This window comes from Rufibacter aurantiacus (assembly GCF_017916345.1).
Lineage (GTDB): Bacteria > Bacteroidota > Bacteroidia > Cytophagales > Hymenobacteraceae > Nibribacter > Nibribacter roseolus.
In genome coordinates this window covers 115,344-173,014 of record NZ_JAFMSV010000002.1, presented here as the reverse complement: position 1 = coordinate 173,014, position 57,671 = coordinate 115,344, and the positions used below count along the sequence as shown (strand labels likewise).

42 protein-coding genes (2 of these 42 cut by a window edge) are annotated in these 57,671 nt (G+C 52.6%); 26 read left to right on the top strand and 16 right to left on the bottom strand.

The window, feature by feature from the left end:
* The 6 genes from J3P34_RS06190 to J3P34_RS06165 all read right to left on the bottom strand — a co-directional run.
* Nucleotides 1-227 carry the start of a hypothetical protein gene (locus tag J3P34_RS06190; RefSeq protein WP_210487138.1) on the bottom strand. Its footprint begins 289 nt before the window's first position, so 227 of the gene's 516 nt are visible here — the first part of the coding sequence; the start codon lies at nt 225-227; the stop codon falls past the left edge of the window.
* Between the two features lie 74 nt (nt 228-301).
* On the bottom strand, nt 302-1,693 hold the full coding sequence (locus J3P34_RS06185) for a serine hydrolase domain-containing protein (RefSeq protein WP_210487136.1): 1,392 nt from the start codon (nt 1,691-1,693) through the stop codon (nt 302-304).
* Nucleotides 1,694-1,813: 120 nt separating this feature from the next.
* The gene (locus J3P34_RS06180; RefSeq protein ID WP_210487134.1) at nt 1,814-2,254 is read right to left on the bottom strand and encodes a hypothetical protein; all 441 of its coding nucleotides are present in this window, start codon (nt 2,252-2,254) and stop codon (nt 1,814-1,816) included.
* A gap of 87 nt (nt 2,255-2,341) precedes the next feature.
* Nucleotides 2,342-2,905, bottom strand: coding sequence for a tetratricopeptide repeat protein (locus tag J3P34_RS06175; RefSeq protein ID WP_210487132.1), 564 nt, complete (start codon nt 2,903-2,905; stop codon nt 2,342-2,344).
* A 378-nt stretch (nt 2,906-3,283) separates the two neighbouring features.
* Nucleotides 3,284-3,706 (bottom strand): hypothetical protein, encoded by a 423-nt coding sequence (locus tag J3P34_RS06170; RefSeq protein ID WP_210487130.1) that lies wholly within the window; start codon nt 3,704-3,706, stop codon nt 3,284-3,286.
* A gap of 174 nt (nt 3,707-3,880) precedes the next feature.
* Entirely contained in the window at nt 3,881-5,203 is a 1,323-nt protein-coding gene (locus J3P34_RS06165) for a hemolysin family protein (RefSeq protein WP_210487128.1), read from the bottom strand.
* A 334-nt stretch (nt 5,204-5,537) separates the two neighbouring features.
* On the opposite strand from J3P34_RS06165, the gene J3P34_RS06160 reads away from it, so the two are divergent.
* Entirely contained in the window at nt 5,538-6,764 is a 1,227-nt protein-coding gene (locus J3P34_RS06160) for an MFS transporter (protein WP_210487125.1), read from the top strand.
* Between the two features lie 269 nt (nt 6,765-7,033).
* Here the strand turns inward: J3P34_RS06160 and J3P34_RS06155 are convergent, their stop codons facing one another.
* A complete protein-coding gene (locus tag J3P34_RS06155; protein ID WP_210487123.1) occupies nt 7,034-7,402 on the bottom strand; it encodes a hypothetical protein in 369 nt (122 codons plus the stop codon).
* A 308-nt stretch (nt 7,403-7,710) separates the two neighbouring features.
* On the opposite strand from J3P34_RS06155, the gene J3P34_RS22420 reads away from it, so the two are divergent.
* The gene (locus J3P34_RS22420) at nt 7,711-7,878 is read left to right on the top strand and encodes a maltose acetyltransferase domain-containing protein (protein WP_210487121.1); all 168 of its coding nucleotides are present in this window, start codon (nt 7,711-7,713) and stop codon (nt 7,876-7,878) included.
* Between the two features lie 24 nt (nt 7,879-7,902).
* Here the strand turns inward: J3P34_RS22420 and J3P34_RS06145 are convergent, their stop codons facing one another.
* The gene (locus tag J3P34_RS06145) at nt 7,903-9,846 is read right to left on the bottom strand and encodes a PAS domain-containing sensor histidine kinase (RefSeq protein ID WP_210487119.1); all 1,944 of its coding nucleotides are present in this window, start codon (nt 9,844-9,846) and stop codon (nt 7,903-7,905) included.
* Between the two features lie 387 nt (nt 9,847-10,233).
* Nucleotides 10,234-10,623, bottom strand: a complete 390-nt coding sequence (locus J3P34_RS06140; RefSeq protein ID WP_210487117.1) for a hypothetical protein — start codon at nt 10,621-10,623, stop codon at nt 10,234-10,236.
* An 8-nt stretch (nt 10,624-10,631) separates the two neighbouring features.
* Between J3P34_RS06140 and J3P34_RS06135 the strand changes: the two genes are divergently transcribed.
* On the top strand, nt 10,632-10,910 hold the full coding sequence (locus J3P34_RS06135; protein WP_210487115.1) for a hypothetical protein: 279 nt from the start codon (nt 10,632-10,634) through the stop codon (nt 10,908-10,910).
* Between the two features lie 99 nt (nt 10,911-11,009).
* Here the strand turns inward: J3P34_RS06135 and J3P34_RS06130 are convergent, their stop codons facing one another.
* A complete protein-coding gene (locus J3P34_RS06130; protein WP_210463894.1) occupies nt 11,010-11,222 on the bottom strand; it encodes a hypothetical protein in 213 nt (70 codons plus the stop codon).
* A 388-nt stretch (nt 11,223-11,610) separates the two neighbouring features.
* Nucleotides 11,611-14,025 (bottom strand): TonB-dependent receptor, encoded by a 2,415-nt coding sequence (locus J3P34_RS06125; RefSeq protein WP_210487113.1) that lies wholly within the window; start codon nt 14,023-14,025, stop codon nt 11,611-11,613.
* A 484-nt stretch (nt 14,026-14,509) separates the two neighbouring features.
* Here J3P34_RS06125 and J3P34_RS06120 point away from each other — a divergent pair, with 484 nt between their 5' ends.
* The 3 genes from J3P34_RS06120 (at nt 14,510) to J3P34_RS06110 (ending at nt 19,820) form a co-directional block, all read left to right on the top strand.
* Nucleotides 14,510-15,448: a DUF808 domain-containing protein gene (locus J3P34_RS06120; RefSeq protein ID WP_210487111.1), complete on the top strand. Its 939-nt coding sequence runs from the start codon at nt 14,510-14,512 to the stop codon at nt 15,446-15,448.
* Nucleotides 15,449-15,975: 527 nt separating this feature from the next.
* The gene (gene galA / locus J3P34_RS06115; RefSeq protein ID WP_210487109.1) at nt 15,976-18,810 is read left to right on the top strand and encodes a beta-galactosidase GalA; all 2,835 of its coding nucleotides are present in this window, start codon (nt 15,976-15,978) and stop codon (nt 18,808-18,810) included.
* Between the two features lie 11 nt (nt 18,811-18,821).
* The gene (locus J3P34_RS06110) at nt 18,822-19,820 is read left to right on the top strand and encodes a family 43 glycosylhydrolase (RefSeq protein ID WP_210487107.1); all 999 of its coding nucleotides are present in this window, start codon (nt 18,822-18,824) and stop codon (nt 19,818-19,820) included.
* Nucleotides 19,821-19,912: 92 nt separating this feature from the next.
* Here the strand turns inward: J3P34_RS06110 and J3P34_RS06105 are convergent, their stop codons facing one another.
* A complete protein-coding gene (locus J3P34_RS06105) occupies nt 19,913-20,761 on the bottom strand; it encodes an EamA family transporter (protein ID WP_210487105.1) in 849 nt (282 codons plus the stop codon).
* 509 nt (nt 20,762-21,270) lie between these two features.
* Here J3P34_RS06105 and J3P34_RS06100 point away from each other — a divergent pair.
* The 18 genes from J3P34_RS06100 to J3P34_RS06015 all read left to right on the top strand — a co-directional run bounded on the left by J3P34_RS06100 (nt 21,271) and on the right by J3P34_RS06015 (nt 49,291).
* Nucleotides 21,271-23,115 carry a 3-keto-alpha-glucoside-1,2-lyase-like domain-containing protein gene (locus tag J3P34_RS06100; RefSeq protein WP_210487103.1) on the top strand — a complete coding sequence of 615 codons (1,845 nt, stop codon included), beginning with the start codon at nt 21,271-21,273 and terminating at the stop codon, nt 23,113-23,115.
* A gap of 17 nt (nt 23,116-23,132) precedes the next feature.
* On the top strand, nt 23,133-25,160 hold the full coding sequence (locus J3P34_RS06095) for a c-type cytochrome (protein WP_210487101.1): 2,028 nt from the start codon (nt 23,133-23,135) through the stop codon (nt 25,158-25,160).
* A gap of 74 nt (nt 25,161-25,234) precedes the next feature.
* Nucleotides 25,235-26,002: a 3-keto-disaccharide hydrolase gene (locus J3P34_RS06090; protein ID WP_210487100.1), complete on the top strand. Its 768-nt coding sequence runs from the start codon at nt 25,235-25,237 to the stop codon at nt 26,000-26,002.
* A gap of 37 nt (nt 26,003-26,039) precedes the next feature.
* Nucleotides 26,040-26,249, top strand: a complete 210-nt coding sequence (locus J3P34_RS06085) for a hypothetical protein (protein WP_210487098.1) — start codon at nt 26,040-26,042, stop codon at nt 26,247-26,249.
* Nucleotides 26,250-26,271: 22 nt separating this feature from the next.
* Nucleotides 26,272-29,823, top strand: a complete 3,552-nt coding sequence (locus J3P34_RS06080; RefSeq protein ID WP_246853577.1) for a ThuA domain-containing protein — start codon at nt 26,272-26,274, stop codon at nt 29,821-29,823.
* A gap of 233 nt (nt 29,824-30,056) precedes the next feature.
* The gene (locus tag J3P34_RS06075) at nt 30,057-31,226 is read left to right on the top strand and encodes a Gfo/Idh/MocA family protein (protein WP_210487096.1); all 1,170 of its coding nucleotides are present in this window, start codon (nt 30,057-30,059) and stop codon (nt 31,224-31,226) included.
* Nucleotides 31,227-31,233: 7 nt separating this feature from the next.
* Entirely contained in the window at nt 31,234-32,289 is a 1,056-nt protein-coding gene (locus tag J3P34_RS06070; protein ID WP_210487093.1) for a sugar phosphate isomerase/epimerase family protein, read from the top strand.
* Between the two features lie 121 nt (nt 32,290-32,410).
* Nucleotides 32,411-33,697 (top strand): MFS transporter, encoded by a 1,287-nt coding sequence (locus tag J3P34_RS06065; protein WP_210487092.1) that lies wholly within the window; start codon nt 32,411-32,413, stop codon nt 33,695-33,697.
* Between the two features lie 235 nt (nt 33,698-33,932).
* Nucleotides 33,933-36,302: a TonB-dependent receptor gene (locus J3P34_RS06060; protein ID WP_210487091.1), complete on the top strand. Its 2,370-nt coding sequence runs from the start codon at nt 33,933-33,935 to the stop codon at nt 36,300-36,302.
* 531 nt (nt 36,303-36,833) lie between these two features.
* Nucleotides 36,834-37,613: an L-fucose dehydrogenase gene (locus J3P34_RS06055; RefSeq protein WP_210487090.1), complete on the top strand. Its 780-nt coding sequence runs from the start codon at nt 36,834-36,836 to the stop codon at nt 37,611-37,613.
* 228 nt (nt 37,614-37,841) lie between these two features.
* Nucleotides 37,842-38,534 carry a metal-dependent hydrolase gene (locus J3P34_RS06050; RefSeq protein ID WP_210487089.1) on the top strand — a complete coding sequence of 231 codons (693 nt, stop codon included), beginning with the start codon at nt 37,842-37,844 and terminating at the stop codon, nt 38,532-38,534.
* A gap of 97 nt (nt 38,535-38,631) precedes the next feature.
* A complete protein-coding gene (locus tag J3P34_RS06045; RefSeq protein WP_210487088.1) occupies nt 38,632-39,720 on the top strand; it encodes a Gfo/Idh/MocA family protein in 1,089 nt (362 codons plus the stop codon).
* A 266-nt stretch (nt 39,721-39,986) separates the two neighbouring features.
* Nucleotides 39,987-41,129 carry a class I SAM-dependent methyltransferase gene (locus tag J3P34_RS06040; RefSeq protein ID WP_210487087.1) on the top strand — a complete coding sequence of 381 codons (1,143 nt, stop codon included), beginning with the start codon at nt 39,987-39,989 and terminating at the stop codon, nt 41,127-41,129.
* Nucleotides 41,130-41,461: 332 nt separating this feature from the next.
* A complete protein-coding gene (locus tag J3P34_RS06035) occupies nt 41,462-44,431 on the top strand; it encodes an FAD-binding and (Fe-S)-binding domain-containing protein (protein ID WP_210487085.1) in 2,970 nt (989 codons plus the stop codon).
* A 232-nt stretch (nt 44,432-44,663) separates the two neighbouring features.
* On the top strand, nt 44,664-45,059 hold the full coding sequence (locus J3P34_RS06030) for a hypothetical protein (RefSeq protein WP_210487082.1): 396 nt from the start codon (nt 44,664-44,666) through the stop codon (nt 45,057-45,059).
* 3 nt (nt 45,060-45,062) lie between these two features.
* Nucleotides 45,063-47,648: a DUF4132 domain-containing protein gene (locus J3P34_RS06025; RefSeq protein WP_210487080.1), complete on the top strand. Its 2,586-nt coding sequence runs from the start codon at nt 45,063-45,065 to the stop codon at nt 47,646-47,648.
* Nucleotides 47,649-48,120: 472 nt separating this feature from the next.
* Nucleotides 48,121-48,732, top strand: a complete 612-nt coding sequence (locus J3P34_RS06020) for a TetR/AcrR family transcriptional regulator (RefSeq protein ID WP_210487078.1) — start codon at nt 48,121-48,123, stop codon at nt 48,730-48,732.
* A 40-nt stretch (nt 48,733-48,772) separates the two neighbouring features.
* Nucleotides 48,773-49,291: an acyl-CoA thioesterase gene (locus J3P34_RS06015; protein ID WP_210487076.1), complete on the top strand. Its 519-nt coding sequence runs from the start codon at nt 48,773-48,775 to the stop codon at nt 49,289-49,291.
* A gap of 293 nt (nt 49,292-49,584) precedes the next feature.
* Here the strand turns inward: J3P34_RS06015 and nudC are convergent, their stop codons facing one another.
* The 4 genes from nudC to J3P34_RS05995 all read right to left on the bottom strand — a co-directional run bounded on the left by nudC (nt 49,585) and on the right by J3P34_RS05995 (nt 56,158).
* Complete coding sequence (nudC, locus tag J3P34_RS06010; protein WP_210487074.1) at nt 49,585-50,502, bottom strand: NAD(+) diphosphatase; 918 nt, start codon at nt 50,500-50,502, stop codon at nt 49,585-49,587.
* Nucleotides 50,503-50,592: 90 nt separating this feature from the next.
* On the bottom strand, nt 50,593-51,912 hold the full coding sequence (locus tag J3P34_RS06005; RefSeq protein WP_210487072.1) for a TolC family protein: 1,320 nt from the start codon (nt 51,910-51,912) through the stop codon (nt 50,593-50,595).
* A gap of 24 nt (nt 51,913-51,936) precedes the next feature.
* Nucleotides 51,937-55,038, bottom strand: a complete 3,102-nt coding sequence (locus J3P34_RS06000) for an efflux RND transporter permease subunit (RefSeq protein WP_210487070.1) — start codon at nt 55,036-55,038, stop codon at nt 51,937-51,939.
* A gap of 13 nt (nt 55,039-55,051) precedes the next feature.
* The gene (locus J3P34_RS05995; RefSeq protein WP_210487068.1) at nt 55,052-56,158 is read right to left on the bottom strand and encodes an efflux RND transporter periplasmic adaptor subunit; all 1,107 of its coding nucleotides are present in this window, start codon (nt 56,156-56,158) and stop codon (nt 55,052-55,054) included.
* 529 nt (nt 56,159-56,687) lie between these two features.
* Here J3P34_RS05995 and J3P34_RS05990 point away from each other — a divergent pair.
* Both J3P34_RS05990 and J3P34_RS05985 read left to right on the top strand, forming a co-directional pair.
* On the top strand, nt 56,688-57,038 hold the full coding sequence (locus tag J3P34_RS05990; protein ID WP_210487066.1) for an MGMT family protein: 351 nt from the start codon (nt 56,688-56,690) through the stop codon (nt 57,036-57,038).
* A 4-nt stretch (nt 57,039-57,042) separates the two neighbouring features.
* A protein-coding gene (locus J3P34_RS05985; protein ID WP_210487064.1) for a hypothetical protein crosses the window boundary here: on the top strand, nt 57,043-57,671 show its 5' portion. The gene runs 415 nt beyond the window's last position; only the first 629 of its 1,044 coding nucleotides appear in the window; the start codon lies at nt 57,043-57,045; its stop codon lies beyond the right edge, outside the window.

The window sequence follows — 57,671 nt, the reverse complement described above, 5'->3', positions numbered from 1 at the left end:
TATTTGAAGTAATCTTCCTTTCTGTTGCCAACACCGTAAAATCCGCTTTCGATAACTATTTGTTTTGTAGGTTTTTGTTGCTCGTCAACTGTCAGAGCGGCAAAAGTATAATTTTGAGTACTTTTATCTTTATAGGTGCTTGTACATAGGAGTACTTTATACCGCCCGTCAGCAGCTTTAAATGTTAAAAGGTCACCTTGATTTATATCCTTGATTTTCACTTTCATTTTTAGCATGTATGCTAACGATTTGGCTAAAAAGCGTTTAAATGCTTTTTAGCCAATGTTATGCTATGTGTTCCTTACTTTGCTTTTTTTAGCTCAAAGTCTTTTCCATGCTCATGGATTATCAACTTTTCCACTTTTCCATCACTTCCTTTAACAAATCGGAATTGGGTATTGAAATCATCAAGGAGAAAGATGTCCTCACTTTCTGCCAGCAACCTTAAACTCCCTATTCCCCCAATCGTGGTGTGCAGTTGACCATTTTGAACCGTAAAGTTAAAACGAAACTTATTGGTACCGTAGGATCCTTCATTTCTGCGCAGGACCTCTTCCGATAGTTTTAAATCTTTCCGGGGAAGCCATAAGTCGTAAGGCGATTGGAACACGATGTTGGACAATCCCATGGTGATGGGCCATAGGCTTTGACCATAGTTCCCTACATTCTTCAACAGAATGATGGTTACCTTTTCTTCTGGGTAGTAGACTATTTCTGAAACATAGCCTGGGTAACCGCCAGCACTCTTAATGAAGTTTCTATTCCCAAAATTTGCCATCTGAAAGCCATGGCCATATCCATTGTTTTTGGCTGTGAAGGCTTCGTTCCAAGTATCGGTTGAGAGTAGTTTACCTTGTGCAATAGCCTCAGTCCATTTAAACAGATCTCCCGTGGTACTATAGATAGAAGCGGCCGAAAAACTCACTGTATTGTGTAAGAATGCATATGGTTTCTGTTCTTTTTCACTAAGGAACTGGTAGCCGGTCGCTTTGACACCTGCCGGCAAAGCTTGAAAGTCAAATCCAGAATTGCTCATGTCTAAAGGTTCTAAAATCAGCTCCCTAACATTCTGCTCAAAGCTTTTGCCTGTTGCTTTCTCTATTACCAACCCGGCTAAATAGTAGCCAGAATTATTGTAGCTAAAGCCCTTGCCCGGTTTGAATTCCAATGGCTTGCTGTAGAAGATATCTAAAACCTTTTGCCTGCTTACCGGATGGTTCACTACCGCGGAATCTGCTTCATCAATATCGTTGGTGTAGTTGTATATCCCAGAGGAGTGGGTAAGCAAGTGCTCCACCTTGATTTTGCCCCCTTGGGGATAATCCGGCAGGAATTTGGTTAAGTTATCTTGTAAGGAAAGCTTACCCTGTTCCACCAGTTTCAGAAGCACAACAGCCGTGAAGGATTTAGTGATAGAAAGAATAGGGAAATGAGTAGCGGTGTCATTGGTGGATTTAGAGACTGCATCCTTCCAGCCATACGCCTTATGAAAGATTATTTCCCCGTTCTTAGCCACTAGTGCAGAGCCATTAAACTTGTATGCATCTGTTGCAGAAACCAAGTAAGCATCTAATTTATAGGCTAGACCTAATGCATTATTATTTCCCTCAATTTTGCTTTGGGCAAAAGCGCTGAAAGATAAAAACATCAAGACTGCAAAAGCTCGAAGGTTAAGCTTGATTAATCTTCCCATCTTGGTTTATTTAATTAGCAACAAGCGTTTTAACATAAAGCATAACGGCCTCGTGCATAAGGTGTGTAAGACCGTCGGCCAAAGCATGATGTTTATACCTTGTTAGCCAATGCTGTTTTTTTATACTTCTATTAATACTAATTCTTTAATTGCCTCTAAAGTTAATATGACTTTTTTATTCAATACTTTGGCTACAGACTTCATATATCCGACTATTGCTTGATGGTCTTCCAGTGATTGGACTTCTCTCGGGTCAATGTCGCTTTCCATTTCAGGTTCCCAGAACAAGATACAGTTGATATATATGTTGCCAAATATTATTGAGGCCTTATTTACTTCTGTGAAATCGGCAGGATTAGTAAAATACAGTAGCAAATCATCAATATTTATTCTGTCTTCCATTTTCAGGGTCCGTCCGTTGAAGAATTGAACTGTAAAGTTTTCATTAACATAGATAGCCCAGCGTTTCCAATCTTCCTTGTCTGTATCAAAGACGTAGATGTCACGTAAGGAGCCATCTACAAAATAAATTTCCTCCTTTAACGTCTCCCAATTTTCCATTTTTCAGTCTTGGCTAACGGCCTCGTGCATGAGGCGTGCAAGGCCGTCGGCCGTAGCATGCCTTATGCACAATGTTGGCAGTAGTTGTTATTGGAACCGTTTTGAATAATCTTCATAGTCTCTCCATTCATTTCCTGTCAGGCGAGTGAGTGCATTGAAGTCCTTTGCCGCATTTGCTGTGTCGCCAAGTAAATACCACGCAGCGCCTCTGCCATATAGAGCGTGATTAATGTACTCACTATGTGAGCCTAATTTAACTACTTTATCATAGTCCTCAAGGGTAGGTTTGTACTTGTGCTGCTCCATTCTGCTTTCTGCTCTCCTGAAAAGGAACTCAAAATCGTCTGGATATTCTTTCAAAGCCCTTGAGTACATCTCCTCTTGAGTAGCATTATCGGCTGTATGTGCATACGCACGTCCTAGCTTGTCGAAGACCGTTCTTTCCTTAAATCCTTTTGATATTGCCCTTTCAAAGAATTCGGCAGCAACTTCCAGTTCTTCTGTATTTATGACGTCGGTGCCTTCGTCTGATTTCTCTACCCCAATTGCATACAGGGTTTCTGCTGAGGTGAATAGATAAGGGTCAGACAGGAAATAAATGGTCAAGCCAATCAATGCCAAAACACCAATGAACAAAGAGGCCTTTTTCATTTTATTTTTTCAATTGCTGCCAACTACAGCATATAAGGAGCAGTTCCGGTTATTGGCACCTTGGCTGGAGTATCTGGTTCTGCTTTCCACTGACCATTACAGCAAACCCCTGTCTCCAATCGCATCCGCAACATACTATTTACCTTGATATATATACCAGCTAATATAACCTTTGCTCCCAGTTTGTCAAGCCTGCTAATGATGCCTCTCTGTTCTATGAAACCATCGTCGGTTTTCACGTAGCGGCTTACCTGGTGGGGGTTCACCAGGTGCAGGGAGCTGTTCATTATGCGGGTCCCTCGCCAAGGATAGGAGTGGGTTATTTATGAGTCACCCATCTTCTGTGCTTGAAGTGTAAAATTCCTGCAGCTTTTCTCTTCATTCCTTGAATTTGGTCCACTTTTCCTTTGCCTTGGTGCCGTTGATGTCTCCTTCCTGCAGCAAGGTGCCATCTGGTTGGAGTTTGAACTTGAAGGTAAAGGTTTTGCTAACCAATTTAAGGCCAGTATTGCTCTCGTTCAAAATGGTTTCTGTCAGTACCCCGTTGGCAACTTTGTAGGTCCCGAAGAGTGCTCCCAGAATCTCGTTTGTCCTGGCATCCATCTGCAGCACCGTAAAGTGAGTGGGAGAGAAGATCTTAAACCTGATAAAACCCTTCTGCTGAGGTGTGGCCGGAAGGCTGTCACCCATGGTGAGTTGAGATAGGTTCCAGGTGCCATTGAGGCTTAAGGATTTGGTTTGTGCCTGGGCATCCGTAAAGAGGCACATCAGCACGAACACGGCAGTCAGGACGTTTTTCATGGCCCAATCTCTATCTAGTTGCACATAGTTTAATTTAGAAAAACTATCTCCTAAATCCTAGATATATGTATTGGGAATCAGTGGGTTAAGAAAATGAATAGTAAACGGTGATACAATGTCGTCCCCTCATGGCTGTGGATGAACAGCATCCTCAAGGCCAAATCCGGGAAGAAATCAGGCATTCACCTGGTTTAAAGCTTCACTGTCTTCGGCTGGTTCAGGGATGCTCCACATGAGGACCTTGTCTATCCTGACCCCATCCATGTCCACTACCTCAAACTCGTGGCCCGCGTGCGTGAACCTTTCCCCGGTGGCAGGAAATCGGCCTAAGATAAAAGAGATGAAGCCGGCCAGCGTGGAGTAGTTCTCCTCATCCCGGGGCACAACCGCCTTTTTCAATGCCCTGTTTAGAGCCTGCACCTCTATGGAGCCGCTGACCAGCAGGGAGCCGTCCTCCCTTTTCACGATCTCTGGCTCGTCTACCTCGTGGGCATCGGGGATGTCTCCCACAATTGCCTCCAGAATGTCGTGGAGCGTAAGAATGCCCTCTACGGTGCCATACTCATCAATCACAATCCCCAGGTACTGCTTACTACGCTTGAACAGGTTCAGGGCTGTGCTGGCCGACATGGACTCTGGGAGGAAGATGGGCTTCAGGACCACGTCTCTGAGATTGCCTCCTTTACCCTTTGCCAGGAATTCATAAAAGTCTTTGGCCGTCAGTATACCCACCACGTTGTCCAGGCTGCCCTCAGTGACGGGGAACTTGGAGTGGGCGCTGGCCTGGATGGCCTCCCTTATAACCTCCAGCGGTTGGGTAATGTCCAGGTACTCCACCTCTCGGCGGTGGGTGCGCAGGTTCTTGGCTTTCTGGCCCGCAAAGGAGAATACGTTCTGGTGCAGCCGTGTTTCCTCTTTAGCCAGCACGCCCTGCCGGCCTGCCGTCCGGATAATCTGGCGCAGTTCTTCGCTGGAGAGCCTTTCCTCTGTCTGCTCCTTCACGCCCAGGGCTTTGGTCACCAGGCTGGTGGAGCCGGAGAGGAGTTTCACCAGGGGCATGGTGAGGGCCGTAAACCCTTTGATGATGGGCGCAACCGCCAGGGCGATGCCGTCTGCGTTGCTCAGGGCGATAGACTTGGGAATCAACTCCCCGATGACGATGGAGAAGTAGGTGATCAGCCCAATAACAAGCACCACGGAAAGGGTATGGGCATAGGGAGCCAAAAAGCTGAACCCTATAAGCCAGCGCTGCATGTCATCAGACAGGGCCGCCCCGCCGTAAGCACCTGAAATAATCCCGATGAGGGTGATGCCCACCTGAATGGCAGAGAGGAAGTCCTCGGGCGCCTCCAGGAGCGCCACCACAATTTTGGCCCGCCCACTTCCGTCCTTGGCCTTCTGGGCCATGCGCGATTTATTTGCGGAGATGATAGACAGCTCAGAAAGGGCGAAGAAGCCGTTGAGCAAAGTCAGAAGCAGGATGATAAGGATTTCCATGGGGACGGTTACGTGCGGGGAAACCACTAAGTTAAGTTAAACGGGTGGGTTATCTGTGACTTATGGCTAATTGCGGCCTTTTACCACAAACCATCCTGCAAGATTCCTGGTAAAGGGATAGATTCTAAATTCTTTTCCTGGCGAGTAATTCAACGCAAGTGAGCAACATAGGCAGCCTTGCTGGTTTCGGCCTTGCCATTCAAAAGCGGGGCAGGTTCATTTCCGTTGTTTGATAGGAGTTAACTAGAAATGTTTTGCACAACAAAAGGGTACCTGGCTTGTTAAACCTTTCCAATCTTCTGTTATGCTGCCGTCCGTCCAACAGAATGCCCCCATGAGGTACTTCACCTTCTTCTACCTGTACTTCATGCAGGGGGTGCCCTCGGGCTTTGCCCTGACGGCGCTTGCTAATTTTCTGACCGGGCAGCATGTTCCGCCAGCGGCAATAGGGGCGTTCGCCAGTGCCGTGGGGCTTCCGTGGGTGATTCAATTGGCTTGGGGACCTTTAATTGACCGGTTCAGTTCCTCCGCCTCGGGGCCATACAAACGTTGGGTGGTACTCACGCAACTGCTGGCCTTTGGTGCCTCTTTGCTGTTGCTTACCATCCGGGATCCCGCCCACCAGACAGGCTTGCTGGCGGCCATCTTCTTTACCCATAGCCTGTTTGCCTCCGTGCAGGACGCCAGCGTGGATGCCCTGGCAATTTCCCTCGTGGCCGACCATGAGAAGGGAAGGGTGAACGGCTTCATGCGGGGCGGATTGCTGCTGGGGATTAGTTTTGGGGCAGCAGTGCTTTCTCACTTGTTGCACGCCTACGGGTTTGCGGTAGCTACCGGCGCCATGTCAGCGGTGCTGCTGCTGTTCACGCTCGTTTTTATAGCTACTCCTTTGTACGGCAAGGAAAACCCTGGTTCTTTCATAGAGAGCCAGGTAGCCTCCGGTTCTGCGTTCAGGCAGGTGTTTACCCGGCTCATTCAAAACCTGCTGAGCAGGGAATCGCTATCGGTGTTTGGTTTGGTGTTTTTCTCTTATCTCTGCTTCAGCCTGTTTGCCCGGTCTCTATCTTTTCACCTGATCCAGTTTCTGGGCTGGAGCGACAAGCAACTCTCGGTTTTCCAGGGAAGCTGGGGAGCCGCAATCACCCTTGCCGTGGTGCTGGGGGGCGGCTACCTGGCAGATAGGGTGCACCTGAGGAAAATGTACTACTGCACCATTACGGGTCTGGCGCTTTTCCTGGTGCTGTTCAATGGTTATCTCATTGGGCATAGCAGCGAGGGCTGGGTTAAGTCTGGGCTGGTGTTCTGGGGGCTTGCAGACCCACTCTTCAGTGTCTGCAGTTTCCCGCTATTGATGGCGATCTGTGACCGGAGGATTGCGGGTTCTCAATTTACCGCCTACATGGCATTGATCAACCTTTCTGATGTGGTGGGCTCGTTTCTCTGCGGATGGCTTCTGCAGGTAGTCTTTCCGCCTTTAATAGGCCTTGCTGCGGGTTTCTTGTTGCTGGCAGCCATCTCCAGGCAGCTTCTGGCGCGGGCGGGAAATTTTGCCGGATTGTAGAAACATGGGTAATTAGGGAGACGTCTTTTCTGGGCTGCTCAACTGTAACTCAGTGTTGGGTGAAGGTTTGGCAATGCACCAGAGGTGTAAAAGAAAAAAGCCGCTGCCTTCTTTTCGGCAACGGCTTTTCTTTCATTAGAAAGCGTTTAAGGGCTTATTTTCCATTTTCATGGCTAAATCATAAGATCTCTGCGGTTTCTAGATTTGCTCCCGCCTTATTCAATAGTAGGAAAGCATAAACTATAAAATGAACCCTGGAAAGAAGGTAATCAGAATCTGTCTGAAGTATTGGCTTTCCCTACTGGTTCAAAGTGCGTCGCCTGTTTGATGGTTTTGCCTTTTCCTTCCGCGTCTTCATAAGAGCGTTCCTCCACTTCCACCGAAAGGGTTTTGCCCTTCAGTTCCTTGCTGTCTACCTCGGTTTTATCTATCCCCAAGGCCTTCAGGAAAGAGGCCAGGATGGGTTGCCCCGGTTCGCTCAAGTAAAAGCGTTGGTTCACGAAACCGTCTTCGTTCTCCAGGCGGCAGTTGATAAAAGGAATTTCCTTGTTCTCGCTCTTGCCTTCTTCAACTTCCGTGACGGTTACGGTGTGCCGGCCTTCCGACAAAAATGGCTTTTCTTCTATCTTCAGTTTCATAAGCTATTCTTTGTTTTGCTAATTATTTACGCATAATATGCTTGTGGGTTTTAAAAACTTACGAATTAAAGCTGTTTTTGCTAATTTAATTAGTTTTCAATACATATATAAAGTAAGAGTAGTCCTTGCCCCGATAAACATTGAGCTTGCCTCTTATTTAACCCACTTAAATATTCTGTGTCTACCGCGGGGAAGAGAGACAACCATGAGGGCTTAACCTGAAGGAATGGCAAAAGCTATCTTGTATGATGGAAGAGACCTGGAAATGATCTGATCAAAAAACGGGATAGAAAAGCGAGTTGCAGACAATGCCGGACAGGGAGCTTTACCGGGCAGGAGACCAGGAGTTGGTGTACATGCGTAAGAAGGCCAGGCAACTTCTCGTTAGGTACAATCCCATAATGGGAGCTTCCCTGGGAGAAAGGAACCTGGTACTTCATGATTTGCTGGGCAGATGGACTCTTGGTGTACAATAACAAAAATTGTCCTGCGGGTGAGTCTTAACCTGGCTGACTGTTGCCGAAAAGGATGGTAAAGGTAGTGCCCACGTTCACCTCGCTGGCCACCGAGATAACGCCACCCATGGCTTTCAGCTGTTCCTGCACCATAAAGAGTCCGATGCCTTTGTTACCGGCTTTGGCCTGAAAACGCTGATACTGGAAGATCTTGCTTCCGTACCGGCCCAGGTCTATCCCCATACCGTTGTCAGTGAAGTTGAGCTTGAGCCTGCTGCCCTGGGTTTCGGTGCGAAGTTTGATCACCAGTGGCCTTTCGGGGGAGCGGAACTTCACTGCGTTGGTGAGCAGGTTCAGGAGGATGTTGCGCAGGTATTCCCGGGAAAAGAAAAGGCTGTCGCCCCGGGAGAAATCAGTCTCAATGGTGGCATTGACTTGGGTGAGTTGATCTCCCGCGGCCTTTACGGCCTCGCCCAGGGTTTCCTGCAGGCTTAGGTTTTCGGCACCGGCGGGGCTGTTGCTTTTCACCACCAGAATATCAGAAAGATCTTCCACAATGTTATTCAACTGGTGAGCCGATTCCTTTATTTTCCCGAGGATATAATTGGTTTTGGTATCCTGGGTGGATTCAGGGCTCAGGAGGTCCGTAAGCCCGACCAAATTGGAAACTGGTGCCCGCAGGTTATGGGAGGTAATGAAGGAGAACTGCTCCAGTTCATTGTTGCGTTGGGTGAGATGGGAGATCAGCAACTCCCGCTCGGCCTCATGTTCCCGGCGCCTGGTCTGGTCCTGCATGGCGCCCACCAGCCGGATGGCTTTGCCATTGTTGTCCCGGATGGCGAAGGCACGGTCGGTTACGTAGGCGAAAGTGCCATCTGCCCGGCAGAACCGGTAATCGCATTCCCATTGCTCCTGCCCAGGGTCTTCCAGGAAAGAAGTCAATGATTCGTTTACAGCCGCACTGTCTTCCGGGTGCAGGTGGCGCTTCCAAAAGCTGATCCCGGTTCCTGGCTCAGCGGTGCCGTACCCGAACAGTTTCTCTAACCCCTCACCCCAATGGATATCACCGGTAATAATATTCCAGTCGTAGATGGCGTCACGGGTGGCCTTGGTGGCATATACAAAGCGCTCATTGCTGACTTCCAGGTCTTTTTCAGCGGCCCTTATTTCGGTGATATCGGTAACGGTACCCAACAGGTTAGTGCAGGTGTGTTGCTCATTGTAGAGCGGCGTAATGGTTACCAGGCCGGTTTTTACGCCAGTGGGGTAGGGGGTCACTTCTTCCCATTTTACCGTGTGGCCGGTCTCTATGGCCTGGGCGTATTTTGACCGAACCAACGTGAGCGAAGGTTCTGGGATGACTTCTTCCACGTACCGGCCCACCACCTGGTCTTTCCTGAGGCCTGTCACGTTCAGGAACGCCTGATTAACCGACTCAAAACGGAAAGTATCATTGTTCTTGACCTCGTACATGTAGATCACCTCCCCAAGGTTGTCATAGATCTGGAGCAGTTTCCGAAGGTTGGCCTTATCCTGTAACCCGAAGGTGAGTTTTGAGCTGCCCAAAGAAGGAGAACCATTACTGCCCTTGCTCGTTTCTGCGGCGTTGGTAAGGGTGGGCGCTGGTATCTGCGAACCATTTTTATCAGTTGAGATGGTGCAGAGAAAGGCCTTTCTACTGCCCTCGTTTACCGGCATTATTGAAAATCTGCACGGGAAACGCCCGCCATCCTTCCTTATTCCGGTCAGTTCCAGAGTGGTGGTATCCTCGCCAGAAGACTGAAGCAGGAAAGACCCAAGCCTGGAATCAGAAGTGTCTACGAGCGAGAGCCAATCTTTTCCAACCATTTCTGAGTCTGAAAAACCAAAAGCAAACTGGGCTGCCCGGTTCATCTCCATAACAAGGCGGTCGGCGCCAATCAGTAAACCTGGTTCAGGGGAGTTTTCGAAAAAACCTTTGTAAAACGCAATGGAGTCACTGGCATTCATTATGTTGACAGGGGGGCTTTTCTATTAAGTCAGTGGTGTAGTCATAGAGGATTGTCTATGGTGCACTAAAAAGCAGGGGACTGCCCAGCTAATTTAAGGTGAATTTTGAATTATTTAAACTCTAATTATGAGTTTTTCAGACCCTGCGCAGTAATGTGGCCGGTGAAGGTTTAGGAGGGCCAGAATCTTGGGCCAGGCCAAAGACAGACTTTTTGCTTCAGCCAGTAGTGTGGGCACCTGAACCTTTTCTTTGGGGAGAAACAAAAAATAAGCTCCTAACCTGGCACCGGGGGACGGGGGTTAGGAGCAATAGGGATTTGTACAGAGAAGGGTAATGGTTGCAGATTGGTGAATTAATTTGGTAGCGACAGCAGGCTTTTCGCCGGGTTATTGGTCCAGAAGCCAGCGCATGCCCTCAGGCCTGGTGGCAAAGTCACGGAAAAAGGGTCTGGCTATGGTTTGGGGCTGGGTGGATTCCTGCAGACCCAGGGCATCTGCGGTTCCTATACGCGCCACTTTCCGGACGCAGGTGCTGCCCAGTTCTTCGGTGAACCGGCGGGCCAGGTCTCCGTTGGCTCCGTCGCCCGCCCCTTCAGGTGACTGGCTGGCGTCCAGCAACAGGCCTCCTACATGAAAGCCCCTAATACTGTCCAGGATGACATCGAGGCAAAAACCTACCTCAGGCGGCGCCAGGTGGGTGACATCCGGCATTTCCGTGACCAGGATTTCAGTGTCTGGATCGAAATCCAGGGTGACAATTCCGCTGTGTATGATCATAGGTTGATATGGGAAAAAAGGTTGAAGATGTTTCTGATCTGATGCCCGGCCCGGAGGCTTCTTTCCACCCGTGGGAGCGGGCAGAACCTGGCCGATTCCTGGAAAATGAGCCTAAAACAGGAGTTGCATGTTTAGCCTTTTCAATTTTCCCTTTGGAGTTGCGGTATCAGCCGGTTGGCTGGTTGCGTGCAGAAACCAACTTCCTGGTACGGCGCCAGTTCGCTGATCAAACTCTGTTTTCCTGTGGCACAGATGAAAGCACAATGATGCGCAATGGAAGTGGGTAAGAGTGCGGAGTTATAATCAAGTAACAACCTGTAAGTTATTTTGTTATGAGGTTTTCTCCATGGGTCTGGGGCAAAGGTAGCCAGGTTCGGGAATCAGGTTTACTCTATCTCCCGCTCAAGGTAGTAGGAGATGATTGCGAAGGCGTACTCATTCCGGTCGCCCACAAAATTAGTGTCGTTGAACTCTACCAGCCCTTCTTCGTTCAGGTAGGTTCGTACATTGAAGCGCTCCAGCAAGTAATGCAGCTCCACCATCTCCACAATTTTCGTAAACTGGAGGTCATCTGGGTTGAATTCCCATAGTTCATCCATGAGCCAGATAGTTTAGTTTGTTACAAATTATATAAGTTAAAAGCCGATATAGGTTTTGGCTATAAATACTGAATTTGCGGTGTAAGTTCTTGTAATCCAATTGAATAAGTACGATATGCCAAAAAAGAATAGCCCTTCCCAGGTGGTTAGGCGCTTTTTCTGGGCTATCTGACCTGGAGTCTAGAAGTAAGGCTAGCAGTTACCACCTTCCTTGCGTTTGGAGACCGTTTTCCCCGAAACAAGCCTTAAACATACTTTCACTATCAAAAAGTGAGGAACCCATTCATTTTGGGAAAGACCAAATCCTGGTAAAAGAAAAACCGATCCTCTTGGTTTCCACAGGGAAAGACCAGGAGGATCGGTTTGAAAAGGGAGGTTTTATGCTCCTCTAGAACTTATAGGCAAGGGTAGTCACAAACTGGCGCGGCGGGATAGGGTTCACGCTGTAGTTTTCGTGTACCAGGTAATTCAGCTCGTTGGTGATGTTGGAGAGCTTGCCCAGGATAGAGAATTGCTTGATAGCGTAACCCAAAGACACATCAAAGGTGGTGTAGCCGGTAACCGGAATGAGGCGGTTGAATTTCTGGGCCTGACCCACCTGGTTGTTCCAGCCCGCGTTCCGCTCCCCGGTGTAGAACCCTGAGGCACCTATTTTCAAGCCTTTGAGGGCAGTGGTTTTCAAGGTGTAAAACACCGTGGCATTGGCGGTATGGGCCGGGTTACTTACCAAACGCTCTCCTTCAATATAGCTGCCGGTTGTGCCGGGGGTATCTGTGTAGCGCATGTAGTTGTAGCTATAGCCCGCCAGGAAGGTTAAGCCCGGCACAATAGAACCGTTCAGGTCCACTTCCACGCCGTCGCTGGTGGTCTGGCCGGTGAATTCTTTGATGGTGGCGTCTGTGTTGAGCGTCACGCCATCGGCGAGGTACTGCGCCTGCAGGGCCAGGTCATTGTTCACAATGCGGTACACCGTCACATTCACTGATAACCTGTCTTTTACCAGGTCGTTTTTCACGCCAACCTCAAATTGGTCAATGAGAGACGGTTTCAGGTTCTGCTGGTATACGTCACGGCCGGTATTGGGCGTAAAGTTGTTGGAGTAGCTGGCAAAGAACGAGGTGGTGGCGGTAGGCTGGTACACCAAGCCTACCCGTGGAGAGAAGGCCCGGTCATACTTGGTGGTGGCGGTGATGCTGTTCTTCACCTCGCCGGTTTCAAGGTTGTACTGTTTAGCCACGGCAACTTTCTGGTAAGACCAGCGCAAGCCTGCCAGCACCTTGAATTTTTCAGAGACGTTGATCAAATCCTGCACATAGGTCCCGAAACGGTACGTAGGAGTCTCGGTGCGCATGGTGGCTGTAGCAAGGGGCTCATCGGTACGGGGCGTGAATTTGGCGGGGTTCAGGATATTGATGGAGTCATAGACGTTTCCTTTGCCCAGGGAGGAGATCCTGAAAGCGTGGGTAGTGTTCAGGTATCTTTCCGCGTCTGCGCCCACCAAAATGGTGTGCCCCAGCCCGAAGGTTTTGAACTCGCCGTTCAGGTTAACCTGGCCGGTGTGGTAGTTTTCTGAGATATCGGAACGGGTGAGGAGCCGGCCCCAGTCTCCGTCAGCATCGGCCTGGATACGCTCGGTGGAGAAGTAGTCGCGGTCAAACGTCTGCTGAGAGCCAATGAAATTCAGCTTCCAGGTATCGTTCAGTTGGTGATCAACCGTGGCGGAGGTGGTTCTCTGTTTCACCTTGTTGTAAGCCCAGGGCGCATTAAAGAAAGCAGAGCGGTCAATGGTGGTGGGGATTTGACCAGCCAAAGTCCCGATCCCGAAATCTGGGGTGAACTCATTGTTAAGGTAATCTCCCTGTACCAGGATGTTGGTTCTGCTGCCCAGTTTGTACAGCAAAGAAGGGTTCACATAGAAGCGTTTAGACTCTACGCTGTTGCGGTAGCTATCAGCAGTCTCATAGGTACCAATCAGGCGGAAAGCCAGGTTCTGGGAAACCGGTCCGTAGACATCGGCGATGGGTTTGAAGAGGTTGTAGCTGCCTGCACGCAAAGACACCTCGCCCCCGTACTCAAACCTTGGTTGCTTGGTGACCATGTTAATGATGGCGCCACCGGATACGTTGCCATATAATAAAGCCGCGCTTCCTTTAAGTACTTCCACCCGCTCCAGGGTGCTGGCCTCGGGGATCACGGCTGAGTTGGAGCGGGCACCGTTCTTGAAGATGTTGTTGGCACCCAGGTTATATCCGCGGGCGAAGAAGGTTTCTGCGGTGCTGCCACGGGTAGTACCAAGCGCAACGCCGTTCACGTTTTTGATCACATCGCTCAACTTGGAGGCCTGTTGGTCTGCAATGACTTCGCTGTTGATGATGGACATGCTCTGTGGCATATCCAGCGGCGAGATGGCTATTTTGCCAATAGTCAGCGGCTTCTTGTTCTGGGTTTTTCCGGCGGTTACCACTACCTCTGAGATCTGGGCCGCGTTTTCGGCTAGTTCAAAGTCTACGTCCGTGGTTTTACCGGCTGTAACGGTTACCTGGCTCTCCTGGGGCTGGAGACCCACAAAGGAGCACATCACTGTGTAAGTGCCTGGGGTCACACCCTGAATGGTATAGAAGCCGTCTTCTCCGGTTACTGTGCCTTTGGTAGTACCGGCCAAGCCTACGTTCACATAAGGAGCACCTTTGCCATCGCTGGACTTAATTCTGCCACTTACCCGGCCGGTAGACTGAGCAAGGGAAACGTGGTTAATGGAGCATATAAGGAGACAAAAAAGGAAAAGGGGGTAGATCTGTCGCATGTTTATCTTTATTTAGATTCATTCTAATCTGCTGCAAAGATAGAAGCGACTTCTTTTGAGGCAAACTTTATTTAGAATTATTCTCAATAATAATCTAGGGAACTTTTCTACAGGGTTTCAAATCACATGACCTTTTTTTGGTATTTTATTTGGCCTTCTGTGACTTAGGTAAAAATTTGGTTTGCAGAATCACAGGCATTTATCTGGGAATGTGTTTATAAGATAAGTTTCCTTTTGTGGGCGCCACACCTTAGTTTTGCCAACTGCCGGGGCTAATGTTATAGATACAGAAGTCCGGCAAGTTTAGGGTGGTGATAGTAATCCCCAACTTTCACCCGGCAAGGACACGGGTTTGGTTGATATTGGTTTTAAATGACCGTTCGCCTGGCAGACCTGTAAGCCATTCATCCGTAACAGGGGAAGTAAAACGTTCAGCTAACATGAATGCAGAAATGAAGTATTCCCTAAACCTGGAGGATCAATAATGGCATCAGGTCTTCTTGCTCTTTTAGATGATGTGGCGGCCCTGGTGAAAGTCAGCGCGGCCAGCCTGGATGATGTTCCCACGCAGGTAGCCAAAACCACGGGTAAGGTTTCAGGTATTGTCATTGATGACACTGCCGTGACGCCCAAGTACGTGGTAGGGCTGGACCCCTCGCGGGAGCTTTCCATCATCTACCAGATCGCTAAAAAATCACTCATCAATAAAATCGTTTTCCTGGCGCCGGCGGCCCTGCTGCTGGGCTTCTTTGCGCCTTGGGCTATTACCCCCATTCTAATGCTGGGCGGGGCCTTTCTTTGCTTTGAAGGCTATGAGAAAGTGCACTCCATGTTCAGCAAGCATCACGAAGACGGGCACGAGGCGAAGGAAGTGAAAGTGACCACTCCGGAGGAATTGGAAAAGGAGCGGGTCACCAGTGCGGTGCGCACAGATCTTATCCTTTCCTCGGAAATCATCGCCATCACCTATTCTACCGTGGCAGACAAACCGCTGGTAACCCAGATTGCAGTGCTGTTTTCGGTGGCAGTATTTATCACGGCCGCCGTTTATGGGTTTGTGGGTTTAGTGGTGAAAGCTGATGACATAGGACTGCACATGGCTCAGGAGAAGTTCCACCCGCAGACAAGAAGAATAGGCCGCGGTATTGTGAAATTTATGCCGCATTTCCTGTCTATTCTGGGCTACGTGGGTACAGCCGCCATGCTGTGGGTAGGTGCTGAGATCATTGCGCACGGCATTCCGGTGCTGGGCCATTCTCTGGAAGCAATGGAACATTCCCTGGCCAGTATCCCAGCTCTCGCCTGGCTGGCAAAAGCAGTGGTTTGTGCCATTGGAGGTCTCATCCTGGGTTTCGTGATTGAGAAAATAGTGACGTTTACCCGCCGTTTTTTCAAATCTACAGGCAAAAGCGCGAAAGCCTAATATGACCCAGGGCGTAATATAAAAATGAATACAGCCCTTATGGGTAAGTAAGAACCAGTGGTGCCGGACTAAAGCTTATAGTCCGGTACCACTGGTTTTTCTTTTAGGGACAAGCGCGCGAAGTGCAAGAAGCCAGCCTTCTGAAAGATGGAGTTGGCTTTCCTTTAAGTAGCGGAAAAGAAAGTTAGCGCCAGGTCTGACAATTACCCACGGCAAGTGATGCCCTAAGCTGGTTTATTTAAATCCAAAATATTATATATTTAAAGCAGAATCCTGGTTGACCCGTTATGCCTATATCTGACTTGGAGGCAGGGTAGAGAGAGAGAAAGGTAGTTCGGATTCCCCAGTGATGGCCGCCACCTGACTGAAGTGGAATACAGCGGTTACTTATGGCGCTTCTATGATTTGGTTTGGGCCTGATTTCCAGAAAAGAGGTCTAAAACACTGCCCCAAGATTTACCCAAGGATTAATCTTCTGTTTTATGCCCGTTTTTAAGAAAAGCATTATAATCTGTTTTCTGTTGCTCATGAACCTCTGGGTTCAGGCCCAGGTGATGCCCGGCAATGGAAGGCAACGGCTGCTGATGGACTTCGGGTGGCGCTTTGCCTTCGGGCACCCGTCTGATCCTAAGAAAGACTTCAACACTGGCACCGGTTACTTTTCTTATTTGGCCAAAGCCGGCTACGGCGACGGGACCGCCGATCCTAAGTTTGATGACCGGGCCTGGCGCAAACTGGACCTGCCGCATGACTGGGCCGTGGAGCAGGAGTTCAGCAACCAGGCCAGCTACAGCCACGGGTTCAAAGCCATCGGAAGAAACTTCCCCGATAGGAGCGTGGGCTGGTACCGCAAGACCATCGCCATTCCGGAGAGTGACCTGGGCCGCCGCATATCCCTGGAGTTTGACGGGGCTTTCCGCAATTCCATGGTATGGGTGAACGGGCATTTTGTGGGCACCGAGCCCAGCGGCTATAACAGCTTCAGGTTTGACATCACGGAATACCTCAACTACGGCGGCAACAACGTCATTGCTGTGCGGGTAGACGCCACCATGGAAGAGGGCTGGTTCTACGAAGGCGCCGGCATTTACCGGCATGTATGGCTCTCCAAAACGCAGCCTTTGCACGTGGCGGCCAACGGCATTTCTGTTACTTCAGATGTTGCCAACACCTCGGCCATGGTCACCGCCAAAACCACCATCCAAAACGATGACAAAGCCGCCAAAACCTTCTCCATCGTGCAGACCATTCTGGATGCCGAGGGCAAAAAGGTGGCCAGTAATTTCAAAGATAACCTGAGACTGAAGCCGTTCCAGACAGTAGATGTTCCGGTGGAAATTCCGGTGGCCAACGCCAAACTGTGGGACCTGGAATCGCCGTACCTCTACAAACTGGTGACCACCGTCATAGCCGACAGCGTGGAGACCGACCGTTTTGAAACCAACTTCGGGATCAGGACCATCCGTTTTGACGCCAAAGAAGGCTTTTTCCTGAACGGCAAGCACGTGAAACTGAAGGGCACCAATAACCACCAGGACCACGCCGGGGTAGGAGCCGCCATGCCCGATGGGCTGCAATACTGGCGCATCAAAGCTTTGAAAGCGATGGGCTCCAACGCCTACCGCACCTCGCATAATCCGCCTACCCCTGAACTGCTGGACGCCTGCGATAAACTGGGCATGCTGGTCATTGACGAGAACCGCCTCATGGGCACCTCGGAGCAGCGGATGGAAGACCTGAAAAGGATGATTCTGCGGGATCGCAACCACCCCAGCATCATCAGTTGGTCCATCGGCAATGAGGAGTGGGCCATTGAGAACAGCGCAACCGGGGCCCGCATTGCCTCTACCATGCAGGCCTACGCCCAAAGCCTGGACTCCACGCGGGCCGTCTCGGCGGGCATCAGCGGCGGGTTCCAGAGCGGCATCTCAGATGTGCTGGAGGTGATGGGCTTCAATTACATGGGCAACGGCAACATTGAACTGCACCACAGCCGCTTCCCCAACCAGCCCAGCATGGGCACCGAGGAGGGCTCCACCCATGCTACCCGCGGCGTGTACTTCACCGATCCCAAACAGCAGCACATTTCCGCCTACGATAAAAAGCCACGGCCTACTTTCTACTCCATTGAAGAAGGCTGGACCTTTTACGCCAACCGTCCGTGGCTCGCGGGCATGTTCATCTGGACGGGCTTTGATTACCGCGGTGAGCCCACGCCTTACGGCTGGCCCTCGGTGACCTCGTACTTCGGGATGATGGACCTGTGCGGCTTCCCCAAAGACAACGTCTGGTATCTGCGGTCCTGGTGGTCAAACCAACCAACTTTGCACCTGCTGCCGCACTGGAACTGGGCCGGGAAAGAAGGGCAGGAAATAGACGTGTGGGCCTACAGCAACTGCGATGAAGTGGAACTGTTTCTGAACAAAAAGAGCCTGGGCAAGCAGACCATGAAGGTAAACTCGCACCTGGAGTGGAAAGTGAAATACGCCCCCGGTACGCTGGAAGCCATTGGCTACAAGAACGGCAAAAAGGTGCTTGTGGAGACGGTGAAAACCACCGGAGAACCTGCGGCCCTGCAGTTGACGACGCACCAGGTCACCCTGGAGGGCAACGGCGAGGACATCTCGGTGATCACCGTCTCCGTGAATGACAAAAACGGATTGGCCGTACCCACCGCCGATAATGAAGTTACCTTTTCCCTCTCCGGTCCGGGCAAGATCATTGGCATAGGCAACGGAAACCCAACTTCACTGGAAAACGAGCGATTCATTGAGGAAGTCAAAGCTGTCAGCATCACTGGCCTGAAAGAGGAACCTGTGACCAGCCTGGAGGACGCCACCGCGTACGTTTCCAAACCCGAGGATGCCAGCTGGAAAGAGGCCTTCACCACCCGTGACTACAAAAACCTGAGCGCCGCCTACCACCACCGCGGTTCGTTTGAGCTGCCCCAGGATTTTGCCCGATCAGAAATCACCTTCTTTTACAAAAGCATCGGGAAAACGCAGAGCGTGTTTGTGAACGGGAAGGAGATTGCTAAAGAACTGAAAGATACCCCCGAGGGCAACGTCTTCAAGTTGGACCCGGCGCTGCTCAAAGCCGGCAGAAACCAGATTGACATCGTGGCAACACCTATCCCCAAGAAGAACGACTGGGACTACGTAAACACCAACCCGGGCACCATCCAGATCCTGACGCCGGCCGCGCCCTGGAAACGGAAACTCTTCAACGGCTTGGCCCAGATCATCATCCAGTCCACCAAACAGGCGGGAGAAATTACCCTCACCGCCACCGCCAACGGCCTGAAACCCGCTGTTCTTAAAGTGAAAACCACCGAGACCACGGCCCGACCCTCCGTAGATTAATCAATTTACCCATGTATATTCCAAAGATCCTCCGCTTACTTTTTTTGATTGCCTTTCTTGCGGGCAGTGGCTTGCATGCTTACGGCCAGAAAAAGGACTTCATTACCAATCCTATTCTGCCGGGCTATTTCGCAGACCCGGCCATTATCAAGGAAAAAGATACCTATTACATCTACGCCACCATTGATCCCTGGGGCGGGGAAGAGCTGGCGGTGTTTGAGACCAAGGATTTCAAGAATTTCACCCGCCGGCATTTGAACTGGCCTACCAAAAAAGCGTGTACCAGCCCCACCTCGGCAGGCGCCATGGTGTGGGCTCCCTCGGTGAAGAAGGCCCCGGACGGGAAGTTCTACATGTATGTTTCCGTGGGGAGCGAGATATGGGCCGGGGTGAGTAAATCGCCTTTGGGGCCCTGGAAGAACGCCAAACCAGACAATACCCCTTTGGTGGCGCAGAACCAGTTCCCTGTGGTCCATAACATAGACGCCGACCTTTTTATTGACGATGACGGACAGGCTTACCTGTACTGGGGCTCGGGGTTCAACTGGGTCAACGGGCACTGCATGGCCGTGAAGCTCAAGAAGGACATGATCTCCTTTGACGGTCTGCCGCAGGAAGTAACGCCTCCCCAGTATTTTGAGGGGCCGCACATGATCAAACGCAACGGCAAATACTACCTCATGTTCTCTGAGGGCAAAGCCATCGATGCAACCTACCGCGTGGGCTACGCCGTGGGCCATACCCCCTTCGGGCCGTTCAAATACGGAGAGAACAGCCCTATTCTCTCTACCTCAGCCGACAGCACCACCTATGGGCCGGGGCACCATACTGTCTTCCAGGAGAAAGGCCAGGACTACATCCTCTACCACCGCATTTTCCCGCAAAAAGAGGAATACGTGCTGCGGCAACTCTGCCTGGACAGCCTCAAGTATGATGCAAAAGGAAATTTTCTGAAAGTAATACCACAAGGCGTGCAGCCTTGGATTCAGAGCAAAAAGAAAAGCAAGTAAACTTCCTCTACCTGCAAGGCAAAGCCACCGTTTCAGGGTTGTTTTTCGCAAACAGCCTTGAAACGGTGGCTTTGGTTTATTTAATTGTAAGACTATTTCTTAGAAAAGAGGGTAGCGCCCACACTGGCCGTGATCACGCAGGCAATGGAAAGCCACTGCGTCAGGCTAAGGTACTCCTGCAGGAAAAGTAATCCAGACAAAGCCGCAAACGCGGGGTGCAAACTCATAAGAATGCTGAAGTTCTTAGGCGATAGCTGCCGCAAAGCGCCCATGTCTAAAGTAAAGGGTAGGGCACTGGTCAGCAGCGCGACGGCCACCCCGATCAACGCCAGGGGCCAGGTCAAGGCACTCAGACCTCCGCTCCCAATCCCGAAGGGCAGGATCAGCAGCGTCGCGAAGACCATACCTACAGCCACTGCATCGCCGCCTTTCATGAGCTGGGAGACTTTGCCTCCCAGCACAATGTAACCCGCCCACAGCCCTCCAGCCAAAGCCGCACAGAACACGCCAATTAAATCCACGTTATTGTTTTCCCAGGGAGCGATAAGCGCGATACCCAGACAAGCGAGCGCCACCCAGACCAGATCCAGCAGTTTCCTGGAGCCCAGCAAAGCCAGCGCCAGTGGCCCGATGAACTCTATGGTCACGCCCAGACCTAGAGGAATCCGCTTGATGGCCACGTAGAAAATCAGGTTCATGGCACCCAGGCAGGTGCCGTAAGCCAGGCAGAACAGCCATTGTTTTAGGCTCAGATTTTTAAAATCGGTCCGGAACCAGGTCAGCAGAATGATCGCTGAGAACCCGATCCGGAGCGAAGCCGTGCCGCTGGCGCCCAGCACCGGGAACAGGTGTTTGGCAACGGAGGCGCCCACCTGCACGCTCATAATGGAGAGCAGCACCGCTGGTACCGCCGGAAGGGTGAATTTCTTTATTGAAAGCACTATGTATAGCTAAGCTTAACTTCTCTTGATGCATTCCAGACGCAACCTGTTCTTGGGTTGGTTTTGGCGATCTTTACAGAAAGCTCACCTTTTCTAGAATTTTAGCCAAGGTACGGGAATAAAAGGTGGAATTTATTTAAGCCTGGTGCGGCACCCTGAGCACAACAATTTAGAGAATGAGGGAAATAGAGGCAATTGCCTGTGAAATAGAAGAATAATGAGGTTTTTGTAAGGAAAACCAGTTTGCCCAAAGGGTGCGGAGTTAACATTTCAATCACCCACTGGAAACAATTGCACAGAACTGGCCAAGGTCACTTCTTAAGCATTTTTAAAAAAGTGTCCCCTAAACGGTTTTTACTTTAAGAATAAGATTTATTCTTCAGGTATTTTGCTTAAAATTGGTAAAGATTGTGAGGAGTGTCCTGCTCAATATTATAGGTGTGTTCCTATGGGTAAGCGGCTAACGGAGGGGTAGAGGATCAATCATGTTGCAAAACTTACGAATCATAATGCTCAATTCGCGGATTTTACCTCTTAAAAGGGGAGCGCTGGCTTTCGGATTACTGGCCTCTCTGGCCTTTGCCCATCCCGCCCAAAGCCAAAGCAGCCAAATTCCATTGAATGACCTGTCGGCCTTTAAGAACCCCGGGAAAAGCTGGCAGGTGGCTGGCAGCGTCTCCGCCGATCTGCAGGAAGCCAACAAGCTGCTGCCCTCCAATGGCGCGGGAGTTCTGGTGAACTTACCCGGCAAGAAAGTCAAAGGCGAGGACCTGTTCACCAACTTTGAGCACGGCGATATGGACCTGGAGCTGGACTACATGATGGCCAAAGGCTCCAACTCCGGTATTTACCTGCAAGGCCGCTATGAACTGCAGCTATTCGATGGCTGGGGCTTCACCGATGTCTCCTCCAGCGGCAACGGCGCCGTGTATGAGCGCTGGGATGATAGCCGCCCCGAGGGCCAGAAAGGTTATCAGGGGTACGCGCCGCGCCAGAACGCCGGCCGCGCGCCCGGGCTGTGGCAACACCTGAAAATCGCTTTTCAAGCCCCACGCTTTGATGTCAGCGGCAAGAAAACCCAGAATGCCCGCCTCCTGCGGGTGGAACTCAACGGCGTCACCATCCATGAAGACCTGGAGCTGTTCGGGCCCACCCGGGGCGCCATCAGCAACGAAGAAACAGCCATGGGGCCGCTGCGCATCCAGGGAGACCACGGCGCGGTAGCGTTCCGCAACATCAAGGTGAACCATTTCAGCAAACCCCGGCCCGAGCTCAAGAACCTCACCTATAAAATCTACAAAGGCAAATACCAGCAGGAACCCGCCTACGGCAGCTTGCCGCCTGAGGCCGCCGGTCCAAAGAGCCAATCTGCTATCCTTACCTCTAACCTTGGCATCAAAGACAACCAGTTCCTGATGCAGTACACCGGCACCTTCGTAGCGAAGGAACCCGGCGAGTACACCTTCAACCTGAGTACGCCCGCCGGCTATGGCCTGCTGCGGGTAAACAAGCAGGAAGTGGCGCCTATCAAATACTGGAACGGAGGCGGCACCGTGAAACTGCCGGCCGGTGAGTTCCCCTTTGAGCTGGTCTATATTAAGTACAACGACTGGGGACAGCCCGCTTTGGGCCTGCAGGTAGCCGGTCCGGGCGTGCGGGAGTTCCTCATCAGCGAAGTCAACCTCACCGAAGAAGCCGATCCCATCCTGGTGGATGTGAAGGAAAGACCCGTCCTGCGGAGTTTCATGGACCTGCCCGGCAACCACCGCGTCACCCATGGCGTGTCGGTGGGCAGCCCTACCCAGTTGCATTATACTTATGACCTTGACAATGGCTCGCTGGTGCAGCTGTGGCGCGGCGCCTTCCTGGATGCTACGCCCATGTGGCATGAGCGCGGTGATGGTTCTTCCAAAGCCATCGGCTCAGTGCAGTACTTCGGGAAACCAACCACTACCTTGGCCAAACTTTCCTCAGAGCAGGCGGCTTGGGTTACTGATACCACGGGCATTTCCTATAAAGGCAAAGGCTACCGTCTGGACCAGAATTCAGAGCCTACTTTTCAGTACCAGATCTATGGCACTACGGTGCAGGATGCCTTCAAAATCATAGAGAACGGCAAAGGCCTCCGCCGCGAGCTCAGCATCCAAAATCCTACGGGTGGCTTGTATGCCCGCCTGGCAGAAGGTGCCAAAATAGAAGAAGCCGGCAAGGGCATGTACCTGGTAGATGACCGCGCCTATTACGTGCGCCTGGAGGATACCGCCGGGGCCAAACCGGTCATCCGCACCGTGGGCGGGCGCCAGGAGTTGGTGGTTCCGGTGCAGGGCAAGGTGGCGTACTCTATTCTTTTCTGATTTTAAGCATACGATAGATGATAAGCAGAGCTAAAAGGTTTTTATTCCCTGCCCTGGTGGCCGGAGCCCTTTTTGCGGGCCTTACTCCCGGAGCCCAGGCCCAGGAGTCGCCCATGGAGGAAGACTTTTTCAAGATCATGCGTGTGCCTTCCCCGGAGGGGACTTTGCTGGAGGTAGGCGGTCTGGTGATTCTGCCCAACGGCGACCTGAGCATCTCCACCCGCCGGGGCGATATCTTCATTGTGGAGAACCCCACCAGCGCCAAACCGCACTTCCGGAAGTTTGCCTCGGGGTTGCATGAGGTTTTGGGTCTGGCCTACAAAGACGGCGCCTTGTACTGCGCCCAGCGCGGCGAGCTCACCAAGCTCATGGACACGAACAATGACGGTAAAGCCGATGTGTTTGAGACGGTGTATGCCTGGCCTTTGTCCGGGAACTACCATGAATACAGTTTCGGACCGAAGATTGCGCCCGATGGGTCTTTCTTCGTGACCACGAACCTGGGCTTCCCCGATCCGTGGTGGCATGCTACCAGTTTAGTGCCGTGGCGCGGCTGGATGCTGCGCATTTCGCCGGACGGGAAGATGGAGCCTTGGGCCACCGGCATGCGTTCCCCGGCCGGTCTGGGCATGATAGACGGCGAGATGTTCTACACCGAAAACCAGGGCGACTGGGTAGGCTCTGGTGGCGTCTGGCACGTCAAAAAAGGTGCCTTTACTGTACACCCGGGCGGGCTGCGCTGGACTAACATGCCCAACTCTCCGGTGAAGATGACCCGCGAGCAGGTATATGCCAAGATCAACCCTCGGTTTGATAAAGACGCGGGCGGCGGCCACGTGAAACCAGAGAACAAGGTGAACGAGCCCAACGTGACCATGTTTGATATGAAAAAGCAGTTCCCCGAGATGCAGTTGCCCGCTGTCTGGCTGCCGCACGGCATTTTGGGCATTTCCAACACTGAGATCCTGAAAATCCCCGAAGGGCATTTCGGGCCGTTTGAAGGGCAGTTGCTGGTAGGGGACCAAGGGCAGAGCAAGATCATGCGGGTGGTGCTGGAGAAAGTGAAAGGAGAGTACCAGGGCGTGGCCTTTGATTTCCGAAGCGGTTTTCAGTCTGGTGTTTTGCGCATGGCCTGGGCCCCGGACAAATCGCTGTTCGTGGGCGAGACGGCTCGGGGCTGGGGAGCGGCCGGTGAGGCCAGCGAAGGCCTGCAGCGCGTGATCTGGAACAACAAAGTGCCGTTTGAGATGCGCACCGTGAAAGCCATGCCAGACGGTTTTGAGGTGGAGTTCACCGCACCGGTAGACCGGAAATCAGGGGAGGACCTGGCGTCTTACAGCGTGGACAGCTACATCTATAAATACCACGCCGTGTACGGCAGCCCGCCGGTGAACACCAAAAAGTTGGCCGTAAAAGGCGTGAAGCTCTCTGAGGACGGCCTGAAGGCCCGGGTGCTGGTAGACAACCTCCGCGAGGGCTACATCCATGTGCTGAAGCTGGACGGCGTACGCGCTAAAGACAACTATTACACCCTGGTGCACCCCACGGCCTACTACACCCTGAACAGCATCCCCGAGGGTTCCAAACTGGCGATGAACGAGGTGAGCACCAGGAACTCATCGGCTACCACGCCTTCAAAAACAGTGGCGTCTTCCAAAAAAACAGCGGCTAAACCTCGTGCAACCGCAAACCGGCTGGCTTCTGGTGCACCGGCCAAGGCTGCTACTACTGCCAAAGGAAGTCTTGCAGTGGGTAATGTAGAGCCTAAGGCCAAACCTGCCAATGTGGTCCTGACTTTCAATGACGTGAAACCATTACTGGCCAAGAATACCTGTCTGGCTTGCCATACCGTTGATAAGAAACAGGTGGGCCCGGGTTTCCGGGAAATCGCGAAGCGTAAGTACACGAACCAACGGATTGTGGACCTCATCCATAACCCCAAGCCAGAGAACTGGCCCAACTACGCCACGCCCATGCCACCCATGCCGCAGGTTCCCAGGGCCGAGGCCCTCAAAATCGCGGCCTGGATCAATACTTTGAAATAAACCTCACTTAAATAAAGAACTACCGGCTCCACCTTCTGGAGCATTTCCAACATTCATTAAAGATTCAACCGCTTATGCACCTTTCCTCCACCCAAAAGATTTCGCTTGCCGCTCTGGCCCTTGGCCTGCTTTCCTTCTCCAAAACCCAGGCACAGGCCGTGGAAACCCCCAAACCGCCCAAGATGGTCCCCGAAATGACCGAGTTCTGGGAGCCTGAGCCGCGCAAAGTAACGCCGGGCGTGAATAATGCCGCGCCATCGGACGCCATTGTGCTGTTCAGCGGGAAAGATATGGCCGAATGGAAAGCCAAAGCGGGCGGAGACGCCAAATGGGAAGTGAAGAACGGCGCGTTCACCGTGGGCAAAGGTGATATCTCCACCAAAAGGGAGTTCCAGGATTTCCAGCTGCACATTGAGTGGAGCGCCCCCGATGAGGTAAAAGGCACGAGCCAGGGCCGTGGCAACAGCGGTATTTTTCTGCAGGACCGCTACGAGGTGCAGGTGCTGGATTCCTACAACAATCGCACCTACTCCAACGGCCAGGCGGGAAGTATTTACAAGCAGTTCCGGCCGCTGGTGAACGCCATGAACAAACCCACCGAGTGGAATGTCTATGATATCATTTACACTGCGCCACGCTTCAAAGAAGACGGTTCGTTGTTCACACCCGCCCGCGTGACGGTGCTGCACAATGGCGTGCTGGTGCAGAACAACGTAGAACTGAAAGGCCCTACGGAGTACATCGGGTTGCCCGAGTACAAAGCCCACGGCAAAGCGCCCATCAGCCTGCAGGACCACGGCAATCCGGTGAGCTACCGTAATGTCTGGATCAGGGAACTGTAACCTACAGCGCTGGGATCAAGGTTGAACAAGCCCTTTTGTGAAATCAAGCCCGAAACAAGCTGAAACATTGGGCAACCTTGTACGACCGAAGGATATTTTCTACACCAACCTTACCGGTTTTTCCGGGAATGGTTGGGAATTTGGTTTTAAGCCTATTTTTAGAGAAAGAAGCTTAAAACAACAATATCGCTTACAAAGCAGGGATTCGGCCAATGAACTCATTGGCCGAATCCCAAATGATTTTTAGTTACCTGTCAAGCCTACTTAAAATGAGATTATTTGGTAAGTCACCGTTGACTTTGCGTAGTACCAATGCCTCCGCAAATACGCCACCCCAGGGGGAAACACTTTCTCCCCGTTGGTTTGGGGCTGAATTCAGGAAAACAGGCGCTTTACGTTTCGGAGGCTTCAGCTCCTTGCTGGTGGCGGCCTGCCTTTTCATGTTCCTTTTCTCTTCCTGCGGCAAGCGGGACGGAGACCCCAGAATTCTGGTTTTCAGCAAGACGGCCGGATACCACCACAGCTCTATTTCCGCTGGGCAGAATGCCATCGTTGGCCTGGGGAAGGAGCACGGCTTTGCGGTAGATACCACCACCAACGCCGCCTACATCCAGGAAGACTCCCTGAAGAAATACGCCGCCGTGGTGTTCCTCAGCACCACCGGCGATGTCCTGAACCACTACCAGGAAGCTGATTTTGAGCGCTACATTCAGGCCGGCGGCGGGTTCGCGGGCGTGCATGCCGCCACGGACACGGAATATGGCTGGGGTTGGTACGGCCGAATGGTGGGCGCGTATTTCGCCAGCCACCCAGACCAGCAGGAAGCCATCGTGCGCGTTACCGATGAGAAACACCCGTCCACCGAGGGCCTGCCCAAAGAATGGAAACGGAAAGATGAGTGGTACAACTTCAAAAACCTGAGCAAGCAGGTGAAAGTGTTGCTCACTTTGGACGAGAAGAGCTACAAAGGCGGCACCAACGGGGACAACCATCCGGTAGCCTGGTACCATGACTTTGAGGGCGGGCGCGCCTTCTACACCGCCCTGGGTCACACCGAGGAATCTTACCAGGACAAGCTTTTCCTGCAGCATTTGCTTGCAGGTATTGAGTACGCCATAGGCGATAACAAGGAACTGGATTACGAGAAAGCCACCTCGTTGCGCGTGCCGGAAGAGGACCGTTTCGTGAAAAATGTGCTGACGCAAGGCAAGTTCACCGAGCCCACTGAGATGACCATTTTGCCGAACCTGGACATTCTGGTAGCCCAGCGCCGGGGTGAGCTGATGTTTTACAACCAGGGAAATGGCACTTTGACCCAAGCGGGCTTTCTGGATGTGTACCATACTTCCAGCTCAGACGCCAATGCGGAGGAAGGCTTGATGGGACTGGCCAAAGATCCGAACTTTGCTAAAAACAACTTTATATATCTGTACTACAGCCCGGCAGATACTTCCGTGAACCGGCTCTCCCGCTTTGTCTTCCGGAACGGGAAACTAGATATGGCTTCTGAGAAGATCGTGCTGGAACTGTATTCCCAGCGCCAGATCTGCTGCCACACGGGCGGTTCTATCGCTTTTGGGCCAGACAAACTGTTGTACCTGTCTACCGGTGACAACAGCACGCCTTTTGATGAAAAAGGCCAGGCCTACACGAATCAGGGATATGCGCCTTTAGATGACCGCGAGGGGCATTTGCAGTATGATGCCAGAAGGACTTCCGGCAACACCAATGACCTGCGCGGAAAGGTGATCAGGATCAGGGTAAAGGCCGATGGCTCCTACGAGATACCTGCCGGCAACCTGTTTCCTAGAAACCAGGCCAAAACCAGACCTGAAATCTACACCATGGGCCACCGTAACCCGTACCGCATCTCGGTTGACCAGAAAACAGGATTCCTGTACTGGGGCGAAGTAGGCCCGGATGCCAAGAACGATAGCTTAGCCACCAGAGGACCCAAAGGGTATGATGAAGTAAACCAAGCCCGTAAGGCCGGTAATTTCGGGTGGCCGCTTTTCGTGGCGAATAACTATGCTTACCACCGTTATAACTACGGTACCGGGGTTTCTGGTGAAACCTTCAATCCTGCCAGACCAGTGAATGACTCCCGCAATAACACGGGTATTGTGAATTTGCCACCGGCCCAGCCGGCTTTCATCTGGTACCCGTATGACGCTTCCCCGGAGTTCCCGCAGGTGGGTACGGGCGGCCGTAACGCCATGGCTGGTCCTGTCTACTACACAGACATGTTCCCGGAGAAAACCCGGTATGCCCAGTACTACCATGGCAAGCTCTTTATCTATGACTGGATCAGGGACTGGATCAAAGTCATCACCATGAAAGAAAACGGCGACTTTGATAAGATGGAGCCTTTCATGGAGCATGAGAAGTTCGCCGCTATCATGGACATGGAAGTAGGGCCAGACGGCAAGCTCTATATCCTGGAATACGGCAAAGGGTGGTTCACCGGAAACCCCGATGCCGCCCTCTCCAGAGTAGATTACCTATCCGGGAACCGGCCTCCTAAAATCACGAACCTGACGGTAGACCGCCAGAGCGGGTTGCTTCCTTTCACCGTTACCGCTACCGTAGAAGTAGCCGATCCGGAGAAAGACAACCTAAAATACCTCTGGACCATTAACGGGCTAAGAAAACTGACTGATACCCCGCAACTGGAACACACCTTCACCCAGGCCGGAGACTATGACATTATGGTAGAAGTCACCGATACCGAGAAGGCGACCTCCGGAAGAAAGGCCGTTACGGTGTACGCCGGTAATGAGCAGCCCGATGTGCTGGTGGCCTTGCCGGGCAACCGAAGCTTCTACTTTGAGGGAACGCCTGTCAAGTACCAGGTGCACGTGAACACGCCGGGTGGCCAGGTGAAGCCGCAAAACCTGTATGTGTCTGCTGAATACGTAGAAGGAAAAGACCTGGCGGGCGCCTCCATGGGGCACCAGGTGGCCTCCGCCACCCTGGTGGGCAGAACGCTCATGGAAAGCTCAGACTGCAAAGGCTGCCATAAGATAGACCAGAAATCTATAGGACCAGACTACCAGGCCGTGTCTAAACGGTACCTCAAAGATCCCAAAGCCACCTCACACCTGACGAACAAGATCATCAAAGGCGGCAGTGGTGTGTGGGGCGAGAATGCCATGCCGGCGCACCCAGACTTGTCAGAGGCAGATGCCCGGCAGATCGTCTCCTGGATTCTTTCTTTGGCCAGCCCAGCCAGCACCAAGCCTTCGCTTCCGGCTAAGGGAGAGGTTGTGCCAAGGGTAGAGCCGCAGAAGAAGGAGAACACCGTTCTGAAACTCACAGCCACTTATACCCACGAGGGCGGACCGGGCCTGAAACCATTGATGGGTTCCAGCGCCGTTCAATTGAGAAGCAACCAGGTAGATGTATCTGAATTCAAGGCGGTAAAAGGTTTCGCTAGTAAAGACTCTGCCGGAAGCAAATACCTGGTATTCCCTACAAGCGAAGGCTGGATCAAAGAAACCCTGGATCTAACGGACATCGCTTCTATTGATCTGATGGCGGTGAACAGTGGGTACCTGGGCACCTATGCCGTGGAAGTGAGAATTGGATCGGTGAATGGGCAGAGAATAGGCAGCGGACGCATGGCCTTCGGCATAGAAGGGCAGATCGTGAGCACGCGTATTCCAATCCGGGTTCCGCTAAACCTGCGAACCACGGAAGTGTACCTCATCTGTAAGGAAGTAAATGGCAGAGGAAATAACAGGCCACTTCTGAAAACGGTCACCTTTTCCCCCCAGGGAACTAATGCAGGAACCTCTGTAGCCATTAACCAAATGAAATAGAGCGGTTCTGAAGTTGAGTTTGCTCTTCCGTTTAGGGCCCGGTTTTAAAAAAACGGACCCTAAACGGAAGTAAAGGCAAAGAGGGTAAAGCATTGGAAGGGGTACTGTTATGGGCCTGATTTATGAAAAACGGCCTGAAAACAGGGAAACGCGAGGCTTAAATATTGAGCCACATCACAGGGTAAACCAGTAATGATTTATATATTAGAGAGTATTAATTCAAAAAATTAACCATGGAACAATTGATACACCAGAAACTCAGGTTGGGCATGATTGGCGGCGGACAAGGGGCGTTTATTGGCGCCGTTCACCGCATCGCGGCCCGATTGGATGGGGAATATGAACTTGTTTGCGGCGCTTTCAGCAGCAATCCAGAAAAGTCAAAAGCCAGCGGCGAACTGCTGGGCCTTTCCCCCGATAGAGTGTATGGTTCATACCAGGAGTTATACGAGAAAGAAAAGCAATTACCCGAGGATCAGCGCGTGCAGGTCATCAGCATTGTGACCCCCAACCACGTGCACTTTGAGCCTACCAAACTGGCCCTGGAGAGCGGTTTTCATGTAATCCTGGACAAACCCATGACCTTCTCTTTGGAGGAGGCCCTGCAACTGCGCGAAGTGGTGTCCCGCACCGGCAACCTGTTCTGCCTCACCCATACCTACACCGGTTACCCCATGGTCAAAGAGGCCCGGCAACTGGTGGCCTCCGGCAAACTGGGCAAAATCCGGAAAGTGTACGTGGAGTATCCGCAGGGTTGGCTGAGCACCTTTGAGGAAGGCGGCGACAACAAGCAGGCTTCCTGGCGCACCGACCCCAAGCAGAGCGGCATAGCCGGTGCCATGGGCGACATCGGGACGCACGCCTTCAACCTGGCTGAGTACGTGTCCGGGCTAGAAGTGACCCAACTCTGTGCCGATATCAACGTGGTGGTGGAAGGCCGCCAACTGGACGATGACGGCGCCGCCCTCCTGAAATTCAACAACGGCGCCAGCGGCGTGCTGTTCGCCACGCAGATTGCCGCCGGCGAGGAAAACAACGTCCGCATCCGAGTATACGGCGAGAAAGGCGGCCTTGACTGGCAACAGGACAACGCCAACACGCTCCTGGTGAAATGGCTGGACCGCCCCTCCGAGATTGTGCGCACCGGTAGTGGCTACGTGGGTTCTTACGCCCAGCACAACTCCCGCACGCCCGGCGGCCACCCAGAAGGTTACCTGGAGGCTTTTGCCAACCTGTACCGCAATTTCGCGCTGACCGTGAAAGCCAAACTCAGTGGCCAGGAGCCGCAGCCCGAGGCGCTCGATTTCCCGGGCATTAAGGAAGGCGTGCGCGGCATGGCTTTCATTGAGCAGGTCATCGCCGCTGGCCAATCAGAAAACAAATGGATACCGTTCACCATCTAGCATAGCCATGACCACTATACAAGGACCCGCTATTTTCCTGGCCCAGTTCCTGGGAGAGAATCCCCCGTTCAATGACTTAGAGTCTATCTGCAAATGGGCCAAAAGCCTGGGCTTTGAAGGGGTGCAGATCCCTACCTGGGCCACAAGCTATTTTGACCTGCAGAAAGCCGCCGAGAGCAAAACCTACGCAGATGAGATCAAAGGCATGGTAGAAAGTCACGGCCTAAAAATTACCGAGCTGTCCACGCACCTGCAGGGGCAACTGGTAGCCGTAAATCCGGCCTATGACCAACTGTTCGATGGTTTCGCACCGGAGGCCTACCGCAACAACCCCAAGGCTAGAACCGAATGGGCCGTGCAACAATTGACGTACGCCGCGCAGGCCTCCCGTAACCTGGGGCTCAACGCCAGTGCCTCCTTCAGCGGTGCCCTTTTGTGGCATACGGTGTACCCTTGGCCGCAGCGCCCTGCCGGGCTGGTGGAAGCCGGTTTCACCGAGCTGGCCAAACGCTGGACACCAATCCTGGATATCTATGACGAGCATGGGGTAGACCTTTGCTATGAGATACACCCGGGTGAGGACCTGCACGACGGTATTTCTTATGAGATGTTCCTGGAGAAAGTGAACAACCACCCACGGGCTTGTTTGCTGTATGACCCCTCGCACTTTGTGCTGCAGTGTCTGGATTACCTGGAATACATTGACTTCTACCATGAGCGCATCAAGATGTTCCATGTGAAGGACGCTGAGTTCAACCCAACGGGTAAGCAGGGCGTGTACGGCGGTTACCAGAGCTGGATTGACCGCGCTGGCCGCTTCCGTTCCCTGGGCGACGGGCAGGTGGATTTCAAGGGTATTTTCAGCAAACTAGCTGCTTACGACTTTAAAGGCTGGGCCGTGATGGAGTGGGAGTGCGCCATCAAGCACCCCGAGGATGGAGCCCGCGAAGGCGCCGTTTTCATCAAAGACCACATCATCCGGGTCACCGAGAAAGCCTTTGATGATTTCGCCTCCACCGGCGTGAACGAAGCCTTGAACAAGCAGATCCTGGGCTTGTCTTAATCTAGACAGATCAACCATATTGCTCTAAACCCCAGGCTGGATGCCTGCGAATGCCTCCAGCCCGGGAAAGGAGATTTCCATCTTGATTTTAACCTCTACACCTTCTAACAAACCGATACATATGCAAAATATCCAACGTTCAAAGCTCTTTTGGGCAAGCTGTTTTGCCCTCCTGGTAACGTCTCTGTCCTTCGGGATCAGGGCCGGGATTCTGAACCAGCTGGGGGTTGAGTTCCAGTTGAGCGCCTCTGAATTGAGTACCATCACGGCTACCGCTTTCTGGGGCTTTCCGCTGGCCATTGTGGTGGGGGGCTTCGTGGTGGATGCCATCGGGATGAAGCGCCTGCTGGTGGCTGCCTTCGTGTTTCACCTGGCGGGTATTCTGCTCACCATTTTCGCCCAGGGGTACTGGACACTGTTCCTTTCCACCCTGTTCATAGGCATCGCGAATGGTACGGTAGAGGCAGCCTGTAACCCATTGGTGGCTACCCTGTACCCGGAAAACAAAACCACCCGTCTGAACTATTTCCACCTGTGGTTCCCGGGCGGTATCGTGATCGGTACTTTGCTGGTGTTCCTGTTCACCAATCTTGGGTTGAGCTGGCAAATCCAGGTGGCCGTGATGCTGTTGCCAACCCTGGTGTACGGCTTCCTGTTCTCTAAACTTGATTTCCCGGTGACCGAGCGTGTGGCCTCCGGCTACTCTACCGCCGATATGTACAAAGCGGTACTGTCGCCGTTGTTCATCTTCATGTTCATCTGCATGTTCGGGACGGCCATCACGGAGCTGTTCACCGGCCAGTGGATTGATGTGCTCCTGAGAAACGTGACTGATAACGCATTGCTGATCTTAACCCTTACTACCGGGGTGATGGTGATCGGGCGTGGGTTGGCCAAGCCCGTGGTACACAAACTGAGCCCGGCCGGGGTGTTGTGTATTTCTGCCGTATTGGCGGCCCTGGGAATCTACCTGTTGAGCACCTTAACCGGTAATTCCATCTTCCTGGCTGCGATTGTGTTTGGCTTGGGCGTGACCTATTTCTGGCCAACCATGATCGGTTTCGTGGCGGAGAACATCCCTAAGTCCGGGGCCTTGGGCCTTAACCTGATGGGCGGAGCCGGTATGTTTGCGGTATCTATCTACACCGTGTTCATGGGCAGCTTCTATGACCGCATTGTGACCGAGCGCCTTCCTGCCGGGGCTGACCTGAACCAATACGTATCGGCGGCGCCGGGTACCGAGATGGCGACAGCCCTGAACAGTGCCAAGAACCTTGCTGGTCCAGAGGTGCTGCAGGCCACGCTGGTGATTCCTATCTTCCTGGCTATCGCATTCGCGGGGCTGTTCTTCTACATGCGCTCCCGCAGAAACAAGAACGTGCAGGATTCACGCTACGCTGCGGCCTAGTACAAACCAGAGACCGGCAGTTCATTCATTTTTTACCCTGACCCTTTGAAGCTGTTCTCTGAATGGCTCATGCAAACCATATGAAGAAGTGAAGAGGCATTCTGGGCCTGTTTTTGACAAAACAGGCCCAGAATAGAATGCTGAGCGCAAAACACAAGTGAAGAAAGGTATCCCGCCTCAAGCATTTGCACCTTTTTGCTGACTAGCATTCTGTCAGCCCTCGAGAGAATAAATTATGAGAAGTAAAGTTGTTTTTTCCGCAGTAGCAGTATTTATCCTTAGTATCACCATCAGCTGGGCCCAGCGTTTAGGTTCGTTCCGGGGCTCGGTTCAGAGCCGCAACGCCACCGGAATTCCCGGGGCTAACGTCCGGCTCCTGAACACCAACCTGAGCACCGTCTCAGATGCCCAGGGCCAGTTTCTCCTCAACAATGTGCCCGCGGGCCACTACACCGTGCAGGTAAGCGCAGTGGGTTTCGCCACCCTCACCCGCACCGTGCGGCTACCTGAGGAAGAGGCCAATCTGGTAATTCAACTCACTGAATCTGCCGCCCAGTTAGACGAGGTGGTGGTGAGTGCCCAGAAAGTAGAGGAAGACCTGCAACGGGTGCCCGCCAGCATCACCGCCCTCACCAGCCGCCAGGTGCAGGAATACCGCCTTTGGAGCCAGCGCGACCTTACCGGCATCATCCCCAACCTGTTCTCCTCAGACCCCGGCGATAACCGCAACCTGACCTCCATTAGGGGCATCGCCACTACATCCTATGACCCGGCCGTGGCCACCTACATTGATGGCGTAAACCAGTTCACCCTGGATACTTACCTGCCCGAATTGCTGGACGTAGAGCGCATTGAGGTGCTGCGCGGGCCGCAGGGCACTTTGTACGGCCGCAACGCCATGGGCGGGGTCATCAACATCATCACCCGCCAGCCCGGCAATACCACTAGCGGTTACGCGGCCCTTGATTTCGGGAACTACGGGCAGCAGCGCTACAGCCTGGGCATTAGAACGCCGTTGATCAAGGACAAACTGTTCCTGGGGGCCGCGGGCCTTTTCCGGAAGCAGGATGGCTTCTACACCAACACCTTCAACAACACCGACTTTGACCGCCAGCAGGTATTTGTGGGCAATTACTACCTCCGCTACCTGGTAAACCCCCGCTGGAACCTCACCCTGAACGCCAAGCACGCGGCCAACCGCAACCGCGGGGCATTCCCGCTGGCCTCCAGCATTGAGGAGGCCTTCGCGCACCCGTTTGAGGTAAACCAGAACTCGGTGGGCAAGATGATTGACAACACCTTCAACGGCTCCTTCATTGTGAACCATACCGGCCCCGCGTTCAACTTCACCTCCCAGACGGCTTACCAGTCTAACTACCGTATTTACAACCAGCCCTTGGACGGGGATTTCTCGCCCATTGACGGTGTTTCTATTGTGAATGCCTATGGCAAGGACTGGAACAAGGTAAAGGTCTTCACCCAGGAAATCAGGTTTTCCTCCCCTACCTCCACGGTCTCTAACTTCCAGTGGATAGCGGGTGCCTACGGGTTTTTCCATGACAACCCAGTGAAAGTAGGCACGCACTTCGGCGAGGACGCCGAAATGGTGGGCGCGCCTTTCCCTAATTTCACCAGCATCAACATCAACGACGGCGAGAGCTACGGTGCGGCTTTCTTCGGACAGGGAACCTACCAGATTCAGCCCAACCTGGAGCTGACCGCCGGCTTACGGTATGACTACGAGCACCGGAAACAAGCCATCCGGGGGGAGTTCCAACCCGATGGCGACGAGTCCATGGTGGTGCTCCCGGATACCTCTTCCACCGCCAGTTTCAAGGCATTCTCGCCCAAGGCCAGCCTGGCTTATCACCTCAGCGAGAATTACCACATGTACGGCTCCTACAGCCGGGGTTTTAGGACCGGCGGCATCACGCAGCTTTCCTCTGATCCCTCGCAGCCGCCATTGTTCGCCTATGACCCGGAATACAGCGATAATTTTGAAATCGGGCTGAAAACGGCTTTCCTCCAGAACCGCGTCACCGCCAACTTCTCGGCGTTTTACACCCAGGTGACCGATGCCCAGGTGCCTACGCTGGTGCTGCCGGAGGCCATCATCGTGACCCGCAACGTGGGCGAGCTGGAGAGTAAAGGCTTTGAACTGGAGCTGAACGCCACCCCGGCCAAAGGTTTGGAGGCCAGCTACAGCCTGGGCTACACCGATGCTGAATACACCAGCCTCACCGGCTCTGCCGATGGCGAGGAAGTGAACCTGGAAGGCAACAAGCAGGTATTCACCCCTGATGTCACTTCTATGCTGGCCTTGCAATATGGCTACGGCCTGGGCGCTACCCAGAGCGTGCGGCTGGTGCTGCGCGGCGAGTGGCGCTACCTGGGCAAGCAGTATTTTGACCTGGCGAACCAACTGTCGCAGAACGGTTTCAGCACCTTCAACGCCCGCGTGGGCGTGCAAGCCAAACGCTACGAAGTCTTCTTCTGGGGCAGAAACCTCACCGACGAGAAATACATTGATTACGCCTACAATTTCGGGGCGGCCCGCCTGGGCAACCCTGCCACCTACGGCGTTTCTCTGCGGGCGAATTTCTAGGCATGTATGGCCTTAAAGCGAGCCTGATTGATTTACAGAATACTTTTCACCGGCGATGGGTTTAAGGGCTGATTTTGCTAAAACAGGCTCTAAACCCATCGTTGGCTTCTTTCGCTTCCCTCGTCCCTGCACCTGTAAACGGTAAACACGCATATTTGAGTTGAGGGACAAAGTACAGGAGTCACCTTGGCCGATAGAGGTATCAGTAGGGCCAAAGCCCAGGTTTTCGTCCGGCAGACCGGATCAAGTGCATTTCCTGGCATTGTACCTTTGCTCAGATCAGGCCCGCTTCATCACCAAATGCGACTACTTCATGCTTATCTTGATTCGGTAGTGAAGACCTTCGAGAGGGCAGCGGCTAATGAACGGTTCAGACTAGCCGGTGTGCCTCGTACCCGGTGCTTATGAAGATATGCTGGGTTTGGTGGATGATTATTTGCCATTTTTAGTCAGCACGAGCAGGCCCTGTTGTATGGGGAGAATGCGGGCCGTTTTTACAGATTGAGTTCCTAAACGCAAAAGCCCATTTCTATGGATTTACTGTTAGCGGGAAAGATCATCATTGTGTCAGGCGGCGCCAAGGGCATTGGCCGCGGGATTGCCAAAGTGCTGGCGCAGGAGAAAGCCATTCCGGTGATCCTGGGCCGGAGCGAGGCTGATAACCTGGAAACTGTGGCCGAGATCCTGCATGAAGGCGGGCAGGTCTTTCAGGTGGTGGCAGAGCTCAGCCATCCTGACGAATGCCGGCAAGCGATAGAAACGGTTATAGGCCAATTTGGCCGCATTGACGGGCTGGTGAACAATGCCGGCCTGAACGATGGGGTGGGGCTGGAAAACGGCAACTACCATGACTTCATGGCCTCGCTGCACCGGAACCTGGTGCACTACTATCTTTTGGCGCACTACGCCTTGCCAGAGCTGATCAGGTCCAAAGGACCAATTCTGAACATCACTTCTAAGGTAGCCGAGACCGGGCAGGGGAACACCTCGGCCTACGCTGCTGCTAACGGCGGTCGCAACGCCCTCACCCGCGAGTGGGCAGTGGAACTTCTGAAATACGGCATCCGGGTGAACGCCATTGCCGTGGCCGAGAGTTGGACGCCGCAGTATGAAAGTTGGTTACAGACTCTGCCGCACCCGGAGGAAAAGTACCGGGAGATCGTTTCGCGCATTCCGCTGGGGCACCGCATGACCACGCCGGAGGAAATCGCCCAGACGGCGGTTTTTCTGCTGTCTTCTAAATCAAGCCATACCACCGGGCAGATTATCCACGTGGATGGCGGCTACGTACACCTGGACCGGGCCATTTAGGCTGTCCCCGGAAATTCCTGAAGCCCGTCTATTTGAGGCTAATTTTCCAAAAACAACCTTAAAATGGAAAGCCCGCGAAAACGGCTTTTGATCATTCCCTGTTTTGGCCTCGGATTTCAAAAAAGGACTCAAAAACAGAATACCCGGGCATTGGGTGTTGCTTCCGTCTTCAGGAGAAAATCTGAAAAAGGCTATATTTGACGAAGTAAACCAATTTTTCCGCCCTCTATGTTTATCGGACACTTCGCCTTTGGCTTCGGGGCCAAGTCTGCCGCCCCTAGGGTCTCGCTGGGAACCCTTTTCCTAACGGCCCAATTGCTGGATCTGCTTTGGCCCACGTTTCTGCTGCTGGGTTGGGAGCGGGTCGTTATCAGCCCCGGCATCACCAAAGTCACGCCCCTTGACTTTACCCATTACCCCATTTCGCACAGCCTTTTGCTGGTGCTGGGCTGGGGTTTGCTCAGCGGCGGGTTGTATTGGCTCCTGAGTAAATACCGGAGAGGCGCGCTGGTGGTGGCAATCTGCGTGCTGAGCCACTGGGTTCTGGATCTGGTCATGCACCGCCCAGATCTGCCGCTGTACCCGGGTGATTCCCCGCTGCTGGGCCTGGGGCTGTGGAATTCTCTGGCCGGAAGTCTTTTAGTGGAAGGGCTGTTGTTTGCTATCGGGGTAGGGTTGTATCTGCGGAGCACCCAAGCCAGAAACAGAACCGGAAACTGGAGCCTCTGGGCCCTGATTATCTTTTTATTGGTGGTGTATCTCCTGAATTTGTTCGGTCCGCCACCTCCTGCGGTGTCGGCTATTGCCTGGGCCGGGCAGTTGCAGTGGCTCTTTGTTGGGTGGGGCTACTGGATAGACCGTAACCGCCGGCCACTTTCTCAGCGGGGCCTACAACCGGAAAATCAGCTCCAGGAAGCTTAACTTAGGTATCTTGTAGAAGCTTCACTTAAACCATCGCCTATTGGCAAACATTCTGCGTAAGCATCGGCAACCCAATTCAAGTATAAACCCATTTTCTATGAAAACCTTCTTACTCGCTTTGTTCTGTATGTTATTTACGGCCCAGGTTTTTGCCCAGTCGCCGGTGCGGCTGGCGGTAGCGGGCCTGAGCCACGGGCACGTGGACTGGATTTTCAACCGGTCGCCGGAGAAGAAGGACATTGTATTGGTGGGGATTTACGAGTCCAACCAGGAATTAGCCCAGAAGTACGCCAAGCGCTACAAACTGGACCAGAAACTGTTTTACTCTGATCTGGGCAAAATGCTGGACAAGACCAAACCGCAGGCGGTGTCGGCTTTTGGCGCCATCAGTGAGCATGTGACGGTGGTGCGGGCCTGCGCGCCGCGCAAAATCCACGTGATGGTAGAGAAACCACTGGCCACCACCTTTGCCGATGCGAAGGAAATCCAGGCCCTGGCCCAGAAACACAATATCCAGGTGCTCACCAATTTTGAGACTTCGTGGTACGCCAGTAACCAGTACGTGGGCAACCTGGTGAAAGAAGGCAAACTGGGCGAAATCAAAAAAGTGATGGTGAACGATGGGCACCAGGGACCCAAGGAGATTGGCGTGAGCAAAGAGTTCCTGGAGATTCTGACCAATCCGGAGAAAAGTGGGGCCGGGGCTCTGATGGATTTCGGGTGTTACGGCGCCAACCTCATGACCTGGCTCATGCAGGGCCAGAAGCCAACGTCGGTTACGGCCGTGGTACAGCAGAACAAGCCCGAGACTTACCCGAAGGTAGACGATGAGGCCTCCATCATTCTGCAGTACCCCAAAGCCCAGTGCATCATCCAGGGGTCATGGAACTGGACCTTCGCGCGCAAAGACATGGAAGTCTACGGGAACAAAGGCTACGCCGTGGCCGTGGACGCCACTACCGTGCGGCACCGCCTGAAAGAAAGCTCGCCCGAGGAAGTCGCCAAGCTGGACCCGCGCCCGGAACCCTACGGAGATCCTTTCTCGGTGCTGGCCTCGGTGGTCACCGGTAAACTCACCCTGGACAAGAACGACCTGTATAGCCTGCCCCTAAACGTGACAGTGGTGGAGATTCTGGAGGCGGCCAAAACATCGGCCAAGCAGCATAAAACCATTTCCCTGGAATAAAGCAGCGGTTCCGGAAAGCTTAAATCATGATCCGGCAGCTTCCCGTATAATACACTTCCCTTGGCATTGCCAAACAGGAGCCTGGCCAGAAACGGCGAGGCTCTTGTTTTGACTAATGTTTTTAGCATATTTTGCTAAAACATCCGGAAAACGGAAGTAAATTTGCAGTCCTCTCGCCGGAAGTAGCCGGAGGGAAGTAGGGAATGACCAGGCAAAATTGCCTTGGCTATTGCCCGGTTTAAGATCAAAAGAAGGAAACAAGATTAGTGGCTGGTACCGAACCCAAGGATTTCTTTAAGCAGAGAAGGAGCGCCCCGGAGATCAAGGAAGAGATCTTCCTGAAGTTTTTCCCGGTCTGGTCCGAGACGCTTTTCTCTACCCAAGCGCCTCCGGAGAAAGTGCTGCTGGTAGATGCCAGCGCGGGAGCGACGGGTCCGGAAGAAGGAGGGATGCCAGTGTCTGGGAAGTTGCTGAAGAGCATATTCGCCACCTCGGGCGGGCGCCCGGACCTGAACAAAGCCGTGCACCCTTTCTTCTATGAAGGAAACAAAAGCCTGGCCTCGTCGCTCCCGGATACCCTTGAAAATCTGTTCTTCTACCCAGATCTCCGGCACAAGCCCGTTTACCTGCAAACGAAAGAAAACCTGGAGGCTTTCCAGGAAGAACTGACCCAGAACTTACCGGCCCTTTATTTTCTGGATCCTTTTGGGAACAGGTTCTCGCAGGAACTGTGGCTGCAGGGGATAGGGCAGGAGAAAGCTGATTTCCTGATGCTGTTTGAGTACAAACGCCTGGCGGCGGCCTTGGGTAAAAGTGAGGACCAGAGCAATCTGGCGGCTTTCCTGGGCGAAAGGTTCTCCAGGCTTAAAGCGTTTTTCGCTAAAACCAGCAACGCCGCCAAGAAGGAATCCTTCGCCCTGAAAACCCTGGAGGAAGCCCTGCAGGAAAAAGGTCTCCGAACCTCCCGCTTCCGGGTGAACGTGCCCGGCAAAGACCAGAGCAGTCATTACCTGTTGTTTGTCTCGCGCAGCTACCTGGCCCATACCCGGTTTAAAGAATTGCTGCTGCCCTACAGCGATGTGCAGGAAGACGGGGTGCCCCTGCTGGGTGCCAACCTCAAAGCCGTCCGGCTTCTGGTGCCGGAATATTCTAAATACCTGGAGTTCTCGCTCGTGAACCTGGTAGACGACCTGCTGCAGAATGCGGCGGAGTACAACAGCATGGTGCTGGACAAAATCTACGAGAAGCACAACGTGGGTAAGAACTACTGCAAAGCCAACTACCAGACCGCTTTTGAGAAACTGAAAGAACAGGGCAAGATCACGTTGCTGAACCCTAAGACAGGCCAGGTGGTGTACAAACTCACCTCCGCCTGCCGCATCAAGTTCAAACCGAACGGGAGCGTGTGAACCGTTTTCAGGCATAGTATCCTTTCCTCTTTTGCGTTTGTTTTTCACAAGACAGGCCTAAAACAGCGACAGGTTCGTTCTATACATTCGTTCTATACATATGAGCTCCTTTGGTGGCCAGAAACCAGTCTTTTGGACTTTCAGCTAAGCCTGAACCTGGATGTTGCCCCTGCGGCCAGTCTATGTTTTAAGGGTAAAATCCTGAAATTGGCCGCTGAACGCCATGTGCCTGTTTGGGCTGGCTTTTCATGTGCCGTCGCCTTCTGAGCCGGGCATCTTTTGTTAGACATCCTTTCCCGGCATGCTTATCTTTGTATTCCAATTTGTTTTACATGATGACCTCCGCCCCCTCTTTGTCCGCTTTTGCCTCGCTGGAAGCCTCCCTGGCTGGTGAACTGTATTTTGATGATGCCTCCAGCCTGCACCAGGCGCAGAAGAGAGTCTACGCCACCGATGCCTCGGTGTACCAGGAAATGCCCGTGGCCGTAGCCATTCCGCAGACAAAGGAAGACCTGCAGAAACTCATCCGCTTTGCCAAAGAGCACCGGATCACCCTTATTCCGCGGGCGGCTGGTACCTCTCTGGCCGGGCAGGTGGTAGGCAACGGGCTGGTGGTGGACATCTCCAAATACTTCACCCAGGTTCTGGAAGTGAACCCGCAGGAAAGTTGGGTGCGGGTGGAGCCCGGCGTCATCCGCGATGACCTCAACGCCACCCTTCGGCCGCACGGCCTGCTGTTCGGCCCCGAGACGTCTACGGCCAGTCGCGCCATGGTGGGGGGTATGATCGGGAACAACTCCTGCGGTCTGCATTCCATTGTCTGGGGCGATACCCGCACGCATTTGCTCTCGGCAAAAGTGCTGCTCAGCGATGGCTCAGAGGCCGAATTCAAACCACTCACCCACGAGGAACTGCAAGAAAAACTGACCCTCCAGAACCTGGAAGGTGAGATTTACCGTCGCATGTACGGCCTCATCAGTAATGAGACAAACCGCACCGTCATTCAGGAGAACTACCCCAAGAAGACGCTCACCCGCCGCAACACCGGGTATGCCCTGGATTTCCTGGTGGACGAGGGCGCCGGTCCCGAAGGACAGACCACGCTGGATTTGTGCAAAGTCTTGGCGGGCTCCGAAGGAACGCTCGCGTTTGTGACCGAGGCCAAACTGAACCTGATCCCGCTGCCGCCCAAAGAAGAGGGTCTGGTGTGCGTGCATTTCAACTCCCTGGCCGAGGCCCTGGAAGCCAACATCATCATCCTTCGGCATCAGCCCATGTCTTCTGAACTGGTGGACAAGTACATCATGGATTTCACTAAAGGCCACCGCACCTATGACGCCAACCGGTTCTTCATCGAGGGAGATCCGGCGGCCCTGCTCATGGTAGAGTTCATGGCCGACAGCCAGGACATCATCACAGACAAAGCCGAAGCCCTGATTTCGGATCTGAAAGCCGCCGGGCTGGGCTATGCCTACCCAGTGGTGCGGGGTGCCCTAACCAAACCCGTGTGGGACGTACGCAAAGCCGGCCTGGGCTTGATCCGGAACCTGCCCGGCGATACCCAACCCGTGAACCTCATTGAAGACTGCGCCGTGTCGCCAGAGGATCTGCCGGCCTACATATCAGATTTGAAACAGGTGCTGGACAAACACCAACTGCAGGCCTCATACTACGCCCACGCCGGCGCCGGCGAGCTGCACGTGGAGCCCATGATCAACCTCAAAACCGAGGCCGGGAAACAGGTATTCCGGCAGGTTTTAGCAGAAACCACTGAGTTGGTGAAGAAATACAATGGATCTTTGAGCGGCGAGCACGGCGACGGCCGCCTCCGTGGTGAGTTCATCCCGCAGGCGCTGGGTGCTGAAGTTTATGCCATGTTGCAGGAAGTGAAGCAAATTTTCGATCCCAGGCACATCTTCAATGCCGGCAAGATCGTGGACACCCCGCCCATGAACGAGTTCCTACGCTACGAGGAGAAAACCCAGCGGCAGGTGATTCCGGTGGAGACACTGTTTGATTTCTCGCAGCAGGAAGGCATTTTGCGCATGGCCGAGAAATGCTCCGGCTCCGGCGACTGCCGTAAAACACACGTGAGCGGTGGCACCATGTGCCCTAGTTACATGGCCACCCGTCAGGAGAAAGACACCACCCGCGCCCGCGCCAACATCCTGCGCCAGTTCCTCACCAGCTCAGACAAGCTCAACAAGTTTGACCATAAGGAAATCAAGGAAGTGATGGACCTGTGCCTGAGCTGCAAGGCCTGCAAGTCTGAGTGCCCTTCCAGCGTAGACGTGGCCAAGATGAAAGCCGAGTTCCTGCAGCACTACCACGATGCCAACGGTGTGCCGCTGCGTACCCGCATGATAGGAAATTTTACCAAGATGCAGCAACTGGCCAGTGTGGTGCCCGGCGTCTACAATTTCATGATCAAGAACCCGGTCATCAGCAAGCTGATCAAGAAAACCGTAGGTTTTGCCGTGGACCGTTCTTTGCCTGAAGTAGGTAAAACCACCCTAAAAAGCTGGTTCAAAAAGTGGCAGAAGGAGCATGCCGAAGCTGGTAAAACAGGCAAACCCGTGTACCTATTCTGCGATGAGTTCACCAACTACAACGATGTGGAGATCGGGCAGACCACGGTGAAATTGTTGACGGCGCTGGGCTACGCTGTGCAGATTCCGGAGCACCTGGAAAGCGGCCGCACCTACCTCTCCAAGGGCCTGGTGCGTGATGCCAAAGAAATAGCTATCAAAAACGTGCAGTTACTGAGCAAAGCCATGTCAAATGGTACTCCCATCATCGGGATTGAACCCTCGGCCATCCTGACCCTGCGCGATGAGTATCTGGATTTGGTGCCAGCTGATTTGGTACCTGCGGCCCGTCAGGTAGCGGCTAACTCTTACCTTTTAGAGGAGTTTCTGCAAAAAGAAGCCGAAAACGGAAACATCACCCCAGACGTGTTCACCCAGGAGAAAAAGCAGATCAAGCTGCACGGCCACTGCTACCAGAAAGCGTTGCAGGTACTCACCCCAACCCAGAAAATCCTGTCGCTCCCCCGGAACTACGAGGTAGAGATGATCCCCTCGGGCTGCTGCGGCATGGCGGGTTCCTTTGGCTACGAGGAAGAACATTACGGTGTCTCCATGCAGATTGGCGAACTGGTGCTGTTCCCGGCGGTAAGAAACGCTGCCCCGGAAGTACTTATCGCCGCCGCCGGTACCAGCTGCCGCCACCAGATCAAAGACGGCACCCACAAAAAAGCCCTGCACCCCGCTGAGATTCTGTGGCAGGCGTTGAAGAAGTAAAGCCTTTTTAAGTTGAACAGGAAAGCCTTTCCCAAACGGGAGAGGCTTTCCTGTTTTTGGGCTGTTTTGTTGAAAATAGACTCAAAATACTTGGGTATTTAAAGAGGATAGCCCAGGGCACTCCAACAACTGACAAGGGATGTATCCAGGTGCTAAGAATTCTCATTATTTCAATTTCTTAGTCCTTTTTGGAGCAGGATTAATTGCTAACTTAATGCACAATTAAATCCCTATGGCCTATACCCTTACAATAAAGGACGAGACTTTCCCAGGGAAAGTGTTGCATCAAATGGAGCTTGCCTTGCAAAACGAACTGGTTACTGTGAAAGACATCATAGAAGCCAGGGTGACCAAGGAAGTAGAAGAGTACAACCAGAAGTTACCCCAATATTTCAGCGGCTTGGTGCAGCCTACTGACACTGAATTAACCATTAACGGTTACAAACTTAAGGAACGAAAGAAGATTGATCCGGAAAAACAGGTATTTGTAGCTTTAAATGCTTTCCAGAACAACGGGTACTTTGTATTGGTAGACAACAAACAAGCCGAGTCTTTAGAGGAAGAGGTATTGCTGACCGGTAACACTACGGTGAGTTTCCTGAAATTAACACCATTGGTAGGAGGCTGAGAAATGGGATTTGTTGATTTCATGAAAAAAGCTCTTGGTAAGCAGGAAAGCGTAAGTTTACCCGAAGATTCTTTTGATCGTATTGTAGAAGCAGCCCGGTTAGAGGCTGTTCAAAAGTTTCAACATTTCTGGAATGTTAAGCCGGGTGAGTTAATTGTTTATAAGGAGCAATTAGTCACATTGCCTGCCAATAGCAAAGTAGAATTCCTGCTGAATTGTATCTATAAGATATATTACTGGCAAAGTAAAAATACTTCGTATAGTTCTGATGATGTGGGGTATCAGAAGTATGCGCTCCATAATTTGTTTCTACAGAATTTATTAAGATCCAGGCTCACTCTGACAGATGATCATATTGTTTCTTTGGCAACCCATTTTCTCAACTATCAAAAGTTTATTTGGCCTTCAATTTTAGACTGGCCATTAAGCTATTTCTTAATTCAAGTTGAAAAGAATACCAAAGGAAGAGTAATATCTGAATCGGTAAAAGAAGCTTTGTTGGCTATTAAGGATGAGTTAAATAAAGTTGACTATAACCCCCGTGAAAAGGAAAGGACAAAGTCCATTAGCAAAATTGAAGAGTTACTGCATCTAGGTGAAGGAAAAGAAGAAATAAAACCGGTATATTTTTTAGGCAAGGATAAATTCTCTGAATATGCCAATCCTATCATCAAGTTAAGATCAGAGAAGGAACTACCTGTTTGGTATAAAATACTAGCTCAAGTCCAAAGAGCATCTGGTGGAAGACCTACTCAAAAATACCAGAAAGAAAGCCAAAGCTTGATAAGCACACTAGGAACTGATGCTTTCAAAGAGGTGGTGTTGGATTGGTTTAAATTTATCATCCAACTCAAAGAAAGTGAATTGGTCCAAACGCATACGTACGGTACTCAGACGTATAGTTATACAAGTTACGATTTACTTTCAACGCCAAACATAGACGCCATCAAAGGCTTGCTTTGGATGTGTGTTTCCCTAAATGATCGTACTGCTTTGGCCACCATTGCCGCCTTGGCAGAAAGGGCATACCGGAAGATTCCGGGTAAGGGTCCGGCCGCTGCCGCCGTTGGAAACGCCTGTTTATACGCCCTCTATCAGTCTGAAGGGCTGGAAGGAATCAGCCATTTATCCCGCTTAAAACTGAGAATCAGGCAAGCAAGTACTCAGGCTCTGATTGAGAGATATCTGCAGGAGGCAGCCAAAGACCAAGGCATTTCAGTGCATGAGATTGAAGATTTGGCGGTAGACCAATATGAACTGGTAGACGGGCAGAGGGTTTATGAACTGCAAGGCTTTAAAGCCATTCTTGATATAGTTGCAGTGGGCAAAACTGAGTTGAGGTGGTTCAAACCAGATGGGAATCCTCAGAAATCAGTACCCACTGCGGTGAAGGAAAAGCAGGCGGCTGCCCTAAAACAGATCAAGGAAACCGCCAAGCAGGTAGAAGTTACCCTTAGTGCGCAGCGGGACCGCATAGACCGCATGTTCAAAGCCGACAGGGTTTTAACCTGGGCTTACTTCCAAAAGTACTATGCCAACCATGGTCTGCTTTCTTTCTTAACCAAGCGCCTGATCTGGTCCTTTGAGAAAGATGGGGTATCCAAAAACGTCATCTACTTCAATGAAAAATGGGTGCAGCCTGATCTAAGCGAAGTTGAGCCCAGTTCTGAGGTCACTGTGAAACTTTGGCATCCTGCTTCTGCTTCAATTTCTGAAATCGAGGCTTGGCGCTCGTTCCTGGTGGAGCACCAGATTCTGCAACCGTTTAAGCAAGCCTATCGTGAAGTGTACCTGCTTACCGATGCGGAAATTAATACCAGAGTCTACAGCAATCGCATGGCCGCGCATCTCTTAAAACAGCACCAATTCAACTCATTGGCCAAACTAAGAGGTTGGAAGTATGCTTTACTGGGCGCCTATGATGATGGCCGCTACAATGAGGCAGCTTCATGCCTGATCCCTGATTACCACCTTAGAGCCGAGTATTGGGTGAATGAGGTGGATGCCCAAGGTGAAATGAATGACACCGGTATCTGGAATTACATTGCTACTGACCAACTTCGGTTTGTGGATACCCAGACAAACAATGTGGTGGAGTTGATCAACATCCCCAAAGTTATTTTGTCTGAGGTCATTAGGGACGTGGATTTGTTTGTTGGCGTGGCAACCGTAGGCAATGACCCCAACTGGCAAGACAGTGGGGGAGTAGCTGCCTACCGTGACTACTGGCAAGCGTATTCCTTCGGAGAACTTTCTGAGGTAGCTAAAACCCGGAAAGAGATTCTGACACAATTGCTTCCGCGCCTGAAGTTGGCCAAGGTAGCAGAGATCAGAGACAAATTCCTGGTTGTCCGTGGCAAGCTGCGCACCTATAAGATTCATTTGGGAAGCACCAATATTCTCATGGAGCCCAATGACCAATACCTGTGTATTGTGCCAGACCGCAGCAAAAAAGATGTCACGCAGAATGTTTTCCTCCCTTTTGAAGGAGACACCGGTTTTTCCGTTATTCTAAGCAAAGCCATGCTCTTGGCTGAGGACGACAAAATTACAGACTCTACTATTACTTCTCAGATTAAGCGGGTCTAATAAGGGCAGTATTTATAAAGCGGGGTGATGTTTAGAGGCTGTTTTACAGAAAATAGCCCCTAAATATTACCCCGTTCATTTCCTGATTAGTCAATTATCCACCGCGTACCACTCCGCAGAAGCGTTCTCGGTTTCCCAGAGCCGGAGGTTGTGTAGTTGGGTATGCTTCGGCAGATGCGGTTGCAGGGGGCCTTTGATGTACAGCAACAGGTTCTAGCAGGTAGGCTGGCTGTGGGTGAGCAGGAGTTTATGGCCATCTTTCTCCAAAACAGGGACAAGCGACCCAGCACTGTCTGCCCTCAGAAACAAAGCGCGATCCCATGAAAATGGCTTATTAAACTGGAGCTTAGGTAAGGTGAATTGGCGCCTGAGCAACACAAACTTTCCTGCTTTATTGGATCTGGATTACAGAACTTATGAGATTCTTTTCCTAATACTAGGATAAAATAAACCAATTGGTTTATTTGGTGCCATGAAATCAGCCCAGACCTCCAAATCCGAAAGGACCCGCCAACTTATCATTGAGAAATCGGCGGTGCTTTTCAACCAGAAAGGGTTTGCGGGTACCTCGTACCAGGATTTGATGGAGGCCACCGGCGTGACCAAAGGCTGCCTGTACGGGCACTTCGGGAGCAAGGACGAGCTGGCCGTGGCCGCTTTTGAGTTTGCGGCGCAGACCTTGATTGAGCGGGTAGGCAGTGCCATGGCGCCCTATGAGCAAGCCGGCGACCGCTTGCGGGCCCTGCTGGATTTCTACCGTCATTACCTCACCAACCCTATCATCGCCGGAGGTTGCCCCTTGCTGAATACCGCCGTGGAAGCCGATGACAACCATCCGGCCCTGCACGAACGGGTGATACGGGTTCTCAACCGGCTCCATAAAGGCGTTAGAAACCTTATTGATCAGGGGAAGGAACAAGGCGTGTTCAACGGTTCTGCTGATACATATGCTATCGCCACCTTTTTCATCTCCACCGTGGAGGGCGGCATTTTGCTGGCTAAAGCCTACGGTGAGGAAAAGCCCCTGCAAACCGTGTTGGACCAACTGGAACGCTGGTTGCAACTGGAGCTGGGCTCCTTCTAGATTTATCTAAAGTACTTATCCTCTGAACCCCCTTAAAACTATGATTTCAAAAACCGATTCTCCCAAACCACAGGTGCTGGAAAGCCAGACCCGCATCCGTTTTGACCACTGCGACCCCTTCGGGCATCTGAACAACAGCGCCTTCCTGAACTACTTCCAGAACGAGCGTGAAGACCAAGTAGAAGCCGCCTACGGGCTGGACATCCACGCCTTCTTCCGGAAGACCGGGCGGGCCTGGGTAGTGGGGCAGAACCAGATTGTGTATTTGAACCCGGCGGTAGTGCGGGAACTGGTAACCATCCAGACCAGCATCCGGCACGTCACTGATAGCAGCATGCTGGTGGAGCATTTGATGCTGGACGAGAAAAAGGAGAAGCTGAAAGCGGTGCTCTGGACCAAATTTGTGTACATAGACGTGCGCAAAACCTCCCGGGCTACGCATGAACCAGAACTGATGGAGCTGTTTGAAGAGGTGGTGGTACGGGAAGAAACGCCGGCCCTGTTTGAAGACCGCGTGAAGCAACTGCGCGAGCAAATGAAGGCGGTGGGTGCCAAATAAGCATGAAAAAGAGAACTCTGTTTGAGGCACTATTCCTGAAAAACAGGCCTTGAATTGATTTGTCCTTTCTTTTTGAATTACTCCTTGGGTAAGGCCTCTACCGTTTGCTCCCAAGATCCTTTCAGGATGACAACAAAGAGAAAGGCTGAAGGGGATATTTCGCCGTTGTTGGTGATAACACCTACAACGCCAGCATACGGTAGCATCAATAACAGTGGCAGTAAAGCAAAATAAGCCACCAAATTATAAATGCATTTAAGGTCTGTTTTTCCAAAAACAGGCTTTAAATGGATTTAGACATTGTCCTTTTCAGTAAGCCAATCCTGGATCAGGCGGTAAGAAATGGAAAGGGCCGGTGGGAGTTTGATCTCGCCGGAAGCTACGAGTTCTTTCAACTCCTGGCGGGTGAACCAGCGGGCGTCCTCAATTTCCTGTGGGTCAAGGTGCATGTGGGTGCTTTCTACCTCGGCGGTGAAGCCCACCATGATGGAGGCCGGGAAAGGCCAGGGCTGCGAAGAATGGTACTGGACCACATTCACCTTTAACCCTATTTCTTCCTGCACCTCGCGGGCCACGGCATGCTCCAGGGTCTCACCGGGCTCCAGGAAACCCGCAATGGAGGCATACATGCCTTGGGGCCAGGAAGCTTGCCGCGCCAGCAGGCCTTTGTCCTGGCAGGTGACCATGGTAATCACGGCTGTATCAGTGCGGGGGAAATGATGGGTCTGGCAGTCTGGGTTGGTACACTGGCGCATGTGCCCGGCTTCTTCGGAAAGGGTAGGGGCGCCGCAAACGCCGCAAAACTGGTGCTGCCGATTCCAGTACAACATGGCCTTGGCATAGGCCAGCAAAGAACTGTCAGCGCGGGGAATTTGCAGGGTAGCATCGCGCAGGTCCTGAAAGGTTCCGGTGTCTAAAAGTAAACCATGCGTTTTTGGTAAATCCACCGCAAAGTAGGCGCGCTCTTCTCTTACGCCCAGCAGTACCGGGGCAATGGGCAAATCCCGAACTTGAAGATCATGGGCGGATAGTGGCACCAGTTGGCGTTCTTCCGTGAGCAGCGGCTGTAGGTTCCGGAAAGGGAGAAATACCGAGCCGGGATCCCTAAGTCGGGCTTCCAGCCAGGAGGCATCTTTCCTGAGCAGGTGCACCCGATCCAGGTTTTCCTCCCCAAAGTAATTGCGCGCCGATAAGGCAAGGTTGTTTCGCATGGCCATGGTCTGATGCCTGAAAAAAAGAAAGCGTTTCGGAGCTGTTTTAGATGAAACAGCCCCGAAACGCTTCTGTACTAAAAGAAAGGTCTACAGGTTGAGCGTACCGGCAATTTCCTTCAAGGCCACCTCGCCAATTTTGGCTTGGTATTGCGCGTTGCTGAATCTCACGGTGGCGTTCACATAATTCAACTGGGCCTCGCGCACCTCCACGGTGGTGATGCTTCCCAATCTGAATTTTTCCAGAGTGATGTCCAGGTTCTGGCGCGCGATGCGGCGGTTGTTCTCTTCCAGGCGCACCAGGCTCAGATTGGTCAGGTACGTTTGGAACGCGGAGGCCAGCTGAGCGTTGATGTTCTGGTTGATCTGCTCGTACTCCAACTGGGCGCTGTTGATCAGGATATTGGCGTTCTGCTCATTTCGCCGTTGGTTAAACCCGCTGAAAATAGGCACCGAGGCCGTTACGCCGTATGTCAGGCCGTTTCCCGTGGAAAGTGTGGAGAAACCCAGCGCCGAGCGGTTTCGGTTGAAGTTGTAACCCGTATTCAGCCCGATGACCGGGTAGCGGTTGGCCCTTACCTGCTTCGCATCCAGTTCCACAATGCGGCGGTTGAGCACAGCGGCCTTTAAAGAGGGGTTCTGCTGTGCGGCCTGCGCCGACAGCCCAGCCAGGGTCAGTTGGTCATCAATCATGATATCGTCCGGAACGCTGAAGGTGATGTTCACATCGCGCACCAGCAACTCATTCATCCTGATCTGGGTGTTGCGGTACAGCTCCTGCTGGCGCAGAAGGTTCGTAGTGTCGGTGTTGAAATCTACCTGGGCGTTGAGCACTTCCAGACGAGCCGCTTTCCCAATCTCAAACCGGTTCTGGGCGGTGTTCACCCGAAGGCGCGAGATAGAGATGGCGGTGTCATAGGCTCTCAATTGATGCTGCTGTTGCACCAGTTCATAGAACGTGCTCATGACATCGGCCACGCGCGAAAGAATAGTCAGCTGCAGGTTGGTCTCGCCCAGTTTCTGCAGTTCCTGCAATTGCTCATAGCGGGCAAACATGGCAAAGCCGTTGAAAATGGTCCAGTTTAGGCCCACGCCGCCGTTAAGGGTAGAGCCCTGGCCCCAGCTAACCTCGTTCACCTGCCCGTCTGCGCGGGTCTGGGAGCTGTTCTGGATGGTGCGGTTGTTCGTGAGGTTGGCGGTGACGTTGGGCAGCATGCCGGCATTGCCGCGGGTCACGTTGTTCTCGGCAATACGCCGGTCATTGGCAGATAACTTGATGTCATAGTTGCGTTCCAGCGCAATTCTTACGGCATCTTCCAGGGTCAGGAGTTCCTGGGCCTTGGCCTCACCCGCCCCAAAGAGCAAGGTGAGCAGCAAAAGGCTCAGGAAACCAAATCTATATTGTAGCATAAAGGATTTTCTTCAATCAAATAATTAGTGGGCCACGGCTTTCTCGTACTCTTCAATGTGGTCAAACTCCGGATGGTGTTTGCGTTCTTTAGACCACATGGAGTAGATGGCCGGAATGATGAACAGGGTCAAGACCAGCGAGAAGATGGTACCGCCCACGATCACCACCCCCATACCAATACGGCTCTGCGCCGCGGCACCCAAAGCCAGTGCGATAGGCAAGGCACCCAGGGCGATGGCCAAACTGGTCATCAGGATAGGGCGCAGACGAGCCTCGGAAGCTTCGATGATGGCATCCATCTTAGACTTGCCTTCCTCACGCAACTGGTTCGCAAACTCCACAATGAGGATACCATTCTTCGTTACCAGCCCGATAAGCATGATGGTCCCGATCTGGCTGAAGATGTTCCAGGTTTGCCCGAACAGCCACAGCGAAAGCATGGCCCCGGCCACCGCCATTGGTACAGTTAAGATGATAATGAACGGGTCAATGAAGCTCTCAAACTGGGCAGCCAGGATGAGGTAAATCAGCAACAAGGCCAACCCGAAGGCGAACATGGTGTTGGAACCACTTTCCACGAAGTCACGGGACTCACCGCCCAAGTCAGTAGAGAAGGTCTCATCCAGCACCTGGGCTTTGATGCGGTCCATGGCCTCAATTCCGTCACCTATACTTTTGCCCGGCGCCAAACCGGCAGAAACTGTCGCCGACATGTAGCGGTTGTTGTGGTAAAGCTGTGGCGGGCTGCTGCGCTCTTCCATGGTCACCAGGTTATCCAACTGAATCAACTGGCCGGTGGAGCTGCGCACGAACAGGGAGGTCAAATCCATGGGGTCGTTACGATCCGGGCGGTCAAACTGGCCCATAACCTGGTACTGGCGTCCGTTCATCAAAAAGTACCCGAAACGCTGGCCACTCAAAGACAACTGCAGCGTCTGCGCCACGTCAATCACCGATACGCCTAAGCTCTGGGCTTTCTCGCGGTCAATAGAGATGTTGATCTCCGGTTTGTTGAATTTCAGGTTTACATCGGCCATCACAAAAGTGGGGTCGTTGTTCACGGCTTCCATGAATTGCGGGATCTTCTCCTGCAGTTTCTGGAAGTTAGGCGCCTGAATGATATACTGGATAGGCTGCCCGCCCCGGCGGTTCACCGAGATGGTAGGCTGCTGAATCACGTTGGTTCTAGCCTCCGGGAAGCGGCGCACCACCTTGGAAAGCTGATCAGCGATCTCTTTCTGGGAGCGCTCGCGTTCTTCCTGTGGTTTCAAAGCCAGACGCATCATTCCGCTGTTCACCGAACCAGAGCCCCCGAAACCTGGAGAAGTAATCACCAGGTTCACTTGTTTTTCGGGCACAGAATCTTCAACTACGGCGGTCAGTTCCTGCATGAAACGGTCCATGTATTCATAGGAGGCACCCTCAGGCGCGGTGGCCGAGATACGGAGCATACTGCGGTCATCATAAGGAGCGGTTTCTTTCTGAAGAATGTTATAGAACAAGACAATCAGGCCCAGACACACCAGAATTATAGGGAAGCTCAGCCACTTCCGCTTCATGAAGTTCGTCAGCGCCTCGGCGTAACCAGAATTCATTTTCTGGAAGAACGGCTCGGTCCATTCGTAGAATTTAGAGCGTTTGTGCACGCCGCCTTTCATGAGGTACGCGTTCAGCATAGGCGTCAAGGTCAGTGACACGAACGCCGAGATCAACACGGCTGCGCCAATCACAACCCCGAACTCGCGGAACAACCTGCCCACGAAACCTTCCAGGAAGATCACCGGCAGGAACACCGCCGCCAGCGTTATAGAGATGGAAATAACCGCCAGAAAAATCTCGTTGGAGCCCTTAATAGCTGCCTCAATGGGCGACATGCCTTCCTCTACTTTTTTGTAAATGTTCTCAGTAACCACAATACCGTCATCCACCACCAGACCCGTCGCCAGCACGATGGCCAGCAGGGTCAACACGTTAATGGAGAATCCAGCCAGATACATGATGAAGAACGTGGCAATCAAAGACACCGGAATGTCTATCAACGGACGGAAGGCGATGCCCCAGTCCCGGAAGAACAGGTAGATGATCAGGATTACCAGCACCAGGGAGATAAGGATGGTCTCGGCCACCTCGGTCACGGATTTCTTGATGAACAAGGTGTTGTCCATCGCGATGTCCAGCTTCAGATCATCTGGGAGCTCTTTTTTGAGCTTGTCAAACTGGTCATAGAAATTACCGGCAATCTCCAGGTAGTTGGTACCCGGCTGCGGGATAATGGCCATCCCCACCATGGGCACGCCAGATTCCGTCATCTTGGTTTCCAGGTTCTCAGGACCCAATTCTGCGTGCCCAATGTCGCTGAAACGGGTGATGGTCTCGCCTTCAGAGGAGATGATCAGGTCATTGAACTGCTGCTCATTGGAGAGGTTACCCAAGGTTCTCACAGTTAGCTCGGTGTTCTGGCCGCTCACTTTACCCGTAGGCAATTCCACGTTCTGGCGGTTGAGCGCGGTGCGCACATCGGCCACGGTTAAGCCGTAGGAGGCCAGTTTCATGGGATCTAGCCACAGACGCATTGCGTAGCGCTTCTGTCCCCAGATCTGGATGCTACTCACGCCCGGAATGGTTTGCAGGCGCTGCGAGATTACGTTCTCGGCGAAGTCGGAAAGCTGTAGCGCATCGCGCTTCTCACTGCGCACCGTCATGGTGATGATGGGCTCAGAGTCAGCGTCGGCTTTGGAAACTACCGGTGGCGCGTCAATGTCCTCAGGAAGGCTTCTCACCGCCTGCGATACCTTGTCGCGCACATCATTGGCGGCTTCTTCCAGGTTTTTCTCCAGGTTGAACTCAATGTTGATGTTGCTTCGGCCTTGGTTACTGGAGGAAGAAATGTTCCGGATACCGTCAATGGAGTTGATGGCTTTCTCCAGGGGCTCGGTGATCTGCGACTCAATGATGTCTGAGTTAGCGCCGGAATAGCTCGTGCTTACCGACACAATGGCCGGGTCAATGGACGGGTATTCCCGAATCCCCAGGAACGTGTACCCAATCACCCCAAACAACATGAGGAGCAGGTTCAACACGATCGTGAAGACGGGCCGTTTTATACTTGTGGTGGATAAACTCATTTTGTCTAATTTTTTATTTCTGGGTCAGGGCCACTTTCACGGGGCTTCCTGATTTCAAAGACATTACTCCGGTGGTTAACACGGTGTCACCGGCATTCAGGCCAGAGGTCACCAGCAGGTCTTTCTCAGTACGGGTGCTGGTCTCAATCATCACTTCCTTGGCTTTGCCGTTCTGGGAGATAAACACTTTTTTACCGTTCTGCACCGGAACCACGGCTTGCGTTGGAATCAGGAGCGCATCTGGTATAACCGTGAGGGGCAACTGAATGTTCGCAAAGGAACCTGGGAGCAACTTTCCGCTGGCGTTATCAGCACGGGCGCGTAACTGCAGGGTGCGGGTAGCGGCTTCAATGCTGGGCTCAATGGCGTACACCCTGGCCGTGTATTTCTCCGGTGAACCGGCCACCGTGAAGGTCAGTTCTGTGTTCTGCTTTACCTGACCGGCATATTTTTCCGGCACCGCAAAGGTGATTTTAATGGGATTAACACTTACCAGGTTGGTCACCACTGTCTCAGGAGACAGGAAACTTCCCGTAGAAACGGCTCTTAAACCCACTTTGCCGGAGAACGGCGCTGTGATAGAGGTTTTGGCCAATTGCGCGCGCACCAATTGGATCTGAGCCTGGGCGGTTTTCAGTTCGGCGCGGGCCACGTCATATTCCTCACGGCTGATGGCTTCTTTCTCCAGCAAAAGGCGGGCGCGTCTTTCGTTCTCGGCGGCCAGGGTCTGGCGGGTCTGGGCTTGGGCCAGTTGGGCGCGCAGCTCAGAGTCATCTATCTTCACCAGCACCTGACCTTTGCTTACGTTGCTACCTTCCTGGAAGTAGATGCCACGCACCAGGCCAGACACCTGGCCTCTTACCTCAATCTGCTCGTTGGCTTCAATGGAACCGGTCACGGAAAGCGAGTTGGCGAACTCCTGCGGTGTGGCCACCATGCCACTCACCCGCATGGCCGGGGCGCCTCCGCCTCCAGGGCCACCTGGTCCGCCCGGGCCTCTGCCGCCTCCGCCACCCGGGCCGCCGGCGCCAGCCTCGGCTTTGTTGCTTGAAATGCGGTAATACACTAAAGCCCCGAAACCAAGGATAAGCAGTGCATAGACAATGTGTTTTATTTTCATAGAATTGGTGGTACTAAACTCTCTCGTTTGTGATGAAACAGGTGGTTACTATGGTTTTGTTTTAAATAAAGGAACCGGTTTCTGCCACAGGTATGATAACGATAACCAATGCCTGTAGCTTGTGTGTTCCTCAGGGCGAAAGCAAGTGCCTCTGGTCAGGCAGACATGGCGCTACTATGCTTAAGTAATTATGCCGTAAATGGTTATCGGTTATGGTACGAAAACGGCGATTGGTGGAATTTGAGCTTACCGGGCGGTAAATTGCCAGCGTGCTGGACTTTCAAGGGGCAGAGGGGTGAATAGGTCATTCTGGGTTCAGGTTTGGGGGATGGTATCAATGGCAATTAGCCGCCGGGCCAGAGGCAAAGTCTCCTGGCCTACCGGGCGGCAGGTAAATTTATCGCGTTTTTTGGCTATTTTTAGAAATTAGACCTAAAAACAAGGGGAAGGTTTAAAAGAGTGGCAGAAAAAAGTAGACGATTAGGTTTTCGGCCCGTTTCTTTCTAACCAGCCCCAAAATGAATGCTTTATGCCTAAAACAGATGCCTCAGAGAAGAGGACCAACTTTTTTCAGGATGTCTATGAAGTGGTGAAACTGATTCCGCCGGGGCGGGTGACGTCTTACGGGGCCATTGCGTCTTACCTGGGCGCCAAGGGCTCGGCCCGTATGGTGGGTTGGGCGCTCATCGCCTCGCATGCGCAGCACGGGATTCCGGCGTACCGGGTGGTCAACCGCAACGGCATGCTCACGGGCAAACAGCATTTTGAGTCTTTTGACGCCATGCAGGCGCACCTGGAAAGCGAGGGAATCAAGATCAAAGACGACCAGGTGCAGGATTTTGACAAGCTTTTCTGGGACCCGGCCAAAGAGTTGCTGTAATACCATGGGCCAAACCGCAGACCCCAACCATATCTCCAAAAAGAAGCAGTACTATCCGGTCACGGAGCAACTGGCCCGGTATCTGCGCGAGTATGACCGGGCGGCCCCGCTGCCCATCACCTACCAGGACCTGCTCCACTTCACAGATGCCTACCCGCTTTATGACCGCTGGGGCCACGATACGCTCTGGCAAACGGTAGTATATGACCAGGGGCAGATGCACGAAATTTACGAAGGGCTCACGCGCATCTACGTGCAGCTGAAATCTGGCGGAAACGAGAGCCTCATGGAGCAACTCTCCGTGCAGCGGGTGGATTACTGCACCTTCGGGAACTCCAATCCCTTCCGCATCCGGATCGTGAACCTGCTCAATGACAACTATGACTATTTCTATTTCAAGAAAGCCGATGCCTCGCGCATTTACGGTCTGGAGCTGGAACACGTGTTGTCGCCTAACCGCATCAATTACTTGGTGCACGGCGGCTCGCTCATAGAAGAGCACATTGCGGGCATCCCCGGCGATGAGTTCATCAAACATTACCTGGGCCGCCCCAACCTGAACAAGGTGCGCCTGGCCAAAGAGTTTGTGAAGTTCAACGAGCGCTGCTTTGCCCTGCTCTTAGGCGATATGCG

Excerpts from the sequence above, each read along its gene's own strand:
- J3P34_RS06185 (WP_210487136.1), bottom strand. The coding sequence starts at position 1,693 with ATGGGAAGATTAATCAAGCTTAACCTTCGAGCTTTTGCAGTCTTGATG.
- J3P34_RS06180 (WP_210487134.1), bottom strand. The coding sequence starts at position 2,254 with ATGGAAAATTGGGAGACGTTAAAGGAGGAAATTTATTTTGTAGATGGC.
- J3P34_RS06175 (WP_210487132.1), bottom strand. The coding sequence starts at position 2,905 with ATGAAAAAGGCCTCTTTGTTCATTGGTGTTTTGGCATTGATTGGCTTG.
- J3P34_RS06170 (WP_210487130.1), bottom strand. The coding sequence starts at position 3,706 with ATGAAAAACGTCCTGACTGCCGTGTTCGTGCTGATGTGCCTCTTTACG.
- J3P34_RS06165 (WP_210487128.1), bottom strand. The coding sequence starts at position 5,203 with ATGGAAATCCTTATCATCCTGCTTCTGACTTTGCTCAACGGCTTCTTC.
- J3P34_RS06160 (WP_210487125.1), top strand. The coding sequence starts at position 5,538 with ATGAGGTACTTCACCTTCTTCTACCTGTACTTCATGCAGGGGGTGCCC.
- J3P34_RS06155 (WP_210487123.1), bottom strand. The coding sequence starts at position 7,402 with ATGAAACTGAAGATAGAAGAAAAGCCATTTTTGTCGGAAGGCCGGCAC.
- J3P34_RS22420 (WP_210487121.1), top strand. The coding sequence starts at position 7,711 with ATGCCGGACAGGGAGCTTTACCGGGCAGGAGACCAGGAGTTGGTGTAC.
- J3P34_RS06145 (WP_210487119.1), bottom strand. The coding sequence starts at position 9,846 with ATGAATGCCAGTGACTCCATTGCGTTTTACAAAGGTTTTTTCGAAAAC.
- J3P34_RS06140 (WP_210487117.1), bottom strand. The coding sequence starts at position 10,623 with ATGATCATACACAGCGGAATTGTCACCCTGGATTTCGATCCAGACACT.
- J3P34_RS06135 (WP_210487115.1), top strand. The coding sequence starts at position 10,632 with ATGGGAAAAAAGGTTGAAGATGTTTCTGATCTGATGCCCGGCCCGGAG.
- J3P34_RS06130 (WP_210463894.1), bottom strand. The coding sequence starts at position 11,222 with ATGGATGAACTATGGGAATTCAACCCAGATGACCTCCAGTTTACGAAA.
- J3P34_RS06125 (WP_210487113.1), bottom strand. The coding sequence starts at position 14,025 with ATGCGACAGATCTACCCCCTTTTCCTTTTTTGTCTCCTTATATGCTCC.
- J3P34_RS06120 (WP_210487111.1), top strand. The coding sequence starts at position 14,510 with ATGGCATCAGGTCTTCTTGCTCTTTTAGATGATGTGGCGGCCCTGGTG.
- galA (WP_210487109.1), top strand. The coding sequence starts at position 15,976 with ATGAACCTCTGGGTTCAGGCCCAGGTGATGCCCGGCAATGGAAGGCAA.
- J3P34_RS06110 (WP_210487107.1), top strand. The coding sequence starts at position 18,822 with ATGTATATTCCAAAGATCCTCCGCTTACTTTTTTTGATTGCCTTTCTT.
- J3P34_RS06100 (WP_210487103.1), top strand. The coding sequence starts at position 21,271 with ATGCTCAATTCGCGGATTTTACCTCTTAAAAGGGGAGCGCTGGCTTTC.
- J3P34_RS06095 (WP_210487101.1), top strand. The coding sequence starts at position 23,133 with ATGATAAGCAGAGCTAAAAGGTTTTTATTCCCTGCCCTGGTGGCCGGA.
- J3P34_RS06090 (WP_210487100.1), top strand. The coding sequence starts at position 25,235 with ATGCACCTTTCCTCCACCCAAAAGATTTCGCTTGCCGCTCTGGCCCTT.
- J3P34_RS06080 (WP_246853577.1), top strand. The coding sequence starts at position 26,272 with ATGAGATTATTTGGTAAGTCACCGTTGACTTTGCGTAGTACCAATGCC.
- J3P34_RS06075 (WP_210487096.1), top strand. The coding sequence starts at position 30,057 with ATGGAACAATTGATACACCAGAAACTCAGGTTGGGCATGATTGGCGGC.
- J3P34_RS06070 (WP_210487093.1), top strand. The coding sequence starts at position 31,234 with ATGACCACTATACAAGGACCCGCTATTTTCCTGGCCCAGTTCCTGGGA.
- J3P34_RS06065 (WP_210487092.1), top strand. The coding sequence starts at position 32,411 with ATGCAAAATATCCAACGTTCAAAGCTCTTTTGGGCAAGCTGTTTTGCC.
- J3P34_RS06060 (WP_210487091.1), top strand. The coding sequence starts at position 33,933 with ATGAGAAGTAAAGTTGTTTTTTCCGCAGTAGCAGTATTTATCCTTAGT.
- J3P34_RS06055 (WP_210487090.1), top strand. The coding sequence starts at position 36,834 with ATGGATTTACTGTTAGCGGGAAAGATCATCATTGTGTCAGGCGGCGCC.
- J3P34_RS06050 (WP_210487089.1), top strand. The coding sequence starts at position 37,842 with ATGTTTATCGGACACTTCGCCTTTGGCTTCGGGGCCAAGTCTGCCGCC.
- J3P34_RS06045 (WP_210487088.1), top strand. The coding sequence starts at position 38,632 with ATGAAAACCTTCTTACTCGCTTTGTTCTGTATGTTATTTACGGCCCAG.
- J3P34_RS06035 (WP_210487085.1), top strand. The coding sequence starts at position 41,462 with ATGATGACCTCCGCCCCCTCTTTGTCCGCTTTTGCCTCGCTGGAAGCC.
- J3P34_RS06030 (WP_210487082.1), top strand. The coding sequence starts at position 44,664 with ATGGCCTATACCCTTACAATAAAGGACGAGACTTTCCCAGGGAAAGTG.
- J3P34_RS06025 (WP_210487080.1), top strand. The coding sequence starts at position 45,063 with ATGGGATTTGTTGATTTCATGAAAAAAGCTCTTGGTAAGCAGGAAAGC.
- J3P34_RS06020 (WP_210487078.1), top strand. The coding sequence starts at position 48,121 with ATGAAATCAGCCCAGACCTCCAAATCCGAAAGGACCCGCCAACTTATC.
- J3P34_RS06015 (WP_210487076.1), top strand. The coding sequence starts at position 48,773 with ATGATTTCAAAAACCGATTCTCCCAAACCACAGGTGCTGGAAAGCCAG.
- nudC (WP_210487074.1), bottom strand. The coding sequence starts at position 50,502 with ATGCGAAACAACCTTGCCTTATCGGCGCGCAATTACTTTGGGGAGGAA.
- J3P34_RS06005 (WP_210487072.1), bottom strand. The coding sequence starts at position 51,912 with ATGCTACAATATAGATTTGGTTTCCTGAGCCTTTTGCTGCTCACCTTG.
- J3P34_RS06000 (WP_210487070.1), bottom strand. The coding sequence starts at position 55,038 with ATGAGTTTATCCACCACAAGTATAAAACGGCCCGTCTTCACGATCGTG.
- J3P34_RS05995 (WP_210487068.1), bottom strand. The coding sequence starts at position 56,158 with ATGAAAATAAAACACATTGTCTATGCACTGCTTATCCTTGGTTTCGGG.
- J3P34_RS05990 (WP_210487066.1), top strand. The coding sequence starts at position 56,688 with ATGCCTAAAACAGATGCCTCAGAGAAGAGGACCAACTTTTTTCAGGAT.